At 74.4% G+C, this 55763-nt stretch carries 52 protein-coding genes and 1 riboswitch (2 of these 53 running past the window's edge); of the genes, 20 read left to right on the top strand and 32 right to left on the bottom strand.

Annotated elements, in window-relative coordinates; genetic code table 11:
- On the bottom strand, window positions 1-1533 hold the 5' portion of the coding sequence (gene dacB, locus ACIGNX_RS11580; protein WP_396538879.1) for a D-alanyl-D-alanine carboxypeptidase/D-alanyl-D-alanine-endopeptidase. The gene continues 18 nt to the left of window position 1, outside the view; the window shows 1533 of its 1551 coding nt (coding positions 1-1533); its start codon is at window positions 1531-1533; its stop codon lies beyond the left edge, outside the window.
- 196 nt (window positions 1534-1729) lie between these two features.
- On the opposite strand from dacB, the gene ACIGNX_RS11575 reads away from it, so the two are divergent.
- On the top strand, window positions 1730-2149 hold the full coding sequence (locus ACIGNX_RS11575) for a cold-shock protein (RefSeq protein WP_396538877.1): 420 nt from the start codon (window positions 1730-1732) through the stop codon (window positions 2147-2149).
- 45 nt (window positions 2150-2194) lie between these two features.
- Here the strand turns inward: ACIGNX_RS11575 and ACIGNX_RS11570 are convergent, their stop codons facing one another.
- From ACIGNX_RS11570 to ACIGNX_RS11560, 3 genes are all read right to left on the bottom strand, one after another.
- Window positions 2195-2698 (bottom strand): general stress protein, encoded by a 504-nt coding sequence (locus tag ACIGNX_RS11570; protein WP_396538875.1) that lies wholly within the window; start codon window positions 2696-2698, stop codon window positions 2195-2197.
- Window positions 2699-2899: 201 nt separating this feature from the next.
- Window positions 2900-3976, bottom strand: a complete 1077-nt coding sequence (locus tag ACIGNX_RS11565; protein ID WP_396538873.1) for a glycosyltransferase family 4 protein — start codon at window positions 3974-3976, stop codon at window positions 2900-2902.
- Between the two features lie 6 nt (window positions 3977-3982).
- Window positions 3983-6127, bottom strand: coding sequence for a glycogen debranching N-terminal domain-containing protein (locus ACIGNX_RS11560; RefSeq protein ID WP_396538871.1), 2145 nt, complete (start codon window positions 6125-6127; stop codon window positions 3983-3985).
- Between the two features lie 133 nt (window positions 6128-6260).
- Here ACIGNX_RS11560 and ACIGNX_RS11555 point away from each other — a divergent pair, with 133 nt between their 5' ends.
- Window positions 6261-7307 carry a glucose 1-dehydrogenase gene (locus ACIGNX_RS11555; RefSeq protein ID WP_396538869.1) on the top strand — a complete coding sequence of 349 codons (1047 nt, stop codon included), beginning with the start codon at window positions 6261-6263 and terminating at the stop codon, window positions 7305-7307.
- 12 nt (window positions 7308-7319) lie between these two features.
- Here ACIGNX_RS11555 and ACIGNX_RS11550 read toward each other — a convergent pair whose 3' ends face one another.
- Both ACIGNX_RS11550 and ACIGNX_RS11545 read right to left on the bottom strand, forming a co-directional pair.
- Window positions 7320-8489 (bottom strand): MFS transporter, encoded by a 1170-nt coding sequence (locus ACIGNX_RS11550; protein WP_396539195.1) that lies wholly within the window; start codon window positions 8487-8489, stop codon window positions 7320-7322.
- Window positions 8490-8525: 36 nt separating this feature from the next.
- Entirely contained in the window at window positions 8526-9095 is a 570-nt protein-coding gene (locus ACIGNX_RS11545) for a sigma-70 family RNA polymerase sigma factor (protein ID WP_396538867.1), read from the bottom strand.
- A gap of 63 nt (window positions 9096-9158) precedes the next feature.
- Here ACIGNX_RS11545 and ACIGNX_RS11540 point away from each other — a divergent pair, with 63 nt between their 5' ends.
- Complete coding sequence (locus tag ACIGNX_RS11540; RefSeq protein WP_396538865.1) at window positions 9159-9875, top strand: zf-HC2 domain-containing protein; 717 nt, start codon at window positions 9159-9161, stop codon at window positions 9873-9875.
- 125 nt (window positions 9876-10000) lie between these two features.
- On the opposite strand, the gene ACIGNX_RS11535 is transcribed toward ACIGNX_RS11540, so the two are convergent.
- The 6 genes from ACIGNX_RS11535 to ACIGNX_RS11510 form a co-directional block, all read right to left on the bottom strand.
- Window positions 10001-11182 carry an ATP-grasp domain-containing protein gene (locus ACIGNX_RS11535; protein WP_396538863.1) on the bottom strand — a complete coding sequence of 394 codons (1182 nt, stop codon included), beginning with the start codon at window positions 11180-11182 and terminating at the stop codon, window positions 10001-10003.
- The gene (locus ACIGNX_RS11530; RefSeq protein ID WP_396538861.1) at window positions 11179-12246 is read right to left on the bottom strand and encodes a pyridoxal-phosphate dependent enzyme; all 1068 of its coding nucleotides are present in this window, start codon (window positions 12244-12246) and stop codon (window positions 11179-11181) included. Before ACIGNX_RS11530 ends, ACIGNX_RS11535 begins: the two co-directional genes overlap by 4 nt.
- 34 nt (window positions 12247-12280) lie before the next feature.
- Window positions 12281-12961 (bottom strand): DJ-1/PfpI family protein, encoded by a 681-nt coding sequence (locus ACIGNX_RS11525; RefSeq protein ID WP_396538859.1) that lies wholly within the window; start codon window positions 12959-12961, stop codon window positions 12281-12283.
- 102 nt (window positions 12962-13063) lie between these two features.
- A complete protein-coding gene (locus ACIGNX_RS11520; protein WP_396538857.1) occupies window positions 13064-13804 on the bottom strand; it encodes an SDR family oxidoreductase in 741 nt (246 codons plus the stop codon).
- A 430-nt stretch (window positions 13805-14234) separates the two neighbouring features.
- Entirely contained in the window at window positions 14235-14933 is a 699-nt protein-coding gene (locus ACIGNX_RS11515) for a TetR/AcrR family transcriptional regulator (protein WP_396538855.1), read from the bottom strand.
- Window positions 14934-14979: 46 nt separating this feature from the next.
- Complete coding sequence (locus ACIGNX_RS11510) at window positions 14980-16059, bottom strand: PucR family transcriptional regulator (protein WP_396538853.1); 1080 nt, start codon at window positions 16057-16059, stop codon at window positions 14980-14982.
- Between the two features lie 462 nt (window positions 16060-16521).
- Here ACIGNX_RS11510 and ACIGNX_RS11505 point away from each other — a divergent pair, with 462 nt between their 5' ends.
- The 3 genes from ACIGNX_RS11505 to ACIGNX_RS11495 all read left to right on the top strand — a co-directional run bounded on the left by ACIGNX_RS11505 (window position 16522) and on the right by ACIGNX_RS11495 (window position 18832).
- The gene (locus ACIGNX_RS11505; RefSeq protein ID WP_396539193.1) at window positions 16522-17655 is read left to right on the top strand and encodes a YncE family protein; all 1134 of its coding nucleotides are present in this window, start codon (window positions 16522-16524) and stop codon (window positions 17653-17655) included.
- A 68-nt stretch (window positions 17656-17723) separates the two neighbouring features.
- Window positions 17724-17918, top strand: a complete 195-nt coding sequence (locus ACIGNX_RS11500; RefSeq protein WP_396538851.1) for a hypothetical protein — start codon at window positions 17724-17726, stop codon at window positions 17916-17918.
- Entirely contained in the window at window positions 17915-18832 is a 918-nt protein-coding gene (locus ACIGNX_RS11495; RefSeq protein WP_396538849.1) for a bifunctional methylenetetrahydrofolate dehydrogenase/methenyltetrahydrofolate cyclohydrolase, read from the top strand. The genes ACIGNX_RS11500 and ACIGNX_RS11495 overlap by 4 nt, the downstream gene beginning before the upstream one ends.
- 2 nt (window positions 18833-18834) lie before the next feature.
- On the opposite strand, the gene ACIGNX_RS11490 is transcribed toward ACIGNX_RS11495, so the two are convergent.
- A complete protein-coding gene (locus ACIGNX_RS11490) occupies window positions 18835-19983 on the bottom strand; it encodes a hypothetical protein (RefSeq protein WP_396538847.1) in 1149 nt (382 codons plus the stop codon).
- 425 nt (window positions 19984-20408) lie between these two features.
- Here ACIGNX_RS11490 and ACIGNX_RS11485 point away from each other — a divergent pair, with 425 nt between their 5' ends.
- The gene (locus ACIGNX_RS11485; protein ID WP_396538845.1) at window positions 20409-21986 is read left to right on the top strand and encodes a hypothetical protein; all 1578 of its coding nucleotides are present in this window, start codon (window positions 20409-20411) and stop codon (window positions 21984-21986) included.
- Window positions 21987-22232: 246 nt separating this feature from the next.
- Here ACIGNX_RS11485 and ACIGNX_RS11480 read toward each other — a convergent pair whose 3' ends face one another.
- Genes ACIGNX_RS11480 through ACIGNX_RS11470 form a run of 3 tightly spaced genes read right to left on the bottom strand, consistent with a single transcriptional unit; the run spans window position 22233 to window position 25274 of the window.
- Window positions 22233-23372, bottom strand: coding sequence for a mandelate racemase/muconate lactonizing enzyme family protein (locus ACIGNX_RS11480; RefSeq protein WP_396538843.1), 1140 nt, complete (start codon window positions 23370-23372; stop codon window positions 22233-22235).
- A gap of 28 nt (window positions 23373-23400) precedes the next feature.
- The gene (gene kdgD / locus ACIGNX_RS11475) at window positions 23401-24360 is read right to left on the bottom strand and encodes a 5-dehydro-4-deoxyglucarate dehydratase (protein ID WP_396538841.1); all 960 of its coding nucleotides are present in this window, start codon (window positions 24358-24360) and stop codon (window positions 23401-23403) included.
- A gap of 20 nt (window positions 24361-24380) precedes the next feature.
- Window positions 24381-25274 carry a LysR substrate-binding domain-containing protein gene (locus tag ACIGNX_RS11470; RefSeq protein ID WP_396538839.1) on the bottom strand — a complete coding sequence of 298 codons (894 nt, stop codon included), beginning with the start codon at window positions 25272-25274 and terminating at the stop codon, window positions 24381-24383.
- Between the two features lie 108 nt (window positions 25275-25382).
- Between ACIGNX_RS11470 and ACIGNX_RS11465 the strand changes: the two genes are divergently transcribed.
- Window positions 25383-26162 (top strand): endonuclease/exonuclease/phosphatase family protein, encoded by a 780-nt coding sequence (locus tag ACIGNX_RS11465; RefSeq protein WP_396538837.1) that lies wholly within the window; start codon window positions 25383-25385, stop codon window positions 26160-26162.
- On the opposite strand, the gene ACIGNX_RS11460 is transcribed toward ACIGNX_RS11465, so the two are convergent.
- Both ACIGNX_RS11460 and ACIGNX_RS11455 read right to left on the bottom strand, forming a co-directional pair.
- Window positions 26150-26347, bottom strand: coding sequence for a DNA-binding protein (locus tag ACIGNX_RS11460; protein ID WP_396538835.1), 198 nt, complete (start codon window positions 26345-26347; stop codon window positions 26150-26152). The genes ACIGNX_RS11465 and ACIGNX_RS11460 overlap by 13 nt on opposite strands.
- Before the next feature lie 64 nt (window positions 26348-26411).
- Window positions 26412-27467: a lytic polysaccharide monooxygenase gene (locus tag ACIGNX_RS11455; RefSeq protein WP_396538833.1), complete on the bottom strand. Its 1056-nt coding sequence runs from the start codon at window positions 27465-27467 to the stop codon at window positions 26412-26414.
- 347 nt (window positions 27468-27814) lie between these two features.
- Here ACIGNX_RS11455 and ACIGNX_RS11450 point away from each other — a divergent pair, with 347 nt between their 5' ends.
- A complete protein-coding gene (locus ACIGNX_RS11450; RefSeq protein ID WP_396538831.1) occupies window positions 27815-28483 on the top strand; it encodes a GNAT family N-acetyltransferase in 669 nt (222 codons plus the stop codon).
- 10 nt (window positions 28484-28493) lie between these two features.
- Here the strand turns inward: ACIGNX_RS11450 and ACIGNX_RS11445 are convergent, their stop codons facing one another.
- Both ACIGNX_RS11445 and ACIGNX_RS11440 read right to left on the bottom strand, forming a co-directional pair.
- Window positions 28494-30032 (bottom strand): bifunctional 3-(3-hydroxy-phenyl)propionate/3-hydroxycinnamic acid hydroxylase, encoded by a 1539-nt coding sequence (locus ACIGNX_RS11445; protein ID WP_396538829.1) that lies wholly within the window; start codon window positions 30030-30032, stop codon window positions 28494-28496.
- A complete protein-coding gene (locus tag ACIGNX_RS11440) occupies window positions 30014-33040 on the bottom strand; it encodes a BTAD domain-containing putative transcriptional regulator (protein WP_396538827.1) in 3027 nt (1008 codons plus the stop codon). The genes ACIGNX_RS11445 and ACIGNX_RS11440 overlap by 19 nt, the downstream gene beginning before the upstream one ends.
- A 183-nt stretch (window positions 33041-33223) precedes the next feature.
- Between ACIGNX_RS11440 and ACIGNX_RS11435 the strand changes: the two genes are divergently transcribed.
- A complete protein-coding gene (locus tag ACIGNX_RS11435) occupies window positions 33224-33877 on the top strand; it encodes a polysaccharide deacetylase family protein (protein ID WP_396538825.1) in 654 nt (217 codons plus the stop codon).
- A 5-nt stretch (window positions 33878-33882) separates the two neighbouring features.
- Window positions 33883-35133 carry an SGNH/GDSL hydrolase family protein gene (locus ACIGNX_RS11430; protein WP_396538823.1) on the top strand — a complete coding sequence of 417 codons (1251 nt, stop codon included), beginning with the start codon at window positions 33883-33885 and terminating at the stop codon, window positions 35131-35133.
- A gap of 95 nt (window positions 35134-35228) precedes the next feature.
- Here ACIGNX_RS11430 and ACIGNX_RS11425 read toward each other — a convergent pair whose 3' ends face one another.
- Window positions 35229-35762, bottom strand: coding sequence for a hypothetical protein (locus ACIGNX_RS11425; protein WP_396538821.1), 534 nt, complete (start codon window positions 35760-35762; stop codon window positions 35229-35231).
- 117 nt (window positions 35763-35879) lie between these two features.
- Between ACIGNX_RS11425 and ACIGNX_RS11420 the strand changes: the two genes are divergently transcribed.
- Entirely contained in the window at window positions 35880-36122 is a 243-nt protein-coding gene (locus ACIGNX_RS11420; RefSeq protein WP_396538819.1) for a heavy-metal-associated domain-containing protein, read from the top strand.
- 57 nt (window positions 36123-36179) lie between these two features.
- Here ACIGNX_RS11420 and ACIGNX_RS11415 read toward each other — a convergent pair whose 3' ends face one another.
- The gene (locus tag ACIGNX_RS11415; RefSeq protein ID WP_396538817.1) at window positions 36180-37580 is read right to left on the bottom strand and encodes a PLP-dependent aminotransferase family protein; all 1401 of its coding nucleotides are present in this window, start codon (window positions 37578-37580) and stop codon (window positions 36180-36182) included.
- Between the two features lie 64 nt (window positions 37581-37644).
- On the opposite strand from ACIGNX_RS11415, the gene ACIGNX_RS11410 reads away from it, so the two are divergent.
- On the top strand, window positions 37645-38802 hold the full coding sequence (locus ACIGNX_RS11410) for a trans-sulfuration enzyme family protein (protein WP_396538815.1): 1158 nt from the start codon (window positions 37645-37647) through the stop codon (window positions 38800-38802).
- A gap of 44 nt (window positions 38803-38846) precedes the next feature.
- Here the strand turns inward: ACIGNX_RS11410 and ACIGNX_RS11405 are convergent, their stop codons facing one another.
- Window positions 38847-41156, bottom strand: a complete 2310-nt coding sequence (locus ACIGNX_RS11405) for a M4 family metallopeptidase (RefSeq protein ID WP_396538813.1) — start codon at window positions 41154-41156, stop codon at window positions 38847-38849.
- 590 nt (window positions 41157-41746) lie between these two features.
- On the opposite strand from ACIGNX_RS11405, the gene ACIGNX_RS11400 reads away from it, so the two are divergent.
- Both ACIGNX_RS11400 and ACIGNX_RS11395 read left to right on the top strand, forming a co-directional pair.
- Entirely contained in the window at window positions 41747-43402 is a 1656-nt protein-coding gene (locus ACIGNX_RS11400) for a sigma-70 family RNA polymerase sigma factor (RefSeq protein ID WP_396538811.1), read from the top strand.
- Window positions 43403-43496: 94 nt separating this feature from the next.
- A complete protein-coding gene (locus ACIGNX_RS11395) occupies window positions 43497-43889 on the top strand; it encodes an ATP-binding protein (RefSeq protein ID WP_396538809.1) in 393 nt (130 codons plus the stop codon).
- Window positions 43890-43901: 12 nt separating this feature from the next.
- On the opposite strand, the gene ACIGNX_RS11390 is transcribed toward ACIGNX_RS11395, so the two are convergent.
- Genes ACIGNX_RS11390 through ACIGNX_RS11380 form a run of 3 tightly spaced genes read right to left on the bottom strand, consistent with a single transcriptional unit; the run spans window position 43902 to window position 46036 of the window.
- Window positions 43902-44309 carry an arsenate reductase ArsC gene (locus tag ACIGNX_RS11390; RefSeq protein ID WP_396538807.1) on the bottom strand — a complete coding sequence of 136 codons (408 nt, stop codon included), beginning with the start codon at window positions 44307-44309 and terminating at the stop codon, window positions 43902-43904.
- A 51-nt stretch (window positions 44310-44360) separates the two neighbouring features.
- On the bottom strand, window positions 44361-44720 hold the full coding sequence (locus ACIGNX_RS11385; RefSeq protein WP_396538805.1) for an MmcQ/YjbR family DNA-binding protein: 360 nt from the start codon (window positions 44718-44720) through the stop codon (window positions 44361-44363).
- Window positions 44721-44746: 26 nt separating this feature from the next.
- Window positions 44747-46036, bottom strand: coding sequence for an FAD-dependent oxidoreductase (locus ACIGNX_RS11380; RefSeq protein ID WP_396538803.1), 1290 nt, complete (start codon window positions 46034-46036; stop codon window positions 44747-44749).
- A 100-nt stretch (window positions 46037-46136) separates the two neighbouring features.
- On the opposite strand from ACIGNX_RS11380, the gene ACIGNX_RS11375 reads away from it, so the two are divergent.
- Window positions 46137-46979, top strand: coding sequence for a helix-turn-helix domain-containing GNAT family N-acetyltransferase (locus tag ACIGNX_RS11375; protein WP_396538801.1), 843 nt, complete (start codon window positions 46137-46139; stop codon window positions 46977-46979).
- A gap of 90 nt (window positions 46980-47069) precedes the next feature.
- Window positions 47070-47705, top strand: coding sequence for a hypothetical protein (locus ACIGNX_RS11370; protein ID WP_396538799.1), 636 nt, complete (start codon window positions 47070-47072; stop codon window positions 47703-47705).
- Window positions 47706-47816: 111 nt separating this feature from the next.
- Here ACIGNX_RS11370 and ACIGNX_RS11365 read toward each other — a convergent pair whose 3' ends face one another.
- From ACIGNX_RS11365 to ACIGNX_RS11355, 3 genes are all read right to left on the bottom strand, one after another.
- A complete protein-coding gene (locus tag ACIGNX_RS11365; protein ID WP_396538797.1) occupies window positions 47817-49409 on the bottom strand; it encodes an acyl-CoA carboxylase subunit beta in 1593 nt (530 codons plus the stop codon).
- Window positions 49410-49580: 171 nt separating this feature from the next.
- Window positions 49581-50240 (bottom strand): extensin family protein, encoded by a 660-nt coding sequence (locus ACIGNX_RS11360; RefSeq protein ID WP_396538795.1) that lies wholly within the window; start codon window positions 50238-50240, stop codon window positions 49581-49583.
- Window positions 50237-51088 carry a hypothetical protein gene (locus ACIGNX_RS11355; protein WP_396538793.1) on the bottom strand — a complete coding sequence of 284 codons (852 nt, stop codon included), beginning with the start codon at window positions 51086-51088 and terminating at the stop codon, window positions 50237-50239. The genes ACIGNX_RS11360 and ACIGNX_RS11355 overlap by 4 nt, the downstream gene beginning before the upstream one ends.
- A 170-nt stretch (window positions 51089-51258) precedes the next feature.
- A riboswitch (ZMP/ZTP riboswitch) is annotated at window positions 51259-51345 on the top strand.
- Window positions 51346-51373: 28 nt separating this feature from the next.
- Here ACIGNX_RS11355 and glyA point away from each other — a divergent pair.
- The gene (gene glyA / locus ACIGNX_RS11350) at window positions 51374-52630 is read left to right on the top strand and encodes a serine hydroxymethyltransferase (protein WP_396538791.1); all 1257 of its coding nucleotides are present in this window, start codon (window positions 51374-51376) and stop codon (window positions 52628-52630) included.
- Here glyA and ACIGNX_RS11345 read toward each other — a convergent pair.
- The 3 genes from ACIGNX_RS11345 to ACIGNX_RS11335 form a co-directional block, all read right to left on the bottom strand.
- Window positions 52606-53418 (bottom strand): Clp protease N-terminal domain-containing protein, encoded by an 813-nt coding sequence (locus ACIGNX_RS11345; RefSeq protein WP_396538789.1) that lies wholly within the window; start codon window positions 53416-53418, stop codon window positions 52606-52608. The two genes, glyA and ACIGNX_RS11345, sit on opposite strands and share 25 nt — an antisense overlap.
- Before the next feature lie 72 nt (window positions 53419-53490).
- Window positions 53491-54414 (bottom strand): prolyl aminopeptidase, encoded by a 924-nt coding sequence (gene pip, locus ACIGNX_RS11340; RefSeq protein WP_396538788.1) that lies wholly within the window; start codon window positions 54412-54414, stop codon window positions 53491-53493.
- Between the two features lie 41 nt (window positions 54415-54455).
- The gene (locus ACIGNX_RS11335) at window positions 54456-55052 is read right to left on the bottom strand and encodes an NADPH-dependent F420 reductase (protein WP_396538786.1); all 597 of its coding nucleotides are present in this window, start codon (window positions 55050-55052) and stop codon (window positions 54456-54458) included.
- 83 nt (window positions 55053-55135) lie between these two features.
- On the opposite strand from ACIGNX_RS11335, the gene ACIGNX_RS11330 reads away from it, so the two are divergent.
- Window positions 55136-55453, top strand: a complete 318-nt coding sequence (locus ACIGNX_RS11330) for a winged helix-turn-helix transcriptional regulator (protein ID WP_396538784.1) — start codon at window positions 55136-55138, stop codon at window positions 55451-55453.
- A 58-nt stretch (window positions 55454-55511) separates the two neighbouring features.
- Window positions 55512-55763, top strand: partial view of a carotenoid oxygenase family protein gene (locus ACIGNX_RS11325; RefSeq protein WP_396538782.1) — the beginning only. The gene runs 1149 nt beyond the window's last position; the window shows 252 of its 1401 coding nt (coding positions 1-252); it begins with the start codon at window positions 55512-55514; the stop codon falls past the right edge of the window.

Genomic DNA, 55763 nt, shown 5'->3' with positions numbered 1-55763 from the left:
GCTGCACTCCAGGCGCGGGTCGGCGGCCGGCTCCGGGGCGACCCGCGCGGCGGGCGGGGTGGCGCCGGCGCGGTGACCGGCCAGGCGGACCGCGACGGCGTCCTCGAACGGCTTGGCCGAGGTGAGGGTGTCGTTGCTGATCATCGCGAACACCAGGGGCGTGCCGTCGGCGGTCGTCACGTAGCCCGAGAGGGCGCTCACGCCGGTCAACGTGCCGGTCTTCGCCCGCACGTTGCCCTCGGCGGGCGTGCCGCGCATCCGGTTGCGCAGCGTGCCGCCGACCATCCGGTCGCCGCGGCCCGCCACGGGCAGCGCGTCGAACCAGGCGGGGAACCACGGCTCGCGCCTGGCCGCGAGCAGCAGCGTCGCGAGCTGGTCCGGCGACACCTGGTCCATCCGGGACAGCCCCGACCCGTCCCGCAGCGACAACGCGGTCGGGTCGACGCCCCACTCGGCCAGCTTCGCGGTCATCGCGCGCAGGCCCGCGTCCCAGCTGCCCTCGCCGGACGCGGCCCTGCCGACGGTCTTCACCAGGATCTCGGCGTGCATGTTGTTGCTGAGCTTGAGGAACGGCACCATCAGCCGGGACAGCGGCATCGACAGGTGCTCGCCGAGGACCGCGGCGTCGGCGGGGGTCGCGCCGGTGGCCGTGCCGCCGACCACGCGCACGCCGTGCCGGGCGAGCGCGTCCTCGAACAGGGACGCCACCAGGCCGGTCGGCTCCCAGACCGTGCTCCACTCGCGCACGACCGCGCCACCGGCCGGGACGCTGCCGCGCACGGTGATGACGTTGGTCCCGTGCTGCCGTTCCACGGACACGTCCGCCGCCGAGCCGGGCACGCCGGTGACCGCGGTGGTGGCGATCGTGACGTAGTCCGTGGGCGGGTCGGTGGTGACGACGGCCGGTTGGCCCGCGGCGGCGGGCGCGACCCGGACGATGACGGAGCCGGCGTCGTAGTCGGTGTCCGGTGAGACCGTGAGCGCGGAGATCTGCGCGTTGTAGTAGTACGGCTCGTCGTCCCACGCCCAGCCGGTGCCCAGGCGCACGGAATCGAACCACGTGTCGTCGGCGACGAGCCTGCCGCGCACGATCCGGACACCGCTCGCGGCGACCTGCGCGGCCAGCGCGTCGTAGTCGGCGGCGAGCATGGTCGGGTCGCCCGTGCCGCGCAGGTGCAGGTCGCCGGCCAGCACCCCGGCGCGCACCTGACCGGTCGCGGCGGCGGTCGTGCGGAACCGGAAGTCCGGCCCGAGGACGTCGAGCGCGGCGGCGGAGCTGAGCAGCTTGCCGTTGGACGCGGGCTGGCCGCGCTCGCCGCCGTCTCGGGAGAACAGCACGGCGCCGGTGTCCGCCCGGCGCACGACGAGCCCGACGTCCGCGCCGGCGAGGGCCGGGTTCCCGATGATCGCGTCGAGGTCCCGGGCGAGGGCGTCGTCGGCCACGGCGGACGCCGGTGCGGCCAGGTCCGCGGCGGGGACCGCGACGAGCGCGGCGGCGGCCAGGACGAGCGCGAACGACCGTGGTCCGGGCATGGCAGCTCCTCCGGTGTCGCCGTGCGGCTACTGGCGAAGGATTGTCCACTTTGCCGGATGACTTGTGAAGTTCTGACACCGCAGCGTCGCCTGAAGGACGTAAGCCGCCACGGGTCGCGCGGCGCGCGCCGGCATAGGATCGTGGGGACGTCGCCACGGGGCGTGGCGCGTGCTGTGCTGGTGAGGGGTAGCGGTGGTGGTGAAGGGCAAGGTCGTCCGGTTCGACGACGTGCGCGGGTACGGGTTCGTGTCGCCCGAGGAGGGCGGCGAGGACGTGTTCATCCACGTCAACGACATCGACTTCGACAAGCGGCTGATGGCGCCGGGCGCGCTGGTCGAGTTCCTGGTGGAGATGGGGGACCGGGGGCCGAAGGCGTCCCGGGTGAGCCTGGTGCGGGAGGCGTCGTCGCGGTCGGGCTCGTCCCCGACCTACCACTCCGGCGACGACGTCAACGGCAACGACATGTTCTGCGAGGTCGTCAGCACGAGGCGGTTCCTGCAGGAGGTCACCGAGACGCTGCTGGCCGCCGCGCCGGGGATGACGGCCGAGCAGATCCTCAACGTGCGCCAGGGCCTCGTCGGGATGGCGCGCAAGTACAACTGGCTCGAGGACTGAGGGGGCGCGGGCGTCGCCGCCCGCGCCCGGGTCCGTCCCCGGCGGTCACGCCACCCGCGATCCGCCCATCGCCAGCCGCGCGAGCAGGTCGCGGCCCTTCTCGGCGGTGCGCGGTTCGCACAGCACGTCGTAGCGGCCCGCCACGAGCTGCGTGGTGGACGCGAAGTCCCGCCTGCCGCGCATCGAGGCGTAGCCCGCGGCGGCGAACGCCATGCCGAAGCCCACGCCGGTGATCAGGCCGGTCAGGATCGCGATCGGCAGCGGGCCGGTGCCGAACATGCCCAGCAGCAGCCCGACGAAGAGCCCGAACCAGGCGCCCGACGCCGCGCCGCCGGCCAGCACGCGACCCCAGGTCAGCCGGGCGGTCACCCGTTCGACGACCATCGGGTTCACGCCGACGATCGTGACGTCCTGCACCGGGAACTCCTGGTCGGCCAGGTGGTCCACGGCGCGCTGGGCCTCGGTGTAGGTGGCGTAGGAGCCGATGGGCCACCCGGTGGGCGGGGTCGGCACGGTCGCCGGCTCGCGGGCCGGCAGCATTGCGGTCATCAGACGTCCTCTCGGGTCACTCGCCGGTGACGGCGGTACGCCTCGGCCACGACTTCGTCGGCGATCACGTCGTGCGGCGCTGGAGCACTTCGTCTCGTGGCTCACCCGGTACAACGACCTTGAGCGTCGCGGTGTTCCCGAAGTTGAGCCGATGTGGCTCAAGCCCGGGTTGTCGCGGTGGACGGGCGGTCCTGCCGTGGTTCAGCGAGCGGCGGCCTTGGCTCCCGCAAACGGGTGGCGCTGCGCGGACCGGGCGATGGCGGCGCGGTAGACCTCCTCGTACCGTGCCGCCATCAGATCGACGTGGAACCGGCGCGTGACCTCGTCGCGGCACCGGTCCGGCGACAGCTCGCCCACCCGGTGCAGCGCCTCCACCAGTGACTCGTGGCCGTCGCAGAGGTAACCGGTCTCGCCGTCCGCGACGATCTCCGGTACCGACCCGCGCCGCGTCGCCACCACCGGCGTGCCGCACGCCATCGCCTCCACCATCACCATGCCGAACGGTTCGTCCCAGCTGATCGGGAACAGCAGGCACCGGGCCGCCGCCAGCAGTTCCAGCTTCTCCTCGCGGCCCACCTCACCGAGCCACTCGACGCCGGGCCGGTCCAGCAGCGGCACGACCTCGCGCTCGAAGAACTCCTTCTCCTCCGGCTGGCGGCACTTGGCCGCGATGCGCAGGGGGACACCGGCCTCCTCGGCCGCGGCGACCGCCTCGGGTATGCCCTTGTACGGCGCGGACCGCCCGAGGAACAGCGCGAAGTCCTCCTTGTCCCGCCGGAACGGGAACAGGTCGACGTCGACGGCGTTGTGGACGGTCGCCACCCAGCCCAGGTCGGGGGCGATCCGGCGTTGCGCCTCGGAGATCGCCACGAGGTGGACGCTGCCGTCCAGCAGGCGGTAGTAGCGGCCGGGCTCGCCGACGACCGACCCGTGCGCGGTGACCACCGTGGGTTCGGCCCGACCGCGCGCCAGCAGCGGGCCGGCGAAGCTGTGGTCGTGGACGACGTCCACCTCCAGGTCGTCCAGGATGGCGGGCAGCGCGGCGGCGTGCAGGACGTCCGGCACGCCCTGCCCCAACCGGTCCGGGCAGGGCCCTTCCGCGGTGGACCGGAACTCGGCCGAGGTCCCGTTGCGCCCGACGCCGACGAGGACCACGTGGTTCCCCCGCGCGACCAGCCCGTCCACCAGGTCGGCGCACATCGACTCGATGCCGCCGTAAGCCCGCGGCGGCACCTCGAACCAGGGCGGGGCGATCATGGCGATGCGCAGCGGTCGCACTCCGGTTCACCTCCGGTCCAGGCCGGGGTGCACCCCGACGGGGCTGCGGACCAGCTCGACGTCGTCGGGCAGCCCGGTGATCCGGACCTCGGCCCCGTCGACCTCCAGGCCGACCCGGGCGCCGAGCATCGGCACGCCGTCCAGCGCCAGCGGCTCGAACGACTCGGGCAGCGCGGGAGCCAGCCACACCTTGCGGCGGGGCGCGTACGGCTCGATCCGCAGCAGCACGCGCAGCAGGTGCACCGGCGTGGCCGACGCCCACGCCTGCGGCGAGCACGACGTCGGGTAGGGGATGGGGTCGGGGTACTCGGCGCGGTCGAAGCCGCACAGCAGCTCGGGCAACCTGCCGCCGAATGCCTCGGCCGCCTCCAGCACGGCCACCGCCACGCGCTGCGCGTGCTCGACGAAGCCGTACCGCATGAGCCCGTGCACGACGAGCGCGTTGTCGTGCGGCCACACCGACCCGTTGTGGTAGCTCATCGGGTTGTACGCGCCCATCCCGGACGCCAGCGTCCGCACGCCCCACCCGGTGAACATCTCCGGCGACAGCAGCGCCTCCGCGACCCGTTCCGCCTTGTCCTCGTCCACGATCCCGCTCCACAGGCAGTGCCCGACGTTCGACGTGAGCGCGTCCACGGGCCGCTTCCCACCGTCCAGGGCCACGGCGAAGTAACCGCGGTCGGGCAGCCAGAAGCGCTCGTTGAACCGCTGCTTCAGCTCGGCGGCCCGTTCCCGCCACCGCCGGGCGCCGGCCAGGTCGCCGAAGTCCTCGCACACGCAGGCCCGGGCCAGGTAGGCGTTGTAGACGTACCCCTGCACCTCGCACAGCGCGATCGGGCCGCGCGCGATGCGGCCGTCGGCGAAGTTCACCCCGTCCCAGGAGTCCTTCCACCCCTGGTTGACCAACCCGCGCCCGGTCGCGCGCTGGTACTCCACGAAGCCGTCGCCGTCGCGGTCGCCGTAGCGCTCGACCCACTCCAGCGCCCGGTCGGCGTGCGGGACCATCGCCGCGACCTGCTCCCGGTCGATGCCCCAGCGCGACAGCTCACCGAGGAGCATCACGAACAGCGGGGTGGCGTCCGCGGTGCCGTAGTAGACGTTGCCGCCGCCCAGCGCCAGCGAGGCGTCCGCGCCGAACCGCATCTCGTGCAGGATGCGCCCCGGCTCCTCCTCGCTGTTCGGCTCGACCCGCGTGCCCTGGTGGTGCGCGAGGGTGCGCATCGTCCCCAGGGCCAGGTTGGGGTCGATGGGCAGGGCCATCAACGAGGCCAGGATCGAGTCGCGGCCGAACAGCGTCATGAACCAGGGCGCACCGGCGGCGACCGCGGTGTCGGAGGGGTGGTCGGGGTCGAAGATCCGCAGCGCGCCCAGGTCCTGCCTGCTGCGCAGCAACGTGGCGGCCAGCGACTGCCTGCCCGAGCGCCGGAGGACGGGCGCCGCCCGGCGCCACCGGTGCGAGCGCACCGCCGGCACGGACTCGTCGATCGGCCGCTCCGGCGGGAACATCGGCTCGATCGCCCGGCCGTCCACGATCGGCTGAACGGTCACGCGTGTGTTCCACTCGCCCTTGGGCGGGACGACAACGCGGAAGGTGAGGGCGGACGTCGAGTAGTCGGCGCCGTCGGCCAGCACGCGCACGCCCCGGCTGTGGCCGTCGAGCACGCGGGTCAGGAGAAGTCCCTCCGGCTCGGCGTCGGACTCGCTGCTCCCGCGTTGGCGGACGCGACCCTCCTTCACCTCGAACAGGTCGGCGAAGTCGGCGTCGACGTGCACCGTGACCACGTGCGCGACGCTCTCCAGGCCGAAGTTGCGCAGCGTGATGTCCTCGCGCATGCCCGCGCCGACGTACCGCTCGCGCCGGACCAGCAAGGTGCTCTCCGGGGAGTGCGCGCGGGACCGGCCGCGCCCGACGAACGTCATCCGGAACGGGTCGCGCGTGACCGTGGTGATGTGCTCGACCGGTGCGCCGTCCAGTCGCAGCGCCCAAGCGGACACGATCCGGGTGTCCTGGAAGAACACGCCCTGAGCGGCCGCGCCGTCCACGTCGCCGTCGCTGCCGCACACGCAGAAGGACGTGCCGTGGACGAGCGTCACGGTGCCGGGTGACAGTGTGACCGGCGCGCCGTCGTAGGCCCAGCCGCTCTCGGTCATCGTCCTCCTCCCGCGGTGCTCGGCCCGCCGTTCGGGCTCCACCACGGGTGCCACCCGCCACGACCGGCAAACAACGCCCATCCCACCGGGGGACACCCGCATGTGCGAGGGCGTACGGGGGTAGTCCCGGCCCATGCGCGCGCTCACGATCAACCCCGGCACCGCCGACTCGTTGGAGGTCACCGAGCTGCCCGACCCCGAACCCGGGCCCGCCGAACTGCTGGTCGAGGGGCTCGCCGTCGGCGTCTGCGGCACGGACCGGGAGATCGCCCAGGCCGAGTACGGCCAGGCGCCGCCCGGCCACGACCGGCTCGTGCTGGGCCACGAGTCCCTCGGCCGGGTGCTGACCGCGCCGGAGGGCAGCGGGTTCACGGCCGGCGACCTCGTCGTGGGCGTCGTGCGGCGGCCCTGCCCGGAACCGTGCGGGGCGTGCGCGCACGACGAGTTCGACAACTGCCGCACCGGCGACTACACCGAGCGCGGGATCAAGGGGCTCGACGGGTACGCGGCCGAGCGGTGGTGCGTCGAGACCGACTACGCGGTGGCGCTGGACCCCGGGCTGACCGACGTCGGCGTCCTGATGGAACCGACGTCCGTGGTCGCCAAGGCGTGGGAGCAGGTCCGGCGGGTGGGCGAGCGGGCGTGGTACGACCCGAAGGTGGCCCTGGTGACCGGTGCCGGCCCGATCGGGCTGCTCGGCGCGATGATCGGCGTGCAGCAGGGGCTGGACGTGCACGTGCTGGACGTCGTGGAGGACGGCCCGAAGCCGGACCTCGTGCGGCGGCTGGGCGCGACCTACCACCACGGCGACGTGGACGAGGTGGCCGGCCGGTTGCAGCCGGACGTCGTGATCGAGGCGACCGGCGTGGGCAGCGTCGTCTTCGCGGCCATGCGCAACACCGCGCCGTTCGGCGTGGTGTGCCTGACCGGGATCGCGTCGGCGGGGCACGGCATCGTGGTCGACGTCGCGGGCGCCAACCGCGAGATGGTGCTGGAGAACGACGCCGTGATCGGCTCCGTCAACGCCAACCTGCGCCACTTCCGCCAGGCCGCCGACGCGCTCGCCCGCGCCGACCGGGCGTGGCTGGAGGGCCTGATCAGCCGGCGCGTGCCGCTGGACTCGTTCGCCGACGCGTTCACCGGCCGGTCCGACGACGTGAAGGTGGTCATCACGCTCTGACCGGTGCCGCGCTCACCGGAAGTCGCGTGAGGACGGCACCAGCGCCGCGGCGGCGGGCGCGGCGAAGCAGACCACCGCGCACACCGCGAGGACCGGGCCCGCGCCGAACCCGTCGATCGCGGGCGCGATCACGGCCAGGCCGACCGGCGCCAGCCCGTAGGAGAGCAGGAAGTCCAACGAGGACACCCGGGCGAGCATCCCCGGCTCGACCTCGCGCTGCGTGGCCGTGAACCAGGGCACGTTGAACAGCTCGATCCCCGCGCCCGCCACCGCGTAGGCGGCGACGACCACCACCGCGGGCACGGGGAGCAGCAGGCCCAGCGGCACGAACCCGTAGCAGGCCAACCCGGCCAGCGCGGTCCAGCCCTGCGCCCGGGGGTCGTGCCGCGCGGCGACCACCGCGCCGACCAGCGCGCCCACCGCGTACGCGGTCGTCGCGGCGGCGAGCACGGCGCCCGTGCCGTAGCGGTCCCGGCTCACCAGCGGCAGCACCACGCCGGTCGCGGAGTAGCCCGTGGCGATCACGGCGGTCAGCGCGCCGAGCCCGGCGACGAACCACGGGTGCCCGCGGGCCTCGCGGACGCCGTCCAGGAACTCGGCGGTGAACCGCCGCCGTGCCGCGGGGACGACCCGGTCGACGCCCGCGGGCGGGAGCAGCGCCGCCACCGCCCACAGCACCGCCGTGCCGACGACCAGCGCGGACGTGTCGACCACCAGCGCCAACAACGCCGTCGCGCTCGGCGCGACCAGCGTGGTCACCCGCACCGCCAACGTCATCGCCGCGTTCGCCCGCCGTCGCCGCCCCTCGGGCACCACCTCCGCCGCGAGCGCCTGGAAGGCCGGGCGGCACGCGCCCTGCCCGGCTCCGACGACGGCCGCCGCCACGGCCATGAGCACGACCGAGCGCCCCAGCCCGACGGCGATCAACGGCGTGGCGAGCGCCGCGACCAGCCCCGCCCACAGCACCACCCGGCGGCGCGGGTGCCGGTCGGCCAGCACCCCGGCCACCGGCACCGCGACGAGGAACCCGGCCGTGCGCGCGGCCAGCACGACACCCAGCGCGACGGCGCTCATCGACCGCTCCAGCACGGCGAACCCGAGCACGAACGGCAACGCCCACGTCGCCAGGCCGGACGCGGTGGTCCCGGTCCACAGGCGCAGGAACGCCGCGCTGCGCAGCAGGCCGCCGGCGGGCCGGACGTCGGGGTGCACGCGCAGTCAGCCGGCCTCGGTGGCGCCGGACCGGCCCGTCGCCCGCACCAGGTCCTCGCGCGCCCGGGCGACCCGGGACCGGATCGTGCCGATCGGGCAGCCCGCGACCTCGGCCGCCTCGGCGTAGGACAGGCCGAGCACCTGGGTGAGCACGAGGGCCTCGCGGCGGTCCTCGTCCAGCCCGTCCAGCAGCAGGTTCAGCTCGACGACGCCCTCGAAGCCGGAGTCGACGGGACGGCGGTCGGCCTCGCGCCGCCAGTCCGCGCCGGGGGAGAGCCGAGGTCGTGACCGCGCCAGGCGGACCTGGTCGACCACCACCCGGCGGGCGATCGACAGCAGCCAGGTGCGCGCCGACGAACGCCCGGCGAACCGGCGCAGGCTCCCCAGGGCGCGGGCGTAGGTCTCCTGCGCGAGGTCGTCGGCCACGTCGACGTCGGCGAGGTGGGCGACGAACCGCCACACGTCCCGCTGCGTGGCCCGCACGAACCGCTCCAGCGCGTCCCGGTCGCCGGACCGCGCCCGCAACGCCCAGCGCGTCACCTCGTCGTCGGGGTTGATCACGTTGGGGAAGCTCACGACTCCGAATCGTAACCACGCGGTGTCGGGAACTCGTGCGCCGAATGGAGCGACTACTGGGACGTGGACTGCCGAACCTGCCGCGAAGCGTTGTCCGCCCGCCTCGACGGCGAAGCGGAACCGGGAACCGCCGCCGAGGTGGACGGGCACCTCGGCCAGTGCGCGGACTGCTCGACGTGGCTCGTCGGCGCGCAGGCGCTGACCAGGGCGATCCGCGTGCGCCCGGTCGAGCCCGCCCCGGACCTGGTCGCCGCGGTGCTGGCGGACGCCCCGCCGCGCCACGTCGCCCTGGCACCGCGCCTGGCGCTGGCCGCGGTGGCGATCGTGCAGCTGTGGCTGGGGTTGGCCCAGTTGCTGTCGGGCGCGACCTCGCCGCCGGCGCACGGGATCGCCGGGCACCTGTTCAACGAGGGCGCGGCGTGGAACCTGGCGCTGGGCGTGGGCCTCCTGGCGGCCGCCGTGCACGCCGACCGGGCGGCCGGCCTGGTGCCGACGCTGGGCGGGTTCGTCGCGGTGCTGGCCGCGTTCTCGGCGCACGACCTGGTCACGGGAACCGCCACGGCGACGCGCGTGCTGTCCCACCTGCCGCTGGCGGCGGGCCTGGCCCTGCTGTGCCTGGTCCGCCGGGCCCACCGCGACCAACCGACCCCGGGCACCCCGGCCGAGCACGACCGGGGCCGCCCGGACCACCACGACCGCCCCACCGACGACCGCCCGCCTCAGGCGGACAAGCGGCGCGGGGGCGGCCTGCGCCCCGCCGGCCACCACCGCGCGGCCTGAGCGGCTGTGGGCGGGTTGCGGCCGGTGGGGCACCGCCGTGCGGCTTGAGGAGCGTGCGGCGAGGCGGGATCGGTGCCGGGGTGCCGCGCGGCGCCGGGTGGCCGGCCACCGGCGGGCGGGCCGGGTCACGTGACCAGCGGGGTGATGCCGCCCGCCGCGGCCAGGGCGCGGTGCAGGGCCAGCTCGGCGGTGGGGGCCTCGGTCAGCACGATGCCCGTGCAGGACCGTTGGTCGGTCAGGTGCTCCAGCACGTCGCCCGGGCTCGCCGTCGGGTACCACCGGGGGTCGCCCGGCAGGCCCGCCAACCGGTCCAGTCCCGCCCAGCCGGTCAGGACTCCGGGCTTGGCGGGGTAGGACAGCACGAACGCCACTCCGGTCCCGGGCTTCAGCGGCTCGGTCAGCAGCGGCGGTTCGACGTCCAGGGCCATCGCGACCATCGACTCGTAGACGTTGGTGCCCAGCGACCGGCACAGCGCCTCGCCCACCAGCGCGCCACCGATCCGCGCGTTGACCTCGACCACCTCGGGCCCGTCCGCGGTCAGCACGAACTCGGTGTGCGCGAACCCCCGCCCGTGCCCGGCGACCGCCAGCACCCGCCCGATCCACCGCTCCAGCTCGGCGAGGTCGGCCGCGGGGAACGCGACCGGGAACGCCGCCGCCTCCTCCCGTCGCACCGGCTCGGGGGAGAGCTGGCGGCTCAGCACGCCCAGCAGCCGCGTGCGCCCGGCCCACGTGACCGTCTCGGCGCTGTAGAGCGGACCGGCGAAGTACGGCTCCGCGATCAGCCTGCCCTTCAGCGGTGCGCGTTCGGCTTCCCGCAGGGCGGCCTCCAGCTCGGCCCGGTCGCGGACCAGCCAGACCGCGCGCGACGACGTGCCCGCCGAGTCCTTGACCACCAGCGGGAACCCGTCGGCCGACACCGGGTCGACCGGGCCGCCCCGGCTGAGCCCGTGCTCGTGCAGCAACGCCCGCACCGCGCCCTTGTCCCGCAGCACGCGCACCGCCTCCACCGACGGGCCCGGCAGGCCGAGGCGGCGAGCCAGCTCCGCGCCCGGCACGGCCCACGTGTCGGTCGAGCTGATCAACCCCGCCACGTCGGGCACCGCCCGCAGGGCGGCCTCGCACGCCGTGACGTCGGTGGTGTCGACGTCGAGGACGCGCACCCGCCCCGGGCCCGAGACCGCCAGCTCGTGCGCGTAGATCGACCGGTCCCCGGTGAGCAGGCACAGGTCGTGACCCGCGCCCTCGGCGGCGTCGGCGAGCCGGCCGAGGCCGAAGGTGAGGGCTTCCAGCAGCACGACGGTCACGGCACGGGGTCCTTCCGGCGTTCCTGCGCGGGCACGAGCGGGCCGTGCGCCCGGCGGGCCCACTCCATCGCGGCCCACGGCGGGGTGAGGTCGTCCAGCGAGGCGATCTCCACCGGCATCAGCGACGCCGGGTCGAGGGCCTCGCGGTGGCGGGTGAACACGCGCGCCGCGTACCGGTGTCCGGTGTCCGCGCCGATCACCACGTGCGTGCGGGCGGGGTCGCGTCCGGCCTCCCAGCGCGCGGCGAGGTGCGCGGCCCCGGTGGACAGCCCGGCGAACACGGCGTGGTCGCGCATCAGACCGATGGTGGCGGCCATGGCGTGCTGGAAGTCCAGCCAGTGCACCCGGTCGTACAGCTCGTGGTGGACGTTGCCGAACGGGATCGCGCTGCCGATGCCCGCGATGATGGCGTCCGGGTCGGTGAACCGCTCGCTGCCGAACGTGACGCTGCCGAACGGCTGCACGCCCACCAACCGCACCGCCGGGTCGTGCTCGCGCAACGCGCGGGTGAGGCCACCGCTGGACGCCCCGGTGCCGACGCTGCCCACGACCGTCAACGGTTCGGCCGGCAGGGCGCGCCGGAGGAGGTCGGCCAGCTCGGCGTACCCCAGGTGGTGCACGGGGTCGTGGTACTGGCGCATCCAGTGCAGGTCGGGATCGCGCGCCAGCAGCTCGCGGACCTTGGCGACCCGGCGGTTCTGGTCCAACCGCAGGTCGTCCGACGGCGGCATCTGGTCCACCGTGACGCCCAGGATCTCCAACTGCGCGCGGATCGTGTCGTCCACCGTCGTGGAGGCGACGATGTGGCAGCGCAACCCGTGCCGGTGGCAGGCCATCGCCAGCGCGAGCGCGTAGATGCCGCTGGAGCTGTCCACCAACGTCTGTCCTCTGTGGACCACTCCGGTGTCGAGGAGGTGGCGCACCGCGCCCAGCGCGGCGTACACCTTGAGCGTTTCGAACCGGATCAGCACGACGTTCGGCGCGAGGCGGACGAGCGAGGGCGCCTTGAGCGCGTCGGTGATGTGGTCGTGCACCGGTAAGCCGGGGTGCCGGGGCAGGGTCATCGTCGATCCCCTCGTGTGCTCGGGCTCTGCGGGCTCAGGCGCGCCAGACGGTGCCCCGGCGCTCGTACTCCAGCACGGTCTCCACGCGCTGCGCCGTCTTCGCGCCGAGGAACCGTTCGACCAGCCACAGCGCCACGTCGAGCCCGGAGGTGATGCCGCCGCCCGTGATCAGGTCGCCGTCGTCCACCACGCGCGCGTTGACGACGTTCGCGCCCTGCGCCGCCAGGTCCGCCTTCGCGGCCGTGTGCGTGGTCGCGTTGCGGCCCCTGGTCAACCCCGCGGCGGACAGCACCATCGTGCCGGTGCAGATGCCGGCGACCAGCGCCTCCACCGCCGCCAGGCGGCGCAGGAAGACCTGGTCGGCGATCAGCCGGTTCACCCCGGGCCCGGTCTTGTCGCCGTACCCGCCACCGGGCACGACGAGGACGTCGGCCCGGCCGGGCGACCACCCGTCGGCCACCTCGACCCTGGTGCCGTAGGCGCACGTGACCGTGCCGGGACGACCGGTGGTCACGAGCGTGGTCGTCACCGCGCCACCACTGGCCCGCCCCGCGAGCCCCAGCACCTCCACCGGTGCGACGAAGTCCTGCTCCTCGACACCCTCGAACAGCAACACCTGCACCCGCAGCGGTGCCGCTGCCGACGCGGTTCCCGCCCCGCCCGCCACCGCTCCCACCGACAGCGCCGACGCGCGCAAGAACGTACGACGTTCCACTGCGACCTCCCAGTCCGCCGTTCATTCCAGTGGTCGGTCACGACCCCCTTCCGGTTCCGGGACAATGGACTCTATAGCTTCAGTGTTGATCGAAAAGCATCTTCAGGCGAGACCTCCGTTGGCGAAGAGGACCTGGCCGTTGACCCAACGGGCAGGGCCGGCCAGGAAGGAGACGGCTTCGGCGATGTCCTCCGGCTGGGCGAGGCGTTCGAGCGGGGTCGCCTTGGCGAAGTTGGCGACGGCCGCGTCGTCCTTGTCCTGGAGGAACAACGGGGTGGCGGTGGGGCCGGGTGCGATCGCGTTGACGGTGATGTCCTTGCCGCGCAGTTCGCGGGCGAGGATGAGGGTGATGCTCTCGACGGCGGCTTTGCTCGCTACGTAAGCGCCGTAGCCGGGCAGTTGGGTGCGGGTGACCGAGGTGGAGAAGTTGACGATCGCCCCGCCGGGCCTGATCCGGCGCGCGGCCTGCTGCGCCACGACGAACGTGCCCCGGACGTTGGTGCGGTGCACGCGGTCCAGGTCGGCGAGGTCGAGTTCGGCGATGGGCGCGAGCACCATGATCCCGGCGGTGTTCACGACCACGTCGACGCCGCCGAACGCACCCTCGACCGCGTCGAAGGCGGCGCTCATGTCGTGCTCGTCGGCGACGTCGCCCCCGACGGCGATGGCCTGACCACCGCGGGCGGTGGCGTCGGAGACCACGGCTTCGGCGCGTTCTTTGTTCCCGGCGTAGTGGACGCCCACCGCGAAGCCGTCGGCGACGAGCCGCTCGACCACGGCTCTCCCGATGCCGCCGCTGCCTCCGGTGACGAGGGCGACTCGGGTGGTGGTGTTGTCGGTCATGGTGGTTCCTCTCGGTTGTGGGCCGCGCCTCGGCCGGGCACGACCGCGGAAGGCATGGGTGGGCAGCGGTCATGGCAGGGCTCGGGGCTGCCGGCGGGTGGTTCGCGGGCATGCGGGAGCCGGCTGCAGGGACCGGGGGCCGGGCTGCAGGGAATTGGACGCAGAGAATCGGACGCAGAGAAGCGGGCGTAAAGAATCGGGCGCAGAAAATTTGGGCACAGAAAATTGGGCGCAGGGAATTGGCCGCAGGAATCCGGGCCGCAGGGCATTGGGCCGCAAGGATCGGGCTGCGGGCGGCAGGGCTCGGCTGCAGGGTGACGCGAGTCGGGCCGCGCTGTGGTGAGTGGCGCTGTGGTGAGTGGCGCTGTCGGGTGCTTGACGGGCGGGCGCTGGGGGTGGCCGGCCGTCGTGGTGGGCGTGGGGTGGTGGGTCAGTGCTCCTTCGGGGTGGCGAGGTGGGTCAGCCATTCGGTCAGCAGGGCGAGTTCGGCCGGGCTGAAGGTGGTCGGTTGGTCGGAGCGCAGCAGTGCGCTCAGCGTGGTCGCGACGTGGGCCACGGAGGGTGCCGCGGCTGTGCTCGCGCCGGGTTCCGGGGTCAGGATGCCGGGCAGGACGATGTCCCTCACGCGGGCCGACAGCTCGGGGTCGCGGTCCGCCGGTGGGCGGTTGAGGAGGGAGAGGGCGACGCCGGTGTTGGCGGCCGTCACGATGTCGGCGGCGTGGTCGGGGTCGGTGGTCAGGCGGCCGGCTCGGGCGACTCGTTCGAGTGCGCCGCGCAGCAGGCCGTGTGCCTCGCGGACGGCTTGTGGCGGGGAGGTGAGCCTGGGGGTGTACATGAGGCGGTAGACGTTGGGGTGGTCGAGGGCGAAGCGGGTGTGGTCGTCCCAGCCCCGGTGGAGGTCCGCGACGGGGTCGGGGCCGGGTTGGGCGGCTCGTTTGGCGGCGAGGTACTCGGCGAAGCCGTGGTCGGCGACGGCGGCGAGGAGGCTGTCCTTGTCGCCGAAGAGGCGGTAGATGACGGGCTGTTGCACGCCGGCGCGTTCGCCGACGGCGCGGGTGGAGATGTCGCCGGTGGTCGACGTCTCCAGCAGCTCGGTGGCCGCGGTCAGGATCGCTGATCTGTTGTCCACGTTAGCAACGGTAACACGTCATCGAATCACTGACAACAGGTCTCCGTTATCGGCGATCCAGCCAGGTCCGGAGCGCCCACCAGTGCCGCAGGGTGCGCAGGACCGTGGGCGTGCCGTCGTCCCACGGCGTGCCGGTCAGCTCGGCGAGCCGGTCCAGCCGGTAGCGCACGGTGTTCGGGTGCACGTGCAGCGCGGTGGCGGCGTGGCGGAGGCGTTGGCCGTGGTCGAGGTAGACCAGGGCGGTGGCGACGAGTTCGCGGTGGAAGTCGTCGTGCCGGTCGAGCCCGGTGAGCGTGCCGCGCAGGAGGTCGGCGAGCACCGGTTGGGCGGTCAGCGCGACCGCGCCCGCCAGGTCGGTGAGGTGGTGCACGCCCACCTCCGCGGTGACCCGCAGGGCGGCGACGCACAGCGGGTGCACGTCGCGCACCCGGTCGAGCCGCGTGGCGGGGGACACCACGAGCCGGACGGCGAGTTCGGTGGTCGGGGGGTGGGGTGCCAGGCCGGTGAGCCGTCCTTCGACCAGTCCGTACACGCCGCCGGCCGGGAGGCGTCGTTCGAGGGCGCGGGCCGCGCCGGGTTCGGTCACGTCGGACACCAGGCAGTGGTAGGGGTTGTCGGGGGACAGGCCCGCGCGTCGCAGGTCGGCGGTGTCGGGTGGTGGTCCGTCGCCGGGCAGGAGCAGTCGGCGGAGCAGGTGGGTGTCGGCGTCGCGGTTGGTGCGGGACAGTTCGAGTTCGGCGGTGTGGTAGCCGTTGACGACGTGGCGTTCCAGGGCGCCGGTGTAGCGGTCGAGGTCGACCACGCCCTCCAGCAGGACCTGGTCGGGCACGCCGGCGGCGCGGCTGCGGGCGATGGCGATCTTCATGGCGCTGGTGCGGCCGGCTTGGACACCGCGCAGCAGGCCGTCGATGGAGATGCCCTGGGCGGCGCGGTCCGCGCCGAGCGCGTGGGCGGCCTCGAAGTCCGGTGCGCCGGGTTCGTCGGCGCGTTCGAGGAAGTCCAGGCCGGTGGCGAGGAGGACGGCGACGTGGCGGCGGTTCTCCGCTTCGGGGAGTCGGGCGACCTCGGGTGACCGGTCGCGTGCGGCGTGGACGAGTTCTTCGACGACGTCCCGGTCGGTGGCCATGGCGCGGAGCACCCGGGTGAGCAGTGGGCCGCGGTCGTGGGTTGTCGGCACCGGTCCGCCCTTCCGCCGCGATGTTGTGGCAGTGGGATAACGAGTGGTCGGCTCGTTGGGCGTCGGCCCCTACCGCGGTCGTGCCGCGAGCCGGTATCTATTGCCTACCGAACGGTAACAGTTCGACCGGGCTCGGCCGCCGCGAGTTCGGGATTCGGTGTTGGCGAATCGGAAAACCCGCACGGGTGTGATAAAAGCGCACCCGGGTTTGGAGCTGTCGTGGACAAGAATTCCGGGACCAAGGGGCGGGCCCTGTCGGGGCTGTTGGCCGCGTGCGCGCTGGTCGCGTCAGCCGTGCCCGCCGCCGCCGTGCCCGTCGCCGGGCCTGCCGTCGCCGGGCCTGCCGTCGCCGCGCCCGCCGTCGCCGGGCCCGCCGTCGCGCCTGGCGCGGGTGCGGCGCTGCGTGAGGTGATGTTCGTCGGCAACAACTGGGACGGCACGGCCGACGTGATCGCGTCGAGCGGTGATTTCGCGAGGATCGGCCGGGTGGACGTGATCCCGGACCGGCAGGAGCGGTTGTGGGAGATCTACCTGAACCCGATCAGGTTGGCGTTCTTCCTGGGCATCCGGTCCGGGCCGGGCGAGGGGCACGACCAGTTCGTGGACGACGTGTACACCACTCCGGACGGTCGTGCGGTGGTCGCGTCACGGCCGAGTTTCGCCGACGTGGTGTCGATCGACCTGGCGACGGGTCGGGTGAACTGGCGGTTCCCGGTGTCGGGGTTCCGGTCGGACCACATGGCGGTCTCGCCCGACGGGCGGCGGGTGGCGGTGTCGGCCTCGACGTCGAACACCGTGCACGTGCTGGACATCGTGACGGGTCGGGAGCTGGGGTCGTTCCGCACCGGGGACAAGCCGCACGAGAACGTGTTCACCGACAACGGCCGCTACCTGTGGAACATGTCGATCGGTGAGGTGAACACCGATCTGGACGACCCGGCGTGGGACTTCACCAAGGGCGACCGGCGCATCACGGTGGTGGACGCGACGACGTTCCAGCAGGTGAAGGTGATCGACATGCGGCAGCGGCTGGACGCGTTCGGCCGGTCGGACCTGTCGGACTCGGTGCGGCCGGTGGCGTTCGCGCCGGACGGGTCGGCGCTGTACTTCCAGGTGTCGTTCTTCAACGGGTTCCTGGAGTACGACGTGGCGTCGGACCGGATCACGCGGGTGAAGGAGTTGCCGAAGAACCCGGACACCAGCGAGGACCGCACGACGTGGGTGAACGACTCGCGTCACCACGGCCTGTCGATGAGCCCGGCCGGTGACCGGTTGTGCGTCGCCGGGACGATGGACGACTATGCGGTGGTGGTGGACCGGGCGACGTTGCGGGAGGCCGCTGCGGTGCCGGCGTCGAAGCCGTACTGGGCGACGGTCAGCGGTGACGGGCGCAGTTGCGTGATCTCGGAGAGCGGCGCCGACCGGGTGACGGCGATCGACTTCGCGAGCGGCCGGAAGGTGGTGTCGGTGCCGGTGGGCGACCACCCGCAGCGGGTGCGCCTCGGGCACGTGCCGACCGGCTGGACGGGGCCGGTCACCGGGTGATCCCGGGGTCGTGCGCGACCGGGCCGCGTGCTGTGGCGGCCGCGGCCCGGTCGCGCGATGATCTTCCCGTGACCGGGAGCCTGTGGGACGCGACGCCGGCCGACCTGCTGCCGGGGTCGGTGTCGGCCGCGGTGCGGGGCGCGCGGGCGAACGTGGCGCTGGTGGACGACGCGGCGGAGCTGACCGCGAGACTGGACGCCGTGCGCCGGGCCGCCGTGACCGCGCACGCCCGCATCGACGGCACCCCGGAGGAACGCAGATGACCGCCCGCACGATCGACCCGGCCGACCTCGCCGAGACCATCCGCGCCGAGATCCGCGCCGACCTGGCGACGATCCCGGAGCGCCTGACCGTCGTCGGGTTCCTGGTCGACGGTGACCGGCCGGCGCGGACCTACGCCGAGTACACCCGGCGGGCGTGCGCCGAGGTGGGCATCGAGTTCGACCTGCGCACGCCCCGGGCGGACGACGTGGAGGCGGCCGTGCGGGACGCGGGCGCCGACGACGGCGTGCACGGCGTGTTCGTGTACTACCCGGTCCGCGACCCGGAGCGGGACCGCTGGTTGCGGGAGCTGGTCGACCCGCGCAAGGACGTGGAGGGCCTGCACTCGTTCTGGAGCCGCTGCCTGTACGAGAACCGGCGGTTCGTCGACGACGCCGGCACGCGGCGGGCGGTCCTGCCGTGCACCCCGCTGGCCGTGATGAAGCTGCTGGGCGAGGCGGGCGCGTTCCGCGGGTCGGGTGACACGCCGTTGGCGTCGGTGAAGGCGTGCGTGTTCAACCGCAGCGACGTCGTGGGCCGCCCGTTGGCGGCGATGCTGGCCAACGACGGCGCGGAGGTGGTCTCGTTCGACGTGTCGGGGTCGTTGGCGTTCCGGCACGCGCCGGGCATCCAGGGCCACCACGTGGACGCGGTCGAGGTGGACCGCGCCACCGCGCTGGCGGAGGCCGACGTGGTCGTGACCGGGGTCCCGTCGCGTGAGTTCCCGCTGGTGCGGGCGGAGGAGATCAAGCCGGGCGCGGTGTGCGTGAACTTCTCGACGCTGAAGAACTTCGCCGACGACGTCGTGGACCGCGCGTCGGTGTTCGTGCCGCGGGTGGGTTCGATGACGGTGACGATGGCGATGCGCAACGCCGTCCGGCTCTACCGCAACGCCCACCCCGCGCCCGGTTCCTGACCTCACCGGCCCAAGGTGGTGGTGACCGGGGTCCAGAGGGTGGGCCTGGTGGTGCTGTCCGTGCCGGTGGTGTGGCCGACCACGACGCCGTGGTCGTTGATCGCGACCGGCATGCTGTAGTGGCCGGTGGGCGGGTCGAGGTAGGTGACCCGGCCCTCGCGCCACAGGAACCCGCGGGGCGTGGCGGACTCGCCGGAGGCGACCCAGCCGACGACGTCGCCGCGTTCGTTGATCGCCACGGCCTCGGACGGCCCGGGCACGCCGAGGTCGACCTGCTTGCCGCCGGCGGGCCACAGCACGGCCCGCGGGGTGCCGTCGGCGTCGGCGGCCCAGCCGACGGTGTCGCCGCGTTCGTTGAGCGCTTCCTCGCCGTGGGCGACGCGGCCGTTGTCCGACAGCACGGTGGCCGTGTCGCCTTCCCAGCGCAGGGCGACCGTGCCGCGGTTGCCGACGACGACCCCGGTCTCGTTGACGGCCTCGGGGGTGTAGGAGCCGTAGCCGGGGGAGCCGCCCAGTCGCGTGCAGGTGCCGGCCGCGCAGCGGACGGCGGCGAAGTCCTGGGCGGCGAAGGAGGCGTAGCCGCCGGCCACGACACCGGCGTCGTTGATCGCGTACACCCACAGCTCCGGCCCGGACGGCGACAGCTCGGTGTGCCGGCCGTCCTGCCACACGGCGACGCGGTCGTGGTCGGTGCGGGTGGCGGAGATCGAGTAGTTCACCGGCACCGCGCCGCTGTCGTTGATCGCCGGCGCGTAGGCCCACGCCGCGTCGGCCGGTGTGACGGCCGTGCGCCTGCCGTCGGTCCAGATCCACGGCTTGTGCCGGTAGGGGGTGGTCGGCGCGCGGAGTTCCAGGCCGAGCACCTGGCCGCGCTCGTTGACGTCCGCCGCCAGCCCCGGGCCGAGGTCGGTCGCGCCGCCGCGGGGCGACCACAGCACGGCGTGCGGTGCCAGGTCGCCGCCCTGCGCGCTGCCGACGACCTGGCCGAGGTCGTTGATCCCGACGACGTAGTGGTCGGGGAAGCCCGCGAGCCGGGACAGCTCGACCGGGACCATCCCGGGCGGGGCCGCGGCGACCGCGGCGGGCGTCGACCCCAGGGGGAGGATCGCCGCCAGCGCCAACACGGCCAGCGACGCGCGTAACTCGGGCATGATCGCTCCGTTGCGAGGATGTCCTTGCGGTGGTTCTGGATCGATCAAAACGGTAACTCCGCCGCGTCGGCGGCGGTGTCGGCCGGACAGCGCAATCCTCGACTCCGGCCGGGGTCGCGTGATCCGGTCCTGGGTGCCGGGTCGGCTCCCGTCGTTTCGGCGCGTATTTTCCCGAATTCACCCACGTGACCCGTCGTTGACGTTGCGGAATCGAGCCATTACCTTCGGTCGGCAGGTCCGACTCACTTTCGACAGCGTGCCGCCAACCGCCGCCTCCATTTGTCGGCAACCACCGTTCCGTCCCGGTCGCCCCCTGTTCACCAGCGTGAACGATGTCATCCTCGTGAACCGCGCCGGTCCGGCCGAATCGGGTTGCCGACCACCCGATAAGCGAATCGGAGGCAAATGTGAACAAGCACGGAAGAGTGGCGTCGCTCGTCGCCGCGGCGAGCGGGGCGCTGTTCGCCGCGGCGCTCCTCGTAGTGCCCTCCGCGTCGGCCGCCGCGGTGTTCGCCGACGATTTCGAGGACGGCGACTCCACCGGCTGGAGCACCAGCGGCGGCAGCTGGTCGGTCGTGCCCGACGGCTCCCGCGCCTGGCGGCAGTCCGGTACCGGCTCCGACGCCAGGGCACTGGCCGGCACCACGTGGACCGACCAGTCGGTGCAGGTCCGCGTCAAGCCGACCGGGTTCAACGGCGGCGACCGGCACGTCGCCGTGACCGCCCGCGCGCAGAACACCGGCAACTACTACTACCTCGGCCTGACCGGCGCGGGCGGCGCCGTGCTCGGCAAGCGGGTCGGCGGCGGGTTCACCACCCTGGCCACCGCGCCCGCCACCGTGACCCTCGGCTCCTGGCACACCGTCCGGCTGGAGGTCTTCGGCAGCACCCTGCGCGGCTTCGTCGACGGCACGCCCCTGCTCAGCGCCGGCGACACCACGTTCGGCAGCGGCCGGATCGGCCTGGCCACCCACTACGCCGCCGCCACGTTCGACGACGTGGTCGTCACCGACGTGCCCGGCCCGGGCGACCCCACCGGCACCACCACCACGACGACGACCGCGCAGCAACCGGGCTCCTGCGCCACCTCCGGCCGCCCGATCGGGTTCGCCTCGGTCGCCGCGTGGGGGCAGAGCGGCACCACCGGCGGCGCGGGCGGACCCACCGTCGAGGTCGACACGGCCGCCGAGTTCCTCGCCGCCATCGCCCGGACCGGGCCGTTGAACATCTGCGTGCGCGGCATGATCGCCCTGCCCGGACCCATGCACGACGTCACCTCGGACAAGACGATCGTCGGCATCGGCTCGGCCTCCGGGTTCACCGGCGGCGGCCTCAACATCGGCCTGCCCGTCTCCGACACCACCACACCGCCCGCCGACGCCGTGCACAACGTCGTCGTGCGCAACCTCGTCTTCCGCGACTGGGCCGACGACGCCGTCAACGTGCAGATGTTCTCCCACCACGTGTGGATCGACCACAACGACATGTCCCGCGGCCACGACGGCGCCATCGACATCAAGCGCGGCTCCGGCCACGTCACCGTCTCCTGGAACCACACCCACCACCACACCAAGAACATGCTGCTGGGCCACGACGACGGCAACGCCGCCCAGGACGTCGGCCGGCTCAAGGTCACCTACCACCACAACTGGTTCGACCGCACCCCGCAGCGCAACCCCCGCGTCCGGTTCGGCGAGCCGGTCCACGTGTTCAACAACTACTACCTCTACAACACCGACGTCGGCGTCGCCTGCCAGGCGGACTCCGGCTGCGTGGTCGAGGGCAACTACTTCGAGGACGTCGAGGAACCCGTGAGCAACAGCTACGCCGGCCCCACCGGGCGGTGCGTCGCCCGGGACAACGTCTTCGCGGGCGAGTCCGGGCAGCCCGACTGCGGCGGCACCGTGCAGGAGCCCGGCGACTACTACGCCTACACCCTGGACGACCCGACCACCGTCAAGGCCGTCGTCACCGCCGGCGCCGGCGTGGGCAAGATCGGCTGACCCCCGCGTGTGTCGAACCCCCGCGCCCCGTGTGTCGAACCTCCAGGACCGGTGTGTCGAACCTCCAGGACCGGTGTGTCGAACGTTCGGGACCCCCGAGTCGCACGTCCGGGACGCAGCCGGGCCGTCCCGGGTGGACGCGGATGTGGAGTTCGGGGGGCCGAACGTTCGACACGCCGGGCGCGGGCGTTCGACACACGGGACCTGGAGGTTCGACACACGGGACCTGGGGGTTCGACACACCGGTCAGGAGGGCGGGGTGGTGGCGGTGGAGGTGGCGGTGGTCCAGGAGCGGGCGCGGTCGGTCAGGGTGACGCCCAGGCCCGGCCGGTCCGACAGGTGCATCCGGCCGTCCCGGATCTCCAGCCGCTCCTCGAACAGCGGGTGCAGCCAGTCGAAGTGCTCCACCCACGGCTCGCGCGGGTAGGCGGCGGCGAGGTGGACGTGGACCTCCATCGCGAAGTGCGGCGCGAGCTGCAGGTGGTGGTGATCGGCCAGCGCGGCCAACCTGAGGAACTGGGTGATGCCGCCGACCCGGGGCGCGTCCGGCTGCAGCACGTCCACCGCCCCCGCCCGGATCAGCTCGTAGTGCTCCGCCACGCTCGTCAGCATCTCCCCGGACGCCACCGCCGTGGTCAGCGCACGCGCCAGGTCCGCGTGCCCCACCACGTCGTAGGCGTCCAAGGGCTCCTCGATCCACACCAGGTCGAACTCCTCCAACGCCCGACCCACCCGCATCGCCGTCGGGCGGTCCCACTGCTGGTTGGCGTCGACCATCAACGGCACCCCGTCGCCCAGGTGCTCGCGCACCGCCGCGACCCGCCGCAGGTCCTCGGCCGAGTCCGGCAACCCGACCTTGATCTTGACCCCGCCCACGCCCGAGCCCAGCACCCGGTCGGCGTTGTCCTTGATCCGCTCCACGCCCTCGTGCAGGAACCCGCCCGAGGTGTCGTAGCAGCGCACCGAGTCGCGGTGCGCGCCCAGCAGCTTCGCCAGCGGCAGACCCGCGCGCTTGGCCTTGAGGTCCCACAACGCGATGTCGAACGCCGCCAACGCCTGCGTGGCCGCGCCGCTGCGCCCCACCGACGCGCCCGCCCACACCAGCTTCGTCCACAACCGGCCGATGTCGTTGGGGTCCTCGCCGACCAGCTCCGGCGCGACCTCGCGGGCGTGCGCGAACTGCGCCGGCCCGCCCGCGCGCTTGGAGTAGCCGAACCCCACCCCCTCCAGCCCTGCCTCGGTGCGCACCTCGGCGAACAGCACCGCCACCTCGGTCATCGGCCGCTGCCTGCCGGTGAACACCTTGGCGTCGCTGATCCCCGTCGGCAGCGGCAGCCGCACCGACGACACCGTCACCGACTCGATCCGGTCGGAACTGGCGGACATCGCACTCCTTCGCCTCGCGGGGTAACGGTCAGGCGACCCGCCGGACCAGCTCGCCCAGCCGGGCCCGCTCGTCGTCGGTCAGGTCGCTCAACGGCGGACGCACCCGGCCGCCGTCCCGGCCGACCGCCGTCAACCCGGCCTTCACGATCGACACCGCGTACCCCCGCGCCCGGTCGCGGAGGTCGACGTAGGGGATGACGAAGTCGACCAGCATGCGGTACACCGCCACCCGGTCCTGCGCCCGCACCGCCGCGTGGAACCGCAGCGCGAACTCCGGCACGAAGTTGAACAACGCCGACGAGTACGTGCTCACGCCGAGCTGCAACAGCGGCAGCGCGAACGTCTCCGCGGTCGGCAACCCGCCGATGTAGACCAACCGGTCGCCGACACGGGCGTAGGTGCGCGTCAACCGCTCGACGTCGCCCACACCGTCCTTCAATCCGATCAGGTTCGGGTTGCGGTCGACCAGCTCCGCGACCGCCGCGTCCCCCAGCACGGCGTTGGCCCGGTTGTAGACGACCACCCCGAGCCCGGTCGCCCGGCACACCGCGTCGACGTGCCCGACCAGCCCCCGCTGGCTCGCCTCGGTCAGGTACGGCGGGAACAGCAGCACCCCGGACGCGCCGGCGGCCTCCGCGGCCCGCGCCTGCGCCACCGCCGTGGCCGTCGCACCCGTCGCCGGCGCGATCACCGGCACCCGGTCGCCCACCTCGTCCACGGCCACGCGCACCACCCGGTCGACCTCCGCCGGCGTCAGCGAGAACCCCTCGCCCGTGCCGCCCGCGGCGAACAGCCCGGCCACGTCGAACCCCGCCTGCCAGGCCAGGTGCTCGCGGTAGCGGGCCTCGTCGAACCGCAGGTCGGCGTCGAAGTGGGTGACCGGGAAGGAGAGCAACCCGGAGGCGAGTCGGTCGGCGAGAACGGCTGGGTGCGTCACGACCCCACCGTATGGACCAGCCGCGATGCGTGTCCAAGAGCTGTTCGGCATCGCGTGATACCGCCACGGCATCACGCGAACGGCGTGCGGCCCTCCAACACGCCCAACGTCCGCCACAGCGCCGGGTTCGCCGACGCGCGCAACCACAGCAGGTGCAGCTCCACCGGCCGCGGCGCCTCCGTCCGCAGGCCGACGAACGCCACCCCGTCGATGCGCAACCGCGCCGCCGACTCCGGCACGAACGCGATCCCCCGCCCCGCCGCCACCAGCCACAGCATCGTGAGCACCTGGCCCACCGTGTGCACGGTGTTCTCCGACGCCACCGGCACCGTCCGCACCACCAGGTCGTAGAAGTACCGGGCGTCGGTGGGGGAGTGCATGATGACCGGCTCCCGCGCCACGTCCGCCGCCGTCGCCGCACGACCCAGCCCCGCCAACCGGTGCCCGGACGGCACCGCGACCAGCAACCCCTCCCGGTACAGCGGGCGCGACCCGAACGTCGAGTCGTCGAACGGCGGCCGACCCAACCCCAGGTCGATCTCCTCGTTCACCAACCCCGCCACCTGCTCGCGCGTCACCAGCTCGACCAGCTCCACGTCCACCCCCGGCAGGTGCGCGGCCACCTCGTCCAGCAGCCGGCCGAGGATCCCGTACGCCGCCGCCGCGGTGAACCCCACCCGCACCACGCCGCTGGACCCGGACGACACCCGCCGGGCCAGCTCCGGCGCGCTGTCGGCCAGCGACAGCAACCGCCGCGCCTCCACCAGGAACACCGCGCCCGCCGCCGTCAGCGTCACCCGCCGGTTGTCCCGGACCAGCAACCGCGCGCCCACCGCCCGCTCCAGCTTCTGGACCTGCCGGCTCAGCGGCGGCTGCGTCATCGCCAACCGGGAGGCCGCCCGGCCGAAGTGCAGCTCCTCGGCGACCGCCACGAACCCCCGCAGCTGCTCCAGCGTGAACGCCATGCCGCGAAGGTATCAACGCCCCCTCGGCCATGCCCGGTGCGCACACCCCGAAGTCGCGACCGCCCCGGCGGTACGGCCCACGCCCGGCCGGGTGTGAGCATGGTCGGCATGGCCTCCCCGCGCCGAACCACCGGCCTCCTCCTGGCCGCGTCCCTGCTCTGCGCCTCCCCGGCGGTCCCCGCCGCGGCCGCCGCGACGTTCACGGTCCTGCAGCTGAACCTGTGCAACAGCGGTGTCGCCGGCTGCTACCAGAACGGCCTGGCCGTCGACGAGGCCGTCACCGTCATCGGGCGCCGCCTGCCCGACGTCGTGTCGGTCAACGAGGTCTGCCTGTCCGACCTGCCCCGCCTGACCGCCGCCGTCGGCGCCACCGCCGAGTACGGCTTCGCCCACGTCGGCAACCGGTCCACCGGCGGCGACTACCAGTGCACCGCCGGCCGGGGCGCGTACGGCAGCGGCGTCATCGTCAAGGAGGGCATCAGGACCACCGACCACGGCACCTACACCGCGCAGGACGGCGGCAACGAGATCCGCGCCTGGGCCTGCGCTCTCGGCGAGGTGCGCGGCTTCACCGCCTGCACCACCCACCTGAGCACGACCGGCACGACCGCCCTGGCCCAGTGCCGCGAACTCCTGCCCGCCATCGCGCTGGCGCACGACCCGACCGGCTCGCCGACGACCCGGCACGTCGTCGCGGGGGACCTGAACCTGCGCTACAGCCCCGGGTCCGCGACCAACGCGCAGAACTGCGTGCCGTCGGGCTGGTTCCGCAAGGGCGACGGCGACGTGCAGCACGTCACCGCCCGCACGCTGACCTTCGTGTCCACCCAGACCTACCCGATGTACCGCACGGACCACCCGGCGTTCGTGGTCAACTACGCGTTCTGACCGCCCGACCGCGCCCGCAGGGCCTCGCGCAGCACGCGGACCGCCTTCGGCCCGACGCCGTGCAACGCCGGCAGTTCCGCGTCGCCCAAGCGCGCGACCTGGTCCAGGGTCGTCACGCCGGTCGCGGCCAGCGCCCGCGTGGCGGGCCGTCCGATGCCGGCGGGCAGGTCCGGGTTCGTCGTCACGCCCCCATCCCACCACGGCCCGCCCGCCGACGTGGGTCACGCCGGCGGGCGGGCGCCGCCGCGATCAGCTCGCGGTGCAGCTCAGCGTCGGGGCGCCGAGCGTTCCCGAGGCGACGAAGCCGAACGTGGTGCTCGCACCGGCCGCCACGGACCCGTTGTAGTTGACGTTGCGCGCCGTCACCGACGTGCCGCTCGTGGTCGCCGCGGCGCTCCAGATCGAGTTGATCCGCTCGCCGTTGGCGAAGGTCCACGTCACCGCCCAGCCCGTGATGGCCGCCGAACCCGCCGTCACCCGCACCTCCGCCTGGAAACCGCCCGACCACTGCGACGTGGTCCGCAGCGTCGCCGAGCAGCCGCGCGAAGGCACGTCGGTGGTCGTCGTGGTCGTCGTGGTGGTGGTCGTCGTCGTCGTGGTGGTGGGCGTGGTGGTCGTCGTCTGCTGCCCGCCGTCGGTGAAGTTGACGTCGCTGCAGAAGTAGTACGACTGGTCCAGGTGGCTGGCCTGCCACACCGTGTAGATGATGTGGTGACCGGTGCGGCCGGGCGCGTTCACCTCGACCGGCGTGGTCGTGCCGGTCGGGATGCGACCGGTCTGGCCCACCAGCTCCAGGTCGCTCCAGCGCAGCTTCTGCGTCTTCGGGTCGAAGCCCTGCTTGGTGGCGTAGATCCGCATGTAGTCCGCGCCGTGCGAGGACTGGTCGTGCAGGTTCAGGGTGAACCGGCTCGGCCGGTCGACCGTCTTCCAGTTGCCCGGCTCGTCGAACGCGGCGTAACGGCCGTTCTGCGTCAGGCCCGCGCTGCACAGCTGCCCGTCCGGGACCGCCGCCTGGTGGTTGCCCGCCACGCCCTCGCGGAACAGGCCGTTCCAGTTGTACATCGCCGACGGGTCGGCCTGCCACGCCTTGTAGCACATGGGGTCCTCGGTGGCCGTCTGCTGCGTCGGGCCGTTGGGCCAGCGCTGGTAGCAGGCGTACTGGCGCGCCGGCGGGTCGCTCACCGCGCCGTGGGCGGACGCCGTGCCCGCGCCGAAGGTCACCAGCAGGGTCGTCAGCAGCGCCAGGCACGCGCCGAGCACCGCCGACACCCGCCACAACGCGCCGGGACGGGACGGCAGCCGCACGGCCAGGACCCCTCGCGGCAGGGTGGGAGCGCTCCCAGAACGGTGAAGCATGTGGACCGCCAAATCTTCGTTGATCGACGAGGTGGACAACCGGAAACGCCGACGCGGAACACGCGCGGCGGGGCTGAGCACGACCTCCCGCACTTTCTGGGAGCGCTCCCAGCGCAGTCAGTGTCGGCAGCCCGCGGAACGTCCTGCATCGGCCGTTCGAGTGATGTTGCGCAAATCGTCCGATCGGCCGGTGTGGGCGTGGGGGAACCGGGGGTAGCCCGGCCGCTGTTCGGGGCCTTGCGCGCCACCCGGCGACGGGTGGTGGGCCTCCGCCTTACTGCCATAGGGTTGCGACAATGACGAGCACGATCGACGCGGACCTCGAAGACCTGGTCCGCCGCTGGGAACGCGGCTGGAGCACCTGCCGCGGCTGGATCCGCCCCCGCGAGGCCGGCGACGCCCTGCACCTGCTCCAGGACCGGCCGGGCCGCCACCGGGAGATCGTCGCCCTGCGCCCGGACCTGCCGGCCGGCCTGCGCGCCCTGGCCGACGAGGCCGCCTCCGCCCGGGAGGCCACCTGGCTGACCGTCCCCACCACCCGGCCCGACGCGGTGGAGGACGTGCTCGGGCACGCCGGCCTGCACGTCAAGCCCGCCCGCGAGTGGCTGATGACCCGCTCCCTGGTCGACCACCCGCGCCGCGCCCTGCCTGGGGACTACCGCGCCACCGTCTCCGCCGCGGAGTTCCTCACCGTGCGGGTCCGGCACGACCCCGACGAGCCCGCCGCGAGCGGCCAGGCCGCCGTCACCGCCGGGGACGCCGTCTTCGACCGGATCGAGACCGCCCGGCCCCACCGCCGCCGCGGCCTCGGCAGCGTCGTCATGGGCACCCTGGCGGAGGAGGCCGTCGCCCGCGGCGCGCGGCACGGCCTCCTCGTCGCCAGCGCCGGCGGCCGCGCCCTCTACACCCGCCTGGGCTGGCGGACGCGCGCCGCGGTCGTGATCGCCACCAACCAACCCGGGTGACCGGGCCCGGTCACCCGGGCGACGCGACGGTCCGCAGCGGGCCGCCCGGCTCGACGACCGGGCCCAGCGAGTACACGAACCGGTCCGGCCGCAGCACCGCCACCCGCGCGCCGTGCCGGGCGAACCACGCGGTCAGCACCCCGTCCACGTCGACCACCGACGCCACCTGCGACGTCGCCTCGGCCGGGTCGCGCAGCACCCGGACGAACCGGGCGGGCGGGCCCTGCCACCCCGTCGCCGTGCCGCGGTCCACCCCCGGCCCGATCACGGTGAACTCCGCGCCCAGCACCGAGTCCAGCGGCCGCGGGTCCGGCGAACCCGGCACCGCCACCCGCGGCTGCGGGAACATCGTGCCGACCGCGCCGCGCCGCCTCCCACCCGCCAGCACGCCCCGCCGCAGCGCCGGCAGCGGCTTGAACTCGAAGTGCCGCACGAAGCGCCGCACCCTCGGCACGGTCTGCACCGCCCGCAGCACGGCGTCGCGCGCCGCCGCGGCGAACCGGCGGCGCACCAGGAAGACCCGACCGAGGCGCACGCTCGTCGCCGCCATCTCCTCCACGTGCGGCCGCCGCTCCACCTCGTAGCTGTCCAGCAGCGACTCCTCGGCGTGACCCGCCAGCACCAGGTGCAGCTTCCACGTCAGGTTCGCCGCGTCCCGCAACCCGCTGCACAGCCCCTGCCCCAGGAACGGCGGCATCTGGTGCGCCGCGTCCCCGAGCAGGAACACCCGCCCCGACCGCCAGCGCGTCGCGACCAGCCGGTGGAACGCGTACACGGTCGCCCTGGTGACCTCGAACCGCGCCGGGTCCACGTAGGGGGCGACGAGCCGGGCGACGGTCCCGGGCGCGGTCATCCCCTCGGCGGTCTCGCCCGGGCGCAGCATGAACTCCAGCCGGTAGGTGCCCGGCGCCCCCGGCGACACGAACGCCGGACGACGCCAGTCGCACACGAACCGGGTCGTCGGCACCCGCACCGCCCCCGGTTCGACCGTGCCGGACACCGCGAGCCACGGCTCGGCGTAGGACGACCCCGACAACCCGATCCCCGCCGCCGCCCGCGTGGCGCTGCGCGCGCCGTCGCACCCCAGCACGTACCGGGCGCGCACCGCGCTCCGCTCACCCGTCCGCACGTCGCGCAGCACCACCTCCCCGTCGTCCAGCTCCACCAGCTCGACCCCGGTCCGCAGCGCCACGTGCGGGAACCGGTCCAGGCCCGCCCGCAGCGCCGCCTCCAGCCGCGGCTGGTCGAAGAAGTGCAGCGGCGCCGCGCCCAGCCCGAAGTCGATCTCGTCCAGCGCGATCGTCGCGAACGGCCGCCCGTTCGCGCCCACGTACTCGACGGTCGAGGGCCGGTGCATGTCCCGGGCCACCCCGAGCCCGGCCCGCTGGTAGATCCGCAGCGCCTCGTCGTCGCACGAGAACGCCCGAGGCTGCCCGTGCGGCCCGGTGGACCGCTCCACGACCAGCGTGCGCACACCGTGCAGGCCCAACAGGTTCGCGGTCACCGCGCCGACGGGACCGCACCCCACAACTACGACGTCGAACTCCATGCGCCCAGCTCACCGGCACGCCGTGGAAACCGCGTGGAGGCCGCCTCCACGCGGTCCGCCAGCAACCGCGCGCCCTGCGCGGCGGCCAGCTCCGCCGCCGCGGCCAGCCCGGCCGCGTCACCCGCGGCGAGGGCGCGGACGCGGCGCAGCTCCGCCGCCAGCACCCGCTCCCCGGTGGCCTCCGCCAGCGCCAACCCGTCCTCGGCCAGCCGCCGCGCCTCGGCGGGACGCCCCGCGACCAGGCACGCGTCGGCCATCGCGGCGGTCGTGATCGTGCGGGTCGACCGCAGGCCCAGCCGGTAGATCCCCTCGCCCGCGGACAGCATCGCCTCCACCCCGCCCCGCCCGCCGCGCACGGCCGCCCACCGGGCCACGAAGTCCCCGGTCGTCACGAAGTGCCGCATGCCCTGCCGCTCGCCGATCTCCCGGCAGCGCCGGGCCGCCTCGCCGCCCAGCTCCACGTCCTGCTCCTGCAGCGCCAACCAGGCGGTGAACAGGGCGGCGTTGGCCCGCCCGTACGGGTCGTCGGCCCGGTCGGCCAGGTCCCGGGCGGCGGCGAGGTCGGACCGCGCCGCCACGCCGTCACCCCGCAGCGACCGCACCAGCGCCCGGAAGTTGTACGGCGACAACGTGGGCGTGCGGCCCGCCTGGCCGACGAGCCGCCGCGGGCCGAGGTCGCGCAGGCGCTCCGCGGCCGCGCCCAGGTCCGCGTCGGCCTCCGCGAGGCGGCCGGTGAAGTAGCCGACCACGCCGAGCAGGTAGTGCCCGGCGGCGTGGACCAGGCCCTCGCCGCCCACCAGCCGCCGCGCCAGGTCCGCCGCGAGCGCGAACTCCGCCCGGTTGCACGCCAACTCGCCCAACGCCCACAGCGCGGGCCGCGGATCGGTGTCGACGTGCGGCAGCAGCGCCCGGGCACGGGCCGCGGCGCGCTCCACGGCGTCGCTGCCCACCCCGACGGTGATCTGCAGCAGCGCCACGCGGCGCAGGTGCACGTCCAGCTCCCGAGCGGGGGAGGGGCCCAGCAGCGCGGCGGCCCGGTCGAGGTGCGCCAACGCGTCCTCGTAGGCCAACCGCAGCGTGGCGTCCTCGGCCGCGGCCAACGTCCACCGCAGGTGGTCCTCCCCGCGGCCCAGGCCCACCGCCTGCCCGTAGTGGTGCGCCAGCTCCGCCCGCGTCAGCACGTCCACGCCCGCGTCGGCCAGCCGGGCGTGCAGCGCGGCCCGGCGCGGCGGCGCGAGGTCGGCGTAGGCGGCCTGCGCGAACAGCGGGTGCCGGAACCGCACCACCCCCGGACCGGCCTCCGCGACCAGGTGCGCCGCGCCGGGGCGCGCGAGCAGGGGCGCCACGTCGACCCCGGCCGCCCGCGCCAGCACGTGCAGGCCCAGGTCGCGGCCGGCGACGGCGAGCAGGTCGAGGCAGTCGCGGGTGGCGTCGTCCAGGGCGTTGAGGCGCACGCGGACGGTGTCGCGCACGCCCGGCGGCGGCTCGCCCCCGGCCGGGTCCGCCGAGCTGAGCAGCTCGGTGATGAAGAACGGGTTGCCGCCGGTGCGCTCGACCAACCCGTGCACCAGGCCGGGCGACGGCTCCACCCCGCTCCGGCGCACGAGGTCCGCGACGGCGCCCGCGTCCAGACCGGCCGGGCGCACCTGCCGGAAACCGGGCGCGCGGGCGAGGTCCGCGAGCGCCGCGACCAGGTCCGGGTCGTGCTCGTAGGGCCGCAGCGTGGCCACGACCAGCGTCCGGCCGGTGTGGACGGTGGTGCTCAGGAAGCGCAGCAGCAGCAACGAGTCCCGGTCGGCGGCGTGCAGGTCGTCCAGCACGACGACCAGCCCGGCGGGCGCGGCGACGGCCCGCACCAGGTCCGCGACGGCCTCGTAGGTGCGGAACCGGGCCGCCGGGTCGACACCGGAATCGGCGAGGGGCCCGTCGGCGAACCCGGCCAGCGCCGCCGCGCGCCCGGCCGCCCCCGCCCGCGGCGACGCGACCAGCGCCCGCACCACCTGCGCCCACAACCAGAACGGCGGTGCCTGCCCGAGGTCGGGACAACGCCCCCACACCACGGGCACCCCCGCCGCAGCGGCCCGCTCGCCGACGGCCCGCGCGAGGCTGGTCTTCCCGATGCCGGCCTCACCGACCACCGCCACCACCCGACCCGAGTCGAGCGACGCGGCCAACAGGTCGTCCAGGACGGCCAACTCGGCGACCCGCCCGACGAGCCCGGCACCGCCCGCCGGCGCGCCCCGGCCCGGCCGCGCGGGCCCGGACACCGCCGACGGCGGCGGCACGTCGTGGTCCAGGACGCGGCGATGCGCCTCGCGCAGCTCCGCGCCCGGCTCGACCCCGTACTCCTCGACCAGCAGCCGGCGGCCCTCGGCGTACACGGCCAGCGCCTCGGCCTGCCGACCCGCCCGGTACAGCGCCAGCATCAACCGCGCGCGGGCGGTCTCGCGTTCCGGGTGGGCCGCGACGAACCGGCGCAGCTCCGCCACCGGGGCGTGCCCCGCCGCCACGGCCGCCGCGAACCGGCCCTCCTCGGCCGACACCCTCGCCTCCGCCAACCGCTCGAACTCCGGCCGCACGGCGGCGACGTCCGCCGGGTCACCCCGCCACAGCGCCAGCGCGTCCGCGTACAGACCCTCCGCCACCACCGGGTCGGTCGCCTCCCCGGCCCCCCGCACCAGGTCGGTGAACTCCACGAAGTCGATCGCCCCCGGCGGCACGCGCAGCTCGTACCCGCCCGGGTGGTTGCGCACCAGCCCGCCGGACGCCCGCGCCCGCCGGTCCGGTTCCAGCGCGCGGCGCAACCCGGCGACGTAGGTGCGCAGCGTGACCTCGGCACTGGCGGGCGGCCGCCCGTCCCACAGCGCGTCGACCAGCCAGTCCGCGCTGCAGGGCCGGTTGTGCCGCACCAGCAGCAGCACCAGCAGCCGCTGCTGCTTCGGCCCGCCCACCGCCACCGGCAGGCCGTCGCGCGTCACGCGCAACGGCCCCAGCACCCCGAACCGCAACGGCGATACCCCCTGGCAGCGAGGGCAACAGCCTACCCGCCGCCCCGCGCGCCCGACGGCCGTCGCGGCACGGCCAGTTGAGACTCGAAACATCCGCGAAACGTCTGGTAGGCGGGTTGATCGCGCGCTGATAGTGGTCAGCGCTCGTCCGACGGAAGGGGTTCCGCGATGCGGTGGAGAACCGTGCTGTTGACCACTGGCCTGCTGCTCGGCCTCGGTTCGGCGCCGGCAGGCGCGGCCGAACCGGTGATCGTCGACTCCACCCGGCACGGCGGCCGCACCGTCGCGTTCACCTTCGACGACGGACCCAACCCGGCCGACACCCCGCGCCTGCTCGACGTGCTGCGCCGCCACCACGTCAAGGCCGTGTTCTGCCTGTGGGGCGACTACGTCGAGGCCAACCCGCGGCTGGTCCGCGAGATCGTCGCCGGCGGGCACACCCTGTGCAACCACACCATGCACCACGACGACATGGCCACGTGGACGCCCGAGCGCGTCGAGGCCGACCTGCGGCAGACCAGCGCCGCCATCCACCGCGCCGCGCCGGGCGCGCCGATCCGCTACTTCCGCGCGCCCTACGGCAGCTGGGGGCAGACCCCGGTGGTCGCGGCGAAGCTCGGCATGACCCCCCTCGGCTGGAAGCTCGCCATCGGCGACTGGGAACCGCCGGGCGTGGACGAACTGGTGCGCCGGGTCAAGGACGGCCTGACCGACGGGGCCGTGGTCCTCATGCACGACGGCCCGAACGACCGCGGCCAGACCGTGGACGCGGTCGCCCGGCTCATCCCCGAACTGCGCGCCGACGGCTGGCGCTTCGAACGACCGGCCCGGAGGTGAGCGGGGTGAAGCGCGCCACGACGGCGGCCCTGACCGCCCTGCTGCTCCTGCTGCCCGCGACGGCCTCCGCCGCGCCCAAGGCGACCTGGGTCGGCGCGTGGGCCACGTCCCCCACCACCGTGCCCGCCTCGGACACCACGTCGTTCGAGGACCAGACCCTGCGCCAGGTCGTGCACCTGAGCGCGGGCGGCGACACCGTCCGCGTGCGGCTGTCCAACGAGTTCGGCACCCAGCCGCTCGTGATCGGCGAGGCCCACGTCGCCCGCCGCGCCGGCTCCGGCTCCGCGATCGCGGCGGCCACCGACCGCCGGCTGACCTTCGGCGGCCGCGCGTCGGCCACCCTGCCACCCGGCACGCCGCTGCTCAGCGACCCCGTGGCGCTGCCCGTGACCGCCGACTCCGACCTCGTCGTCAGCGTCCACCTGCCGCGGCGCACCCCCGGCACCACCGTGCACGCCTTCCCGTACCAGGACGGCTACCTCGCCGACGGCAACGTCACCGGCCGCGCGGAGATCACCCCGACCGCCGTGCTGGGCAAGTGGCACTTCCTCACCGGCGTCAGCGTCACGGGCAGGCGCGGGTCGACCGTGGTGGCCTTCGGCGACTCCATCACCGACGGCGCCGAGACCACCCGCAACGCCAACCGGCGCTGGCCCGACGTCCTGGCCCGCCGCTTCCAGGCCGAGCGCGGCCTGCGCGACCTGGGCGTGGTCAACGCCGGCATCAGCGGCAACCGGCTGCTGCACGACCCGAACCCGCCCGCCGGGCACCCGGCCGAGGGCTACGCGGCCTACTTCGGGCAGGCCGCCCTGCGCCGCTTCGACCGCGACGTGCTGGCCCAGCCCGGCGTCGGGCACGTCGTGGTGCTGCTCGGCGTCAACGACCTCGGCCACCCCGGCACGAGCGCGCCGCCGTCGGAGAAGGTGGGCGCCCAGGACATCATCGACGCGCACCGGCAGCTCATCGCCCGCGCCCACGCCCAGGGCGTCCGCGCCTACGGCGGCACGATCACGCCGTTCCGCGACGACACCTTCGGGTTCTTCAGCCCTGAGAACGAAGCCGCCCGCCAGACCGTCAACCGGTGGATCCGCACCGGCGGCGAGTACGACGGCGTGATCGACTTCGACCGCGCCGTCCGCGACCCCGGCCGGCCCGACCGCCTGTTGCCCGCCTACGACAGCGGCGACCACCTGCACCCGAACGACGCCGGCATGGCCGCGATGGCCGCCGCCGTACCGCTGCGCCTGTTCCGGTGACCGACCGCGGGGCCGCCTACGACACCGGGCGGCCCCGCCCCCCTCATGGGGTCACCTCGCCGGGCCACCTCACCGGGCGAGCCCACCGCACGGCCTCACCGCGCGGCCGAGGAAGCCCGGGGCAGCGGGCCCACGTCCGACCGCCTCCCGGGGCGCAGCGCCGCGTGCCGCTGCCCCGGACCCGGGCCGCGCCGCCCGGCCAGCGCGTCGGCCACCGCACCCGCCGCGAACGCGTACACGGTCTTGTGGAGCACGTCGACCACCAGTTCGGACCGCGGCCACGTCTGCGGCGGCGCGCCCACCCCGGTGGCGTTCTCCAGGATCTGGTCGCTGGTCAACCGCACCACCGTGAACATGGCCGACGCCACCGGGCCGCGAACACCCGCGTTGGCCATCAGCGAGCGCACCACACCGAGCACCGCGCCCTGCCCGAAGTGCATCCCCAGGTTCAACGCGCGCGGCTGCCGCCCCGGCCGCTCGGGCAGCCCCGCCAGGCGGGCCAGCACCCTGGCGGGCACGTGGGAGTCCGGTCTGCCGGTCAGCCGCTGCTCGACCTTCTCCACGACCGTCATGACCGCCGCCCCGGCGAAACCGGCGACGAGACCCTGGCCCAGCGCACGCGTCAACATGCCCGCCGAGTACCCGCCACGGGACAGGGCAACCAGGGAGAGGTCGTGCGCCGGAACGCCCTGTTAGGGTCGGATTCATACCCCGGCAGGGTATGGAACCGGAGGAGTGGGAACCGCATGTCCGACAGGAACGACGCGCTGTCCGACGAGGCGCAGCAGACCGGGCTCGAGTTCGTGGTCAAGGGGATGACGTGCGAAGGGTGCGCGGCGACCGTGACCAACGCGGCCCGGCGGGTGTCCGGGGTCACCCGGGTCAAGCTCGACCTCGACGCGGCCACGCTGCGCGTCGTGGGCTCGACCGACGTCGAGGCGATCACCGCGGCCGTCAAGGACGCCGGGTACGTGCTCGAACGCGTCTGAGCCCCGGCCGGCGCCACCGCGGCCACGGTGGCGCCGGACCGACCGCCGGATCGACCGCTAGACCGACATCGACGGCACGAGCGGACGACGGCCCGGCTCCGCGCCGAACACCCGCCACGCGGCGGCCAGCGCCGCCACCGCCGCGTCGACCACCGGCGGTGCGGCGGTGAACGGCACCCGCAGCCGGTCGGCGCTGCCACCGGTCGGGTCGAGCGACCCGCCGGGCAGCACCGCCACCCCGTGCCGCAACGCCACCTGCGCGTACGACGCGGCGTCCACCCCGGGCAGCCGCACCCACAGCGTCTGACCGCCCGCGGCCGGCTCGAACTCCCACTCCGGCAGCTCCGCGCGCAGCCGCGCGCACAGGTGGTCGTGCTGCCGCCGCAACGCGGTGACCCGCTCCGACCGCACCGCGGCGAAGTCCGCCAGCAGCTCCACCGCCGTCACCTGGTCGAGCACCGCGCTGCCCAGGTCGTGCACCGCCTTGAACCGCGCCAACCGCGCGACCAGCGCCGCGTCCGCCCGCACCCAGCCGACCCGCAGGCCGCCCCACACCACCTTGCTCAACGACCCCACGGTGATCACGCCGGGCGTGGGCGGCGCCACCGGCGCGCCGGTCAGGTCCAGCTCGGCCAGCACCTCGTCGAACACCAGCGGCACGTCACCGACCGACCGCACCAGCCGGGCCCGCTCCAACGGGCTCAGCGAGGTGCCCGTCGGATTGCGGAACGCGGGCATCGCGTACACCAGCGCGGGCGCGCACCGGCCCACCGCGCCCGCCAGGTCCCGGTCCGCCCGGACCACCGCGCCGACCTCGCGGAACAGGTCCAGCGCGCCGGGGTAGGTGGGCGCCTCCACCAGCACCACGTCACCCGGCCGCACCAGCGCCCGCGTCAGCAGCGCCAACGCCTGCTGCGCCCCGGTCGTCACCAGGACCTGACCGGGTGCGGTCGGCACGCCCAGCTCGTCGTACCGGGCGGCCAGCGCGGCCCGCAGCGCCGGGTGCCCGGACGGGTGGTAGCCGAGGCCCTCGCCGCCCAACCGCTCCACCGCCCGCCGCTGGGCGCCCACCAGCCGCGCCGACGGCTCCGTCGGCCCGGCGCAGGCGAACTGCAGCACGCCGTCGGGTGGCTCCAGCAGGTTCACGAACATCGGGTTCGCCGTCTCCGCCCGGGCCGCCGCCGCGCCACCGCCCGGCGACACCCACGTGCCGCTGCCGCGCCGCCGGGCCACCCGGCCCTCCTGCCGCAACAGGTCGTAGGCGGCGATCACGGTCGTCCGGCCCACCGCCAGCCCCGACGCCAACGCCCGGTCCGGCGGCAGCACCGTCCCCGCGGGCAGCAGCCCCTCGTCGATCAGCTCGCGCAGCCGCGCGGCGAGCAGCAGGTACAGCGAACCGCGCCCGGCCGACCAGCGCCCGAGCCGCCCCGCCAGGTCGTCCACGGAGATCGGGTTCATGATGGGACCAATCTAGGGGAATTGGACCTGACGGCGAACCACTTCGTGAACCATGCTCGCCGGCATGAAGCCCGACACCCGCGTCGTCCACACCCCGGCGCCCGTCCCGACCAGCACACCCCTGTCCGTCCCGCTGTACCAGACCTCCGGCTTCGCGTTCGACGATCCCGACGCCTTCGCCGACGGCATGACCAGGCCGGACGGCGCGTTCGTGTACACGCGGTTCGGCAACCCGACCGTCCGGGCCCTGGAGGACGCCGTCGCCGCGCTCGAAGGCGGCACGGCCGCGCTGGCCACCTCGTCCGGCATGGGCGCGATCAACGCCGTGCTGCTCGCCGCCCTGGGCGCGGGCGACCACGTGATCGCGCAACGCGCCCTCTACGGCGGCACGCTCGCGCTCCTGCGCGACTTGGCGCAGCGCTGGGGCGTCGAGGTCACCTACGTCGGCGGCCACGACCCGGAGGAGGTCCGGGCCGCGCTGCGACCCCGGACCCGGGTGCTCTACCTGGAGACCATCGCCAACCCGACCGGCCACGTCAGCGACCTGCCCGCGGTGAGCGCCGCCGCGGGCGACGACGTGCTCGTGGTCGTGGACAACACCTTCGCCTCACCGCTGCTGTGCCGGCCCGTCGAGCACGGCGCCGACGTCGTCGTCCACTCCACCACCAAGTACCTCGGCGGGCACAGCGACGTGACCGGCGGCGTCGCCGTCTTCGCCGACGACGCCCGGTACCGCGAGACCTGGCGGCACTCGGTCGAGCTGGGCGTCACCCCGGACCCGTTCGCGGCCTGGCTCACCGTCCGCGGCCTGCGCACCCTCGCGCTGCGCGTCCGCAGGCACGAGGAGAACGCCGCCGTCCTCGCCCGGCGGCTGGCCGACCACCCCGCGGTGCGCGTGGTGCACTGGCCGGGCCTGGACACCCACCCCAGCCACGCCGTCGCCGCCCGGCTGCTGGGCGGCTTCGGCAGCACGTTCTCGTTCGACCTGGCCGACGCCGAGGCCGGCCGCGCGTTCGTCACCGGCCTGGACCTGGTCCGGCTCGCGCCCTCGCTCGGCGGCACCGAGACGCTCGTGCTGCACCCCGCCGCCACCTCCCACCGGCAGCTCGACGACGCGCAGCTGGCCGCCGCCGGCATCACCGGCGGCACGATCCGGCTGTCGGTCGGCATCGAGGACGCCGACGACCTGTGGGAGGACATCGCCGGGGCGCTGGCGCGCTGAGAACGGGTGGCCGCCACGACGGCGACCACCCGTTCCGCGGCGGATCAGCAGGCGCCCTCGTCCCGCCACACGGCCCACGAGCCGGCCGCGCCGGGCTCCGCGCCGGTGGAGTACCAGGTGGACGTCCACCGGTGCGCGTTGTGCGACACCACGTCGTTCGGCGCGTACGCCCTCGTCGCGCTCCACGGGGTCAGCCCGGCGCAACCGCCCGGCGTGCCCTCCCGCACGGTCAGCGTGAAGGTGACCGAGTGCGACACCGCCGGCCCCGACCCGGTGACCGTGACGGGGTAGGTGCCCGCCGGCGTGGTCGGCGACGTGGTGATCGTCAGCCGCGACGACTCACCGGACGCCAGCGTGGCCGGCTCGAACGCCGCCGTCGCGCCCGCGGGCAGCCCGGACGCCGACAGGCTGACCTTCTGCGACGCGCCCGCCGTGGTCGCGGTGGCGACCGAGGACGTCACCGCGCCGCCGGGGTCCACCGAACCGGCGGTCGGGTCCAGCGCGAGGGTGAAGTCGTCCGTCGGCGGCTCGCCGCCGCTCACCGTGAGCTGGTAGGTCACCGTGTGGGTCGCCGACCCCGCGCCGCGCACGGTGATCGGGTACGTGCCGGGGGCGACGTCCGCCGCCGTCGTCACCGTCATGGCGGAGGTCCCGCCCGAGGTCACCGACGCCGGCGCGAACTGCACCGCCACGCCCGCCGGCTGGCCCGCGGCGCTCAGGGCCACGGCCTGCGGGTCACCGGACGTGGTGGTCGTGCGCACGGTCGACTGCGCCTTCCCACCGGCCCGCACCGAGCCCGACGCCGGGTCCAGCGCCAGGCTGAAGTCGCCCTCGGGCACGGGGGCGCACGTCGGCTCGCCAGCCTGGGCGGGCAGGCTGATCGCGTTCCACGCCGCCTTGACCGCCGCGAACTGCCGGCACGTCGGGTCGAGGTTCTTCGCCGCCGTCAGGGTCGCGACCCGGTAGCGGAAGTGCGTCATGCCCGAGGTCTTGAGCAGCATGGCGTTGTAGAACACCCGGCCCGCGGCCCGGATGCCGATGCCGGTCACGGTCGAGCCGTCGCACGTCGGGCTCGCCGCCGAACCCTCGGCCAGCAGGTGGAACCAGTGGTTGAGCGGCCCGGCCGCCGCGTGGACCTCCGTGTTCGGGATCGAGCTGGACCAGCAGTTCGGGTGCCCGACGGCCGCCGGGTTCGCCATGTTCCGGATCGGGCCGCGCCCGACCAGGTTGATCGACTCGCCGACCAGGTAGTCCGGCGTGTCGAACGGCGCGGGCTCGTTGGCGTACGCCTCGGTCAGCGCGCCGAAGATGTCACCGGTGGCCTCGCCCAGCCCGGCCTCGCGGCCCGCGCCGCCCGGCGTGTACTGGTCGACGGCGTGCCCGTGCTCGTGCGCCACCACGTCCATGGACGCGATCCACTGGTTGGCGTTGTTGTGGCCGATCTCGATCTGCTGCCCGGTCCAGTAGGCGTTGACCGCGTCGAGGCCGACCTTGACCGTGACACCGCGGCCGTTGCCGTCGATGCCGTTGCGGCCCAGCCAGCTCTTCATCATGTCCCACTGCTTCTGCGTGGACCACAGCACGTCCGCGCAGCCGGTCTCCTTGCTGGTCGCGTTGCCGTTGCCGAAGGAATTCGTCGACTTGGTGAACGGCGCGTTGGTCGCGTAGTCCACGCACCGCAGGCCCGGCCGGGTGTCGTCCACCGTGCTGTTGTTCGAGGTGTCGATCGACAGCGGGTTCGGCCCGTTCCACTGGCTGGTCCCCGAACCCGCCCGCACGTCGTCCACGGTGTCCTCGACCACGCCGGTGCGCGCGTTCACGTAGACGTGCAGGCGGCTCGGCACGCCGTCCTTCCGGCCCGCGACGACGGTTTCGTAGACGAGCGTGCCGTGCCCGCCCGCCAGCACGGAGAGCGTCGTGCCCTCCACCCGGTCCACCGCGGACAGCCGCGTGCGGGCCACGGCCGCGGCCTGCGCGGGGGAGAGGGTCGGTGTGGTGTCGACCGCGAGCCCGCCTACGGGGGCGGCGACGGTGTCCAGCACCGCGCCGGACGCGTCGGTGGCCACGACGGCGTCACCGTTGACGACCGGGAGGCCCTGGTAGGTGCGGTCGTAGGAGACGTAGAACAGGTCCCTCCGGCCGGGCACGCCGCCCTGGTAGACCGTCCGCCTCCGGAACTGCTCCTGCGGCCCCTTCGCCAGGGCGTCCAGCCCCGACGCGGCGGCCCGGTCGGCCGAGGCGACCGCGAGCGACAGGGGGCTCGCCGGCTCCGGCGGCGCCGCGTGGGCGTCGACCACCTGGACGGACAGCGCCGCCAGGCACGCGACGAGGTATGCGCCGATTCTGCGTTTCACGCCAACTCCTCAGGCATGCAGGGAAATCCCGAGTGGCGGCCTCATGGACAACTCAGTGTCTAGTGCCTCGGCGCGTTCCCATCGAGGGTTGACCGTTGCCGGCGAAAATGGCGGGAATTATTGCCCATAACATCACCCACATCCCCCCGGCATTATGCCGCCAATGGCGCGCGCGGCATTCCGGTGGAAATGCGACAAAATTGGCGCGCGACCCGGGTCGGCCGGTCCGGGGCGCACCGCCGCGGCCCGGCTCGGCCGCCTGGACGGCACGGCCGGCCCCGACCCGCCGACGAGGCCGGCGGTCGTCGGCTCCCGCGCCGACCCGTCAGCGCCGCACCGGGCCGCGGCGGAAGTGGCCGAAGAGGGGTTAACGGCCCACCCGCCCATACGTTACGCACGGGTTCTTCGTCCATTCGGGTTGCCGAAGTCCCGTCGCGCGTCGGGTCGCCCCGGTGCTGCCGGGCGGGCCCGCGAATGGTGAGGTCGGGTCGGTTGGGCCGTAGGGGTGCATCGGTGGGACCGACCGCCACCGGGTTCTATATGGTCCGCGTGGAATCGCTCACCTAACGTGCTGGGGAGGTAGCCGTCCGGTGATCGGGCATCCCGACGAGCGCGACCTGGAGCGGTGGGCGAGCGCGGACCTGACCGCGCTGCGCGACGACCTGGACGAGGCGCTCACCGCCGACACCGGCCCGTCGGGCGGGTCGCGGTCGGCGCGGCCACCGTCGGACGCCGAGCTGATCGACGCCGTGCGGGGCGGTCGCATCCACGCCTACGGCCAGCTGTTCGAGCGGCACGTGCGCGCGGCCCGCAACTTCGCCCGGCAGCTGGCGTGGTCCGACGCCGAGGCCGAGGACCTGGTGTCGGACGCCTTCGCCAGGGTGCTCGACACGCTGCGCGCGGGCGGCGGCCCCGACTCGGCGTTCCGCGCCTACCTGCTGACCGCCGTGCGGCACACCGCCTACGACAAGACCCGGCGCGACAAGAAGCTCAAGCTGGCCGACGACGTGGAGGCCGTCTCGGGCGTCGAGAAGGTCACCACGGTGCCGTTCCACGACCCGGCCGTGGCTACGCTGGAGCGGTCGCTGGCGTCCCGGGCGTTCGCCAGCCTGCCCGAGCGGTGGCAGACCGTGCTGTGGCAGACCGAGATCGAGGGCCAGTCGGCGTCGGAGCTGGCCAAGCTGCTCGGCTTGACGGCCAACGGCGCGTCGGCCCTGGCCTACCGGGCCCGCGAGGGCCTCAAGACCGCCTACCTCCAGGCGCACCTGGCGCACAACCCCACCAGCCGCTGCCGCGCCACCGTCCTCAAGCTCGCCGCCTGGACCAGGGGCGTGCTCACCAAGCGGGAGACCGCCCAGGTCGAGGCCCACCTGGACGAGTGCGCGGACTGCCGGGCGATGGCCGCCGAGCTGGCCGATGTCAACGGCACGATGCGCGCCGTCGTCGCACCGCTGGTGCTCGGCGCGGGCGTGACCGGCTACCTCGCCGGCACCGCCAAGGTCGCCGGCGTGGCGGCGAACTCGGCCACCACGGCGGCGCAGTGGCTCGGCATGGCGGCCTCGGCCACGGCGGTGGTGGCGGCCGTGGCGCTCGGGGTCAACACCGGGCAGGGGGTGGTCGTGCCGACGGTCGAGGCGCAGTCGCCCGCGACCGCGCTGGACGCCACCTCCGCGGTCGACCCGGGAACGTCGTCCGTGCCGGTCACGACGGCGAACGGCGCGCCGGCGACCACCACCCCGGGAACCGCCGCGGGACGACCCGCCCCGGAACCCCTCGGCGTCACCACCACGACCACCGCACCCGAAGCGACCCCGCCACCGCCACCGCCACCGCCCGTGCCCGACGTGCCGGACGGGTTCACCATGTCCACCGGAGGGCCGCCCGTCGACCTGCCGGTGACCGTCCACAACCCCGGCCCGACGCCGCTCGCCCCCGCCACGCTGGTGCTGTCCCTGCCCGAGGGGGTGCAGGTGGTCGGCGCGGGCAACGACAAGCTGCGCGGCAAGCCGCTCGTCGGGTTCGACGGCGCGGCCCAGCGAACGGTCGGCTGCCCGCCGGGCAAGGGCACGGTGACGTGCACGGCGGACGCCGGTGTGCCCGCCGGCGGGTCGGTGACCTTCGTGTTCCGGGTGCACGCGGGCCCCAGGGCGGTCGGCGGCACGGTCCGCGGCACCCTCACGGCCGGGTCGGGGCAGCCCGTGCCCGTCGAGTTCCCGCTGGTGGTCACGCCGAAGAAGGCCGGGTGAGGGCACCGTCACCGGTTGCCCGCCGGGCGACGGGGAACCCGGTGGGTGCGCCCCGGCCCGGCAGGGCGGCGTCGAACGGTGGAAGGCTCTGGTGATGAACGGCGTCGAACGGTCCGGTGCCCACGTCGACTTCGCACTGGAGGGTTCCGTCCCACCGATCCGCCGCGCGCGGGGGTGGATCGTGGACAACGTCTCCGACCTCGGGCCCGCCAAGCTGCTCGACCTGCTGCTCATCGCCGACGCGTTGCTCACCAACGCCTTCGAGCACGCCGCCGCGCCCCGCCGGTTGCGGCTGAGCCGCGGCGACGGGCGCGTGGTGCGGGTCGAGGTGCACGACGCGAGCCCGGAACTGCTGCCCGTGCTGGGCAGACCCGGCGGTCGCGGCACCCGGGACCGGGGCCTGCTCCTGGTCAACCGGCTGGCCTCGCGCTGGGGCATCGACCCCGGCAGCGGCCACAAGGCGGTCTGGGGCGAGGTCGCGGGCTGACCGGCGCGCCGGTCAGCCGTCCAGCAGGTCGGCGAGCAGCGCCCGGACCCTGCGGTCGATCTCGTCCCGGATCGGCCGCACGGCGTCGACCCCGCGGCCCGCCGGGTCGTCCAGCTCCCAGTCCAGGTACCGCTTGCCGGGGAAGACCGGGCACGTGTCCCCGCACCCCATCGTGATGACGACGTCGGAGGACTCGACGTCCTCGGTGGCGAGCTTGGCCGGCACCGCGCCGGTGATGTCGAGGCCCAGCTCGGCGAGCGCGGCCGCGGCGGCCGGGTTGACCTCGTCGGCCGGGGCGGAGCCGGCGGAGCGCACGGTCACGCGCCCCAGCGCGTAGTGCCGCAGCAGCGCGGCGGCCATCTGGGAGCGACCGGCGTTGTGGACGCAGACGAACAGCACTTCGGGCTTGGCGCGGCTCAACGGACCTGTCCTCCGGTGGATGTTCAGCGGTGAACGTTCAGGGGTGAATGTTCAGGGGCGGACCCGGGCGGCCGGGTCCGGCACCAGGGCGAGCAGCTCCTCGGGCGCGGACAACCGCCACGCCTCGAAGACCAGCTCGGCCAGCTCGTCGGCGTCGACCCCGGCCAGGCGCACCACCACCCAGCCGAACCCGCCCGCGGTGAACTGCTCCTCGAACACGTCCGGCCGCTCGGCGACCAGCGCTCGCTGCTCGGACAGCAACTGCTTCAGCCCGACGGTCCGCGTGCGCGGCCAGTGGTACCCGAACCGCCTGCCGCGCACGCTGAACGCGCTGTAGTCGCGGCTGTCCGACCGCTCCACGTCGACGAGCGCGTCCACCACGCGGAAGAACTCGTCACTGCCCACAGCCACCGCGGCCCCCACAGACGTCCCGGCCCTCAGTCTAGGGCGACGGGGAGCGGCCCGGCGCAGCACCCGACGGCCGCGCCGGGCTCGGCGTCGAACACCCCGGAACCGCCGCAGACCCCGGTCGGGGGCAGCACCAGTCCGACCGCGGCGGCGGACCCGCGGTCGCCCGCGATCTCCGCGACGACGCTGCGGACCTGCTCGTAACCGGTGAGCGCCAGGAACGTCGGCGCACGGCCGTAGCTCTTCGAACCGACCAGGTAGACCCCCGGCTCGGGGTGGCGCAACTCGGCCGCGCCGTGCGGCGGGACGGTGCCGCACGAGTGGACGTTCGGGTCGATCAGCGGCGCGAGCCGGGTCGGCGCGCCCAGCACCGGGTCCAGGTCGAGCCGGACCTCCGACAGCCACGAGTGGTCCGGCCGGAACCCGGTCAGCGCGAGCACCTCGTCCACCGGCCCGACCCGGCGGCCGTCCTCCGACCGCAGCACCAGGCCCCCGCCCGACCGCTCGACGGCGGCCGTGCGGAACCCGGCGACCACCTCGACGTGCCCGGCCCGCACCGCCGCACGCGCGCGCAGCCCCAGCGCGCCCCGCGCCGGCAACCGGTCCGCCTCGCCCCCGCCGAAGACCGCGGGGGCGGGACCGCGCCGCAACAGCCACGTCACGCGGGTCCCGGGGTGTCGCCCGGCCAGGTCCGCCAGCGCGATCAGGGCGGTCAGCGCGGAGTGCCCGCTGCCCGCCACCGCGATCCGCCTGCCCGCGTACCGCGCCTCCGCGCCGGCCACGTCCGGCACGCGGTAGCCGATCCGGTCCGCCGCCTCGCGCTCGCCGGCGGCGGCCAGCCCGTCGGCGCCCAGCGGGTTCGGCGAGCCCCACGTGCCGGAGGCGTCGACCACGGCCCGCGCGGTGATCCGCTCGCCGCCCTCGACGTGCACCGTCAACGGCTCGCGGTCCCGGCCCGGGTCCACCACCCGGTCCCGTCCCCGACGGGCCACCCCGACCACGCGGGCGTCCAGCCGGACGCGGTCGCCCAACGCGGCGGCCAGCGGCACCAGGTACCCGTCCGCCCACCGCGCGCCGGTCGGGTGGTCGTCGGGGTCGGGGGCGCGCCACCCGGCCGCCTCCAGCAACCGGCGCGAGGCCGGGTCGACCAGCTCCGACCACGCCGAGAACAGGCGCACGTGCCGCCACCGGGCCACCGCCGCGCCGGCCCGCGGGCCCGCCTCCAGCACCAGCGGCCGCAGCCCGCGCTCCACCAGGTGGGCGGCCGCGGCCAACCCGACCGGGCCGGCGCCCACGACGACCACGGGGAGCTCGTCCATCACGACTCTCTTTCATCGATAAAGCTCGATCAAACGGCGGAGAATGTATCGAGGTTCATAGATGGATGCAACCATCGTCACCGATCGATAGCCTGGGCGCATGACGACCCTGCCCGTGGTGGGCCTCGCGCCCGAGGACGCCGCGACCTACGCCGAGTGGTTCGCCTGCCTGGCCGACCCGACCCGGGTGCGCCTGCTGCACACCGTCGCCACCCACCCGGGCGAGATCACCGTCGGCGCGCTCACCGAGGCCGTCGGCATCAGCCAGTCGACGTGCTCGCACCACCTGCGCAAGCTCGCCGACGTCGGCTTCGTGCGGCTGCGCCGGGAGGGCACCGCGACCCTGGTGTCGGTCAACCGGGCCTGCTGCACGGGCCTGCCGCACGCCGCCGACGCCGTCATGGGCACGATCGTGACGCGGCCGTGCTGCCCGACCGACCTGCCCGCCGACGTGGTGGTGCGGGCGATGGCGGAGGACGACTGGGCCGACGTGCGCCGGATCTACGGCGAGGGCATCGCCACCGGCAACGCCACCTTCGAGACCGAGACCCCCAGCCGCCGCACCCTGGAGGCCAAGTGGCTGCCCGACCACCGGTGGGTGGCGGTGGTCGACGGGCGGGTGGCCGGGTGGACCGCCGCCACCCCGGTGTCCACGCGCGAGTGCTACTCCGGTGTCGCCGAGACCTCCGTGTACGTCGGCGACGGCTTCCGCGGCCGGGGCGTCGGCAAGGCGCTGCTGCACCGGCAGGTGACGGCGGCCGACGCGGGCGGCCTGTGGACGCTGCAGACGGCGATCTTCCCCGAGAACCGGGCGAGCATCGCCCTGCACCACGCGGCCGGGTACCGCACCGTCGGCGTCCGCGAGCGCATCGCCTGCCACCACGGCGTCTGGCGCGACACCGTCATGCTCGAACGGAGAGCCTCCGCGACCAACGCCTGCTGACCGGGTACCCCGATCGGTCCGCCGATGTGCGGCCCGCGGCGGCGCGGGTGACACTGGGCCGGTCATGATCTGTCTACAAGGGACGGTCGCATGCCGCTGCGCGCCGAGTCCGCCCCCGGGCCGATCCCGCCCATGCTGGCCACCGCGGGTCCGGTCCCGACCGGGCCCGGGTGGGCGTTCGAGTTCAGGTGGGACGGTGTCCGCGCGGTCGCCTACGCGTGCCGCCGCGGGGTGCGGGCGGTGACCCGCTCCGGCTCGGAGGTCTCGGCGACCTACCCGGAGGTGCGCGCGCTGGCCGACCTGCTGCGCGACCGCGACGCCGTGCTGGACGGCGCGATCGTCGCCCTCGACGCGCGCAAGCGGCCCGACCCCCGCCGGCTGCGGTGCCGGTCGCACGTGATCCGGCCGGGTGACGAGCTGCTGGCCCGCGTGCCGGTCGTGTACTACGCGTTCGACCTGCTGTGCCTGGACGGCCGGTCGCTGCTGGCCGAGCCCTACGCGCGGCGGCGGCGGGAGCTGGCGGCGCTCGGGCTCGGCGGCCGGGCGGAGGTGCGGGTGCCCCCGTCGTTCGCCGGCGCCGACGGGGCGGACGTGCTGGCGGTGGCCGGGGACTACGGGCTCGGCGGCGTGGTCGCCAAGCGCGTCGACTCGCCCTACGAGCCGGGCCGTCGGTCCGCCGCCTGGGTGGAGGTGCCGGTGGCGCACGGCGTCCGGCGGTCGTCCTGAACCCCTCGGTGACCCCTGCCGGCGTCCCGCCGACCGGACGACGGGACGGAGGCGGAGGGGCCGCGCCAGCGTGGTTCCCCGACGCGGTGCGGAACACCCCCGGTCGACCGGCTAGAGCGGCGCGTTGCCGTGCTTGCGGCGTGGCTGCTCGGTGCGCTTGTCCCGCAGCACGGCCAGGCCGCGCGCCACCGCCGCCCGCGTGTCCGCCGGGTCGATCACGTCGTCCACCAGCCCGTGCTCGGCGGCGTGGTAGGGGTGCATCAGCTCCGCCCGGTAGTCCGCGACCAGCGCCGCGCGCAGCCGCGCCGGGTCCTCCGCGGCCGCCAGCTCACGCCGGTGCAGCAGGTTCACCGCACCCTCCGCGCCCATCACCGCGATCTCGTTCGTCGGCCACGCCAGCGACAGGTCGCACCCGACCGACCGCGAGTCCATCACGATGTACGCGCCGCCGTACGCCTTGCGCAGGATCACCTGCACCCGCGGCACGGTCGCCTCGCAGTAGGCGTACAGCAGCTTGGCGCCGTGCCGGATCGCGCCGCCCAGCTCCTGCTCGGTGCCCGGCAGGAACCCGGGCACGTCCACCAGCGACACCAGCGGGATGGTGAACGCGTCGCAGAACCGCACGAACCGCGCCGCCTTCTGCGACGCGGCGATGTCCAGCACGCCCGCCAGCACGATCGGCTGGTTGCCGACCACGCCGACGACCTGCCCGTCCACCCGCGCCAACGCGCACACCACGTTGCGCGCCCAGTGCTCGTGCACCTCCAGGAAGTCGCCGTCGTCCACGACCTCCGCCAGCACCGCGCGGATGTCGTAGGGCCGGTTCGGCTCCACCGGCACGACGTCCGCCAGCCGCGGCCGGCGGTCGGTGGTCGCCCCGCACGACGGGCGGGACGGCGGCGCCTCCAGGTTGTTCGACGGCAGCAGCGACAGCAGCTCCCGCACGCCCTCCAGGCAGCTCTTCTCGTCGTCGTGCACGAACGTCGCCACCCCGGACCGCGAGCCGTGCACGTCCGCGCCGCCCAGGTCCGCGTGGCTGACCCGCTCACCGGTCACCTGCGCGACCACGTCCGGCCCGGTCAGGTACAGCTGCGCGGTGTCGCGGACCATGAACGTGAAGTCGGCCAGCGCGGGGGAGTAGGCCGCGCCGCCCGCGGACGGCCCGAGCACCACGGAGATCTGCGGGATCACGCCCGACGCGGCCACCTGGCGGTGGAAGATCCCGCCGTAGCCGTGCAGCGCCAGCACGCCCTCCTGGATGCGCGCCCCGCCGCTGTCGTTGAGCGCGACCACCGGCGAGCCGGTCGCGACCGCCAGGTCCAGCACCTTCTGGATCTTCGCCGCGTGGGCCGCCCCGAGCGAGCCGCCGGAGATCGTGAAGTCCTGCGCGTACACGAAGACCCGGCGCCCGTCGACCGTGCCCGACCCGGCCACGACCCCGTCGGTGTCCGCGCCCGTCGTGCCCCGCCGGTACAGGTCGACCTCGACGAACGAACCGACGTCCAGCAGCAGGTCCAGCCGCTCCCGCGCGGTGAGCTTGCCCAGCGAGTGCTGCCGGGCCACGGCCTCCGGCCGCCCGGCGGCGATCCGCGACCGCTGCCTGCCGTGCTCCTCGCGCAGCGCCGCCATGGACCGCGCGGCCGGTTCGGCGTCGGCGTCCGCGGTCGGCCGGGCCCTCGGGAAATCGAGTTCCGAAGTGCTCATCCGGACACCCCCTGGCGTCGTTCGGGAAACTCCGACGATAACCGGGACCGTCTATACGGCGGCCATCTTCCGGCGATGTCGGGGGCGCGTCGAAAGCATTCACCGGCGCGGCCCGCGACGCGAAAGGCCCGCGAGCCGACAACCGACCCGCGGGCCTTTGCCGCCACGCCGTCAGAACGCCTGGTTCGCGAAGCCCTTGCGCGCCGCCGCGGACAGGAACGACTGCCACACCGAGGTGGTGGTGTGCGGGTCACCCGTGGTGCCCAGGCGGGACTTCGCCGTGGTGAACGCGCTCTGGGTCAGCGGACCCCAGATCCCGTCCACCTCCAGGCCCGAGCCGAGGAAGTTGTTGCACAGCGACTGCACGAACTTCGTGTCGCTCTCCGAACCGGTCACGCAGCGGACCGGCAGCCCGCCGAAGTCGGAGTGGATGTGGTCGGCGTGGTCGGCGTTGTACCAGCCGTCCAGCACGTACCGGAACCGGCGGCGGCACGTCGCCTCCAGCGCCAGGTAGCGGCGGCGCGTCGCGGTCGTGCCCGACGCGTGGTCGTGGTCCAGGGGCGAGGACACCTGCCCGCCACTCCACCGCACGTGGTCGAGGTCCATGGCGGTGCCCGTGCCGTGCTCGCCGGGCTTGTTCACGTAGAACCCCGCCGACACGAGGTAGGTGATGCTCCCGTACGCCGAGGACAGCGACCTCAGGTCCCTGATCCACAGCACCAGCGAGTCGTAGAACTCCTGCGTCACCTGCCAGTTGCGCAGCGCCGTGTCGCCGCGGCTGGACCGCCAGTAGTAGACGGGGGTGCCGTCGATCCGCTGGAACGTGATCATCGGGTCGCCTCCGCGGTGATCAGCCGGCCGCCGGTGAGCCAGCCGGAACGGGTGCCGGCCACGCCCAGCGCCTTCGCGTCGCGCGGCACAGCCGGGCTCGTGCGGCCCTCGTCCAGCACCCCGACCAGCGGGGTGGCGTCGACCACGTCGTTGCCGACCCAGTGCACGCGCCCGCCGACCGCGGCGAGACCGCGCACGGCCACGCCGTCCAAGCGCGGGCGGGGCGTCCACGTGACGCCGTCGCGGGAGGTGTGCAGGACCGTGCCGGAGATGTCGACGGCCGCCACCACCCAGCCGTCGGCGGTCGCGGTCACCGCGGTGGCCGAGATGCCGTCGGTCCACTCCAGGCCGCGGACGGGGACGGTGGTCCAGCCCGACGCGGTGCGGCGGGCGGCGATGCGCACCACCGGAGCGCGCTCGTCCTTGACCACGGAGCCGAACGCCAGGCCGCCGCCGACCGCGGTGAACTCCGAGCGCACGCCGTGCAGGCGGCGCGCCTCGTGCCACGCGAGGCCGTCGGCGGACTCCCAGATCGTGGCGACCGGGTCGCCGCGCAGCGCGCCGACCGCGTGGCAGCCGGTGCCGTCACCGGTCACGTCCACGAGGTCCGCGCCGGCGAGGCCGGTGGTGATGCGCACCGAACCCCTCTCGTCGGCGACGACCCACTGGCCGTCCCGTTCGGTCACCATGAGGGTGGCGCCGCCGGGTGCGAGGAACACCCCGGCGGCTTTGCGCGGATTCGCCACGGCGTCCGACGCGGGTGCCGCGGCAGCCGCGTGGGCCGGTAGCGCGCTGGTGAGGGCCGCGGTGGCGGCGGCTCCCAGCACGAAGGTTCGCCGATCGAGCACGTCAGTCCTTTCGGGGCAGGGGGAAGTGCTGACGTGTAGCAGGGACGGTTGGAAGTTTTCCAACCCACAAAATATGGGCGGCCGACCGCGGCGGCAATGGCCCGTTCCGCCCAAAAGCGCCACCCGGTCCGCGAGAGCCGCCGGCCGGTCGAACGGGCCGGGGTAGGATTCCCGGTGTTCGCGACTGGCGTGCCGAGGGTGGGAACGACCACCGGGGAGCGTTGAGCCGGATCGCACCGCGCGCCTGGGTGCTACGGCAGCGCCCCCGCGCGCGTGGAGGTCGTCGTGCACGAACCCGCCATCCCGTCGTTGACCGGAGCCGACCCCGAGGTCGCCCGCCTGGTCCAGGCCGAGGCGCGCCGCCAGTTCGAGAAGGTCCGCCTGATCGCCTCGGAGAACTACGTCTCCACGGCCGTCCTCGAAGCGACCGGCACGGTGCTGACCAACAAGTACTCCGAGGGCTACGCCGGCCGTCGCTACTACGAGGGCCAGCAGGTCGTCGACCCGGTCGAGGAGTTGGCCGTCGCCCGGGCCAAAGCCCTGTTCGGCGTCGACCACGCCAACGTCCAGCCCTACTCCGGCTCCCCGGCCAACCTCGCCGCCTACCTCGCGTTCCTCGAGCCCGGTGACGCGGTCATGGGCATGGCCCTGCCCGCCGGCGGGCACCTCACCCACGGCTGGGGCGTCTCGGCCACCGGCAGGTGGTTCCGCGGCGTCCAGTACGGCGTGGCCAGGGAGACCGGCGTGGTCGACCTCGACCAGGTCCGCGACCTCGCCCTCGCCGAACGCCCGAAGCTGATCTTCTGCGGTGGCACGGCCATCCCGCGCACCATCGACTTCCCCGCGTTCGCCGCGATCGCCGCCGAGGTCGGCGCGGTGCTGGTCGCGGACATCGCGCACATCGCGGGCCTGGTCGCGGGCGGGGCGCACCCGTCACCGGTCGGGCACGCCCAGGTCATCACCACGACCACCCACAAGACCCTGCGCGGGCCGCGCGGCGCGATGATCCTCACCGACGCCGAGCACGCCAAGGCCGTCGACAAGGCGGTGTTCCCCGGCCTGCAGGGAGGGCCGCACAACCACACCACGGCCGCCATCGCGGTCGCGCTCGGCGAGGCGTCGGAGCCGTCGTTCGGCCTCTACGCCCACGCCGTCGTGCAGAACGCCCGCGCGCTGGCCACCGCGCTGCTCGACCGGGGCTTCGACCTCGTCTCCGGCGGCACCGACAACCACCTCGTCCTGCTCGACCTGACGGGCAAGGGCATCGGCGGCAAGCCCGCCGCCAAGGCGCTGGACCGGGCCGGGATCGAGGCCAACTACAACACCGTCCCGTTCGACCGGCGCAAGCCGTTCGACCCGTCCGGCGTCCGCCTCGGCACCGCCGCCGTCACCACCCGCGGCCTCACCGAGGAGCACATGCCCCGCATCGCCGACTGGATCGACCGGGCCGTGCGCGCCGCCGACGACGAACCGGCGCTGGACCGCATCGCCTCCGAGGTCGCCGAGCTGATGGCCGGCTACCCGATGCCCGGCTGGGCGTAGCGGACCACGTCCGCCAGCCGCGCCACGTCCGCCCGGAACGTCTCGTGCCGGACCGTGACGTGGTCGGCGGCGCGACCGGCTCCCGGGAGCTGGTCGACGGGCAGCGCGGCGCCGTCGACCAGCACCGGGATCACCGGCACCGCCCGGCGCGCCGCCCGGTCCACCTCGGCCCGCATCAGCTCCGTCGGCGCCCAGTCCGGCCCGACGACCGCGAGCAGCACGTCGCACTCGCCGACGTCGCCCACCACCGACCGGCCGAAGTCGTCCAGCCGGTCGGCGATGCGCCCGGCCAGGTGCAGGTCCTGCGGACGCCGGTAGCTCAGGAACAGCCGCGCGGCCCGCGGCGCGGGGGACAGGTCGATCCCGGCCAACGCGGCGAACGCCCGGTCCCGCACGTCGGCCGCGTCCACGCCGCACCCGGTCAGCACGTCGGCCGCCACGCCCTCGCCCTCCGCCAGCACGCCCAGCAGCAGGTGCTCCGTGCCGACGTGCCGGTGCCCCAGCGCCAGCGACTCCCGCACGGCCGACGCCAGCGCCCGCTTCGCGCCGGGCGTGAACGGCAGGTGGCCCGCCACGGGCAGGCTGCCCCGCCCGTCCACCCGCAGCACCCGATCCCGGCACGCCTGCCACGACAGGCCGGCCGCCGCCAGGACCGCCGCCGCGCCCCCCTCGCCGATCAGGCCGAGCAGCAGGTGCTCGGTCCCGATCGCGGTGTGGTTGAACCCCCGAGCCTCCCTGAGTGCCACCACGGAGACCCGGCGCGCGCTCTCGGTGAACCTTTCCAACATCAATCCTTCGCCACCGTCGACCAACCCCCAGGACGGGCCGCCCACCACTCCATCGCACCGAGTTTCCGGGTGTTACCGGAATTTGTCAGCAGCCGCGCGACGGGCTTCCGCCATCGCGTCGCTCCCGCCGTGCGCGGTCTCGCCGACGAGCACCAGTTCCGCCTCCGGCCAGGCGTGCGCGAGGTCGAACGGCGTGCCGATGAGATTTCCCAGGTCGAGAACACCTTGAACGATCACGCCGGGAATTCCCGCGAGCTTCCACGCCTCTTCCAGGACGATCCCTTCGGGAAGCCACGACCCGTGCGCCCAGTAGTGCGTCACCAGCCGGGCGAACGCGAGCCCGTCCTCGGGCCGGTCGAACCGGAACGCGCCGGGCGACAGCGGCTGCATCGCGTCCTCCCACGCGCACCACTCCTCGGCCGCGCGCAGGTGCACGGCCGGGTCGGGGGACAGCAGCAGCTCCAGGTACCCGGCCGCCGGGTCGCCGGTGGGCGCCAGCTCGAGGAACCGGGCGTGCGCCTCCGGGAACATCGGGCCCAGGCCCGTGGTCAACAGGTCGGTCTCCGCGCGCCGGCCCGTCGCCACGCCCGCGTGCACCATCTCCGAGACCCGGTGCGGGAACCGCTCCGCGTACACCAGGCCGAGCACCGAGCCCCAGGACGCGGCGAACACCAGCCACCGGTCGATGCCCAGGTGCTCGCGCAGCCGCTCCAGGTCGCCGACCAGGTGATCGGTGGTGTTGGCGGACAGGTCCACGACCGGCAGGCCCGCGTGCGGCGTGCTCCGGCCGCACCCGCGCTGGTCGAACAGCACCACCCGGTACGCCCGCGGGTCGAAGTACCGGCGGGCGCGGGGCGTGCAGCCCGAGCCGGGCCCGCCGTGCAGCACCACAGCCGGTTTGCCGTCGGGGTTGCCGCACACCTCCCAGTACACGTGGTGCCCGTCGCCGACGTCGAGCATGCCGTGGTCGTACGGCTCGATCTCCGGGTACAGCACTTCGCCTCCTCATGGATATGACAGTGCTGTTATATTAGCGCTTACGGAACCGTCGGGAACAACGACCTCACGTCCGCGCCGCCGACCCACAGCCCGATGGCGAACGCCGTCGTCGCCTCCAGCAGCTCGGCCCGCTCCAGCGGCCCGCCGTCGACCGGAACGCACCCGATCGACCGCACCAGCTCCCGCACGACCGCCAGCGCGTCCTCGGAGTCGCCGCACAGCGGCACGCCGAGCGGCCGGCCCTCGAACACCAGCGGGCCGCGCCACACGTCCACGTGGCAGAGGTTGAACGCCTTCACCACGTGCGCGCCCGACCTCGCCGCGAGCCGGGCGGCGGCCCGCGGCTCGTCCAGCACGAACCGGCCGGGCACCACCGAGTTCGTGCAGTCCACCACCACCTGTCCCGGCGCGTGCCCGAGCACGTCCGCGGCCACCGCCGCCGGCACGGCCACCAGCACCGCCTCCCCGAACGCCACCGCGTCCGCCGGCGTGCCGGCGCTCGCGCCGATCCGGGCCGCCAGCTCCGCCGAACGCATCGCGGAACGCCCCCCGATCAGCACCTCGTGCCCCGCCCCGACCCACCGGCCGCCCAACGCGTCCGCCATCCCGCCCGACCCCAGCACACCGATCCGCACCGCTGCTCCCTCACCATTGGTCGCCGTTGACGCTAGGGAGACCGGTGGGCACCGAACGGTGCCCACCGCCGAGGGGAGTGCCCGTGGAGTTCCTCGCCGACTGCCGCGCCCGGCAGGCGTTCGACCTGCTGGCCAACACCTGGAACCCGGTGGTGCTGCACGCGCTGCGGCACGGCCCGCGCCGGCCCGCGCAGCTGCGCCGGACCATCGGCGGCATCCGGTCGAAGGTGCTCACCGAGACCGTGCGCCGGTTGGAGGCCGCGGGGCTGGTGGCGCGCACCGCGTGGCCGGACCGCGTCGAGTACGCGCTCACCGACCTCGGGCGCAGCCTGCTCGACCCGATCGACGCCCTGGGTCGGTGGGCGCACGAGCGGGGTGACGAGCTCACGCTTGACAAATGAATCGAAACGGCGTTTTATAACGATGTTGTGTAACACTGTCACACGAAGGTGGGTCACCATGGGCGCGCGAACCGGGTTCCAGACCCTCGACCAGGAGGTCGACGTCGACCTCGAGGTGCGCGGCGAGCTGCCGAGCTGGCTGGCCGGCACGCTGGTGCGCAACGGACCGGCGAAGTTCGAGACCGACAAGGGCTCGTTCCGCCACTGGTTCGACGGCCTGGCGATGCTGCACCGCTTCGCCTTCACCGACGGCGCGGTCACCTACCGCAACCGCTACCTGCGCACGCCCAGCCACGACGCCGTGCGCGAG

The organism is Actinosynnema sp. NPDC053489 (assembly GCF_044544865.1).
GTDB lineage: Bacteria > Actinomycetota > Actinomycetes > Mycobacteriales > Pseudonocardiaceae > Actinosynnema.
This window is presented reverse-complemented; position numbering and strand designations above follow the sequence as displayed.

Excerpts from the sequence above, each read along its gene's own strand:
- ACIGNX_RS11380 (WP_396538803.1), bottom strand. The coding sequence starts at position 46,036 with ATGGACGAGCTCCCCGTGGTCGTCGTGGGCGCCGGCCCGGTCGGGTTG.
- ACIGNX_RS11560 (WP_396538871.1), bottom strand. The coding sequence starts at position 6,127 with ATGACCGAGAGCGGCTGGGCCTACGACGGCGCGCCGGTCACACTGTCA.
- ACIGNX_RS11425 (WP_396538821.1), bottom strand. The coding sequence starts at position 35,762 with ATGTTGACGCGTGCGCTGGGCCAGGGTCTCGTCGCCGGTTTCGCCGGG.
- ACIGNX_RS11555 (WP_396538869.1), top strand. The coding sequence starts at position 6,261 with ATGCGCGCGCTCACGATCAACCCCGGCACCGCCGACTCGTTGGAGGTC.
- ACIGNX_RS11395 (WP_396538809.1), top strand. The coding sequence starts at position 43,497 with ATGAACGGCGTCGAACGGTCCGGTGCCCACGTCGACTTCGCACTGGAG.
- kdgD (WP_396538841.1), bottom strand. The coding sequence starts at position 24,360 with ATGCCGAACAGCTCTTGGACACGCATCGCGGCTGGTCCATACGGTGGG.
- ACIGNX_RS11495 (WP_396538849.1), top strand. The coding sequence starts at position 17,915 with ATGACCGCCCGCACGATCGACCCGGCCGACCTCGCCGAGACCATCCGC.
- ACIGNX_RS11420 (WP_396538819.1), top strand. The coding sequence starts at position 35,880 with ATGTCCGACAGGAACGACGCGCTGTCCGACGAGGCGCAGCAGACCGGG.
- ACIGNX_RS11415 (WP_396538817.1), bottom strand. The coding sequence starts at position 37,580 with ATGAACCCGATCTCCGTGGACGACCTGGCGGGGCGGCTCGGGCGCTGG.
- ACIGNX_RS11530 (WP_396538861.1), bottom strand. The coding sequence starts at position 12,246 with ATGACCCTGCCCCGGCACCCCGGCTTACCGGTGCACGACCACATCACC.
- ACIGNX_RS11450 (WP_396538831.1), top strand. The coding sequence starts at position 27,815 with ATGACGAGCACGATCGACGCGGACCTCGAAGACCTGGTCCGCCGCTGG.
- ACIGNX_RS11360 (WP_396538795.1), bottom strand. The coding sequence starts at position 50,240 with ATGATCACGTTCCAGCGGATCGACGGCACCCCCGTCTACTACTGGCGG.
- ACIGNX_RS11370 (WP_396538799.1), top strand. The coding sequence starts at position 47,070 with ATGCCGCTGCGCGCCGAGTCCGCCCCCGGGCCGATCCCGCCCATGCTG.
- ACIGNX_RS11345 (WP_396538789.1), bottom strand. The coding sequence starts at position 53,418 with ATGTTGGAAAGGTTCACCGAGAGCGCGCGCCGGGTCTCCGTGGTGGCA.
- ACIGNX_RS11480 (WP_396538843.1), bottom strand. The coding sequence starts at position 23,372 with ATGTCCGCCAGTTCCGACCGGATCGAGTCGGTGACGGTGTCGTCGGTG.
- ACIGNX_RS11520 (WP_396538857.1), bottom strand. The coding sequence starts at position 13,804 with ATGACCGACAACACCACCACCCGAGTCGCCCTCGTCACCGGAGGCAGC.
- ACIGNX_RS11410 (WP_396538815.1), top strand. The coding sequence starts at position 37,645 with ATGAAGCCCGACACCCGCGTCGTCCACACCCCGGCGCCCGTCCCGACC.
- ACIGNX_RS11365 (WP_396538797.1), bottom strand. The coding sequence starts at position 49,409 with ATGAGCACTTCGGAACTCGATTTCCCGAGGGCCCGGCCGACCGCGGAC.
- ACIGNX_RS11505 (WP_396539193.1), top strand. The coding sequence starts at position 16,522 with ATGTTCGTCGGCAACAACTGGGACGGCACGGCCGACGTGATCGCGTCG.
- ACIGNX_RS11470 (WP_396538839.1), bottom strand. The coding sequence starts at position 25,274 with ATGGCGTTCACGCTGGAGCAGCTGCGGGGGTTCGTGGCGGTCGCCGAG.
- ACIGNX_RS11570 (WP_396538875.1), bottom strand. The coding sequence starts at position 2,698 with ATGACCGCAATGCTGCCGGCCCGCGAGCCGGCGACCGTGCCGACCCCG.
- ACIGNX_RS11490 (WP_396538847.1), bottom strand. The coding sequence starts at position 19,983 with ATGCCCGAGTTACGCGCGTCGCTGGCCGTGTTGGCGCTGGCGGCGATC.
- ACIGNX_RS11445 (WP_396538829.1), bottom strand. The coding sequence starts at position 30,032 with ATGGAGTTCGACGTCGTAGTTGTGGGGTGCGGTCCCGTCGGCGCGGTG.
- ACIGNX_RS11510 (WP_396538853.1), bottom strand. The coding sequence starts at position 16,059 with ATGGCCACCGACCGGGACGTCGTCGAAGAACTCGTCCACGCCGCACGC.
- ACIGNX_RS11375 (WP_396538801.1), top strand. The coding sequence starts at position 46,137 with ATGACGACCCTGCCCGTGGTGGGCCTCGCGCCCGAGGACGCCGCGACC.
- ACIGNX_RS11465 (WP_396538837.1), top strand. The coding sequence starts at position 25,383 with ATGGCCTCCCCGCGCCGAACCACCGGCCTCCTCCTGGCCGCGTCCCTG.